53 protein-coding genes and 1 rRNA gene are annotated in these 47,383 nt (G+C 67.6%); 17 read left to right on the forward strand and 37 right to left on the reverse strand.

All coding sequences use genetic code 11. The features are described 5' to 3' along the window. Positions 1-83 precede the first annotated feature (83 nt). The 5 genes from CUR96_RS01325 to CUR96_RS01345 all read right to left on the reverse strand — a co-directional run bounded on the left by CUR96_RS01325 (position 84) and on the right by CUR96_RS01345 (position 5,808). Positions 84-1,304, reverse strand: a complete 1,221-nt coding sequence (locus CUR96_RS01325; RefSeq protein ID WP_102191504.1) for a phage major capsid protein — start codon at positions 1,302-1,304, stop codon at positions 84-86. Between the two features lie 63 nt (positions 1,305-1,367). Beyond that, positions 1,368-1,958, reverse strand: coding sequence for an HK97 family phage prohead protease (locus CUR96_RS01330; protein ID WP_102191505.1), 591 nt, complete (start codon positions 1,956-1,958; stop codon positions 1,368-1,370). Continuing rightward, positions 1,955-3,850, reverse strand: coding sequence for a phage portal protein (locus CUR96_RS01335; protein WP_102191506.1), 1,896 nt, complete (start codon positions 3,848-3,850; stop codon positions 1,955-1,957). The genes CUR96_RS01330 and CUR96_RS01335 overlap by 4 nt, the downstream gene beginning before the upstream one ends. Next, a complete protein-coding gene (locus CUR96_RS01340; protein WP_102191507.1) occupies positions 3,843-5,321 on the reverse strand; it encodes a hypothetical protein in 1,479 nt (492 codons plus the stop codon). The genes CUR96_RS01335 and CUR96_RS01340 overlap by 8 nt, the downstream gene beginning before the upstream one ends. A gap of 13 nt (positions 5,322-5,334) precedes the next feature. Then, entirely contained in the window at positions 5,335-5,808 is a 474-nt protein-coding gene (locus CUR96_RS01345) for a hypothetical protein (protein ID WP_102191508.1), read from the reverse strand. Between the two features lie 219 nt (positions 5,809-6,027). Between CUR96_RS01345 and CUR96_RS01350 the strand changes: the two genes are divergently transcribed. Next, on the forward strand, positions 6,028-6,534 hold the full coding sequence (locus tag CUR96_RS01350; protein WP_102191509.1) for a hypothetical protein: 507 nt from the start codon (positions 6,028-6,030) through the stop codon (positions 6,532-6,534). Between the two features lie 9 nt (positions 6,535-6,543). On the opposite strand, the gene CUR96_RS01355 is transcribed toward CUR96_RS01350, so the two are convergent. Continuing rightward, complete coding sequence (locus tag CUR96_RS01355) at positions 6,544-6,786, reverse strand: LysM peptidoglycan-binding domain-containing protein (RefSeq protein WP_102191510.1); 243 nt, start codon at positions 6,784-6,786, stop codon at positions 6,544-6,546. 18 nt (positions 6,787-6,804) lie between these two features. Next, positions 6,805-7,107, reverse strand: coding sequence for an HNH endonuclease (locus CUR96_RS01360; protein WP_102191511.1), 303 nt, complete (start codon positions 7,105-7,107; stop codon positions 6,805-6,807). 71 nt (positions 7,108-7,178) lie between these two features. Between CUR96_RS01360 and CUR96_RS01365 the strand changes: the two genes are divergently transcribed. Then, positions 7,179-7,412, forward strand: coding sequence for a DUF2188 domain-containing protein (locus CUR96_RS01365; RefSeq protein ID WP_146008104.1), 234 nt, complete (start codon positions 7,179-7,181; stop codon positions 7,410-7,412). Between the two features lie 371 nt (positions 7,413-7,783). Here CUR96_RS01365 and CUR96_RS01370 read toward each other — a convergent pair whose 3' ends face one another. The 10 genes from CUR96_RS01370 to CUR96_RS01420 all read right to left on the reverse strand — a co-directional run bounded on the left by CUR96_RS01370 (position 7,784) and on the right by CUR96_RS01420 (position 12,892). After that, on the reverse strand, positions 7,784-8,410 hold the full coding sequence (locus CUR96_RS01370; protein WP_102191513.1) for a hypothetical protein: 627 nt from the start codon (positions 8,408-8,410) through the stop codon (positions 7,784-7,786). 59 nt (positions 8,411-8,469) lie between these two features. After that, entirely contained in the window at positions 8,470-8,670 is a 201-nt protein-coding gene (locus CUR96_RS01375) for a helix-turn-helix domain-containing protein (protein ID WP_102191514.1), read from the reverse strand. Continuing rightward, positions 8,667-9,608: a hypothetical protein gene (locus CUR96_RS01380; protein ID WP_219721944.1), complete on the reverse strand. Its 942-nt coding sequence runs from the start codon at positions 9,606-9,608 to the stop codon at positions 8,667-8,669. Before CUR96_RS01380 ends, CUR96_RS01375 begins: the two co-directional genes overlap by 4 nt. Further along, entirely contained in the window at positions 9,601-10,023 is a 423-nt protein-coding gene (locus tag CUR96_RS01385) for a hypothetical protein (RefSeq protein ID WP_102191516.1), read from the reverse strand. The genes CUR96_RS01380 and CUR96_RS01385 overlap by 8 nt, the downstream gene beginning before the upstream one ends. Beyond that, positions 10,007-10,477 (reverse strand): single-stranded DNA-binding protein, encoded by a 471-nt coding sequence (locus tag CUR96_RS01390; RefSeq protein WP_102191517.1) that lies wholly within the window; start codon positions 10,475-10,477, stop codon positions 10,007-10,009. Before CUR96_RS01390 ends, CUR96_RS01385 begins: the two co-directional genes overlap by 17 nt. Beyond that, positions 10,477-10,773 (reverse strand): hypothetical protein, encoded by a 297-nt coding sequence (locus tag CUR96_RS01395; protein WP_102191518.1) that lies wholly within the window; start codon positions 10,771-10,773, stop codon positions 10,477-10,479. Before CUR96_RS01395 ends, CUR96_RS01390 begins: the two co-directional genes overlap by 1 nt. Positions 10,774-10,929: 156 nt before the next feature. After that, entirely contained in the window at positions 10,930-11,610 is a 681-nt protein-coding gene (locus tag CUR96_RS01400) for a hypothetical protein (RefSeq protein WP_219721945.1), read from the reverse strand. 327 nt (positions 11,611-11,937) lie between these two features. Further along, positions 11,938-12,192: a hypothetical protein gene (locus CUR96_RS01410; RefSeq protein ID WP_102191520.1), complete on the reverse strand. Its 255-nt coding sequence runs from the start codon at positions 12,190-12,192 to the stop codon at positions 11,938-11,940. Next, a complete protein-coding gene (locus CUR96_RS01415) occupies positions 12,189-12,491 on the reverse strand; it encodes a hypothetical protein (protein WP_102191521.1) in 303 nt (100 codons plus the stop codon). Before CUR96_RS01415 ends, CUR96_RS01410 begins: the two co-directional genes overlap by 4 nt. Beyond that, positions 12,488-12,892, reverse strand: coding sequence for a hypothetical protein (locus CUR96_RS01420; protein WP_102191522.1), 405 nt, complete (start codon positions 12,890-12,892; stop codon positions 12,488-12,490). Before CUR96_RS01420 ends, CUR96_RS01415 begins: the two co-directional genes overlap by 4 nt. A 309-nt stretch (positions 12,893-13,201) precedes the next feature. Here CUR96_RS01420 and CUR96_RS18530 point away from each other — a divergent pair, with 309 nt between their 5' ends. Further along, a complete protein-coding gene (locus tag CUR96_RS18530; RefSeq protein ID WP_180968902.1) occupies positions 13,202-13,375 on the forward strand; it encodes a hypothetical protein in 174 nt (57 codons plus the stop codon). A 13-nt stretch (positions 13,376-13,388) separates the two neighbouring features. On the opposite strand, the gene CUR96_RS01430 is transcribed toward CUR96_RS18530, so the two are convergent. The 6 genes from CUR96_RS01430 to CUR96_RS01455 all read right to left on the reverse strand — a co-directional run bounded on the left by CUR96_RS01430 (position 13,389) and on the right by CUR96_RS01455 (position 17,175). Further along, positions 13,389-13,823: a hypothetical protein gene (locus CUR96_RS01430; RefSeq protein ID WP_102191524.1), complete on the reverse strand. Its 435-nt coding sequence runs from the start codon at positions 13,821-13,823 to the stop codon at positions 13,389-13,391. Continuing rightward, positions 13,820-14,581, reverse strand: coding sequence for a hypothetical protein (locus tag CUR96_RS01435; RefSeq protein ID WP_102191525.1), 762 nt, complete (start codon positions 14,579-14,581; stop codon positions 13,820-13,822). The genes CUR96_RS01430 and CUR96_RS01435 overlap by 4 nt, the downstream gene beginning before the upstream one ends. Continuing rightward, the gene (locus CUR96_RS01440; RefSeq protein ID WP_102191526.1) at positions 14,574-15,548 is read right to left on the reverse strand and encodes a hypothetical protein; all 975 of its coding nucleotides are present in this window, start codon (positions 15,546-15,548) and stop codon (positions 14,574-14,576) included. Before CUR96_RS01440 ends, CUR96_RS01435 begins: the two co-directional genes overlap by 8 nt. Continuing rightward, positions 15,545-15,838 (reverse strand): hypothetical protein, encoded by a 294-nt coding sequence (locus CUR96_RS01445; protein WP_146008106.1) that lies wholly within the window; start codon positions 15,836-15,838, stop codon positions 15,545-15,547. The genes CUR96_RS01440 and CUR96_RS01445 overlap by 4 nt, the downstream gene beginning before the upstream one ends. 64 nt (positions 15,839-15,902) lie before the next feature. Beyond that, entirely contained in the window at positions 15,903-16,649 is a 747-nt protein-coding gene (locus CUR96_RS01450) for a BRO family protein (protein ID WP_219721946.1), read from the reverse strand. 247 nt (positions 16,650-16,896) lie between these two features. Beyond that, positions 16,897-17,175 carry a hypothetical protein gene (locus CUR96_RS01455; RefSeq protein ID WP_102191528.1) on the reverse strand — a complete coding sequence of 93 codons (279 nt, stop codon included), beginning with the start codon at positions 17,173-17,175 and terminating at the stop codon, positions 16,897-16,899. An 86-nt stretch (positions 17,176-17,261) separates the two neighbouring features. Between CUR96_RS01455 and CUR96_RS01460 the strand changes: the two genes are divergently transcribed. The 3 genes from CUR96_RS01460 (at position 17,262) to CUR96_RS18730 (ending at position 19,174) form a co-directional block, all read left to right on the forward strand. Then, positions 17,262-17,609: a hypothetical protein gene (locus tag CUR96_RS01460; protein ID WP_102191529.1), complete on the forward strand. Its 348-nt coding sequence runs from the start codon at positions 17,262-17,264 to the stop codon at positions 17,607-17,609. Between the two features lie 25 nt (positions 17,610-17,634). Continuing rightward, a complete protein-coding gene (locus CUR96_RS01465) occupies positions 17,635-18,072 on the forward strand; it encodes an ImmA/IrrE family metallo-endopeptidase (protein ID WP_102191530.1) in 438 nt (145 codons plus the stop codon). A 397-nt stretch (positions 18,073-18,469) separates the two neighbouring features. Beyond that, positions 18,470-19,174, forward strand: a complete 705-nt coding sequence (locus tag CUR96_RS18730; RefSeq protein WP_245861055.1) for a tyrosine-type recombinase/integrase — start codon at positions 18,470-18,472, stop codon at positions 19,172-19,174. 595 nt (positions 19,175-19,769) lie between these two features. On the opposite strand, the gene nrdF is transcribed toward CUR96_RS18730, so the two are convergent. From nrdF to nrdH, 4 genes are read right to left on the reverse strand one after another with little or no spacing between them, the layout of a single operon-like run. After that, a complete protein-coding gene (nrdF, locus tag CUR96_RS01480; protein ID WP_102191533.1) occupies positions 19,770-20,750 on the reverse strand; it encodes a class 1b ribonucleoside-diphosphate reductase subunit beta in 981 nt (326 codons plus the stop codon). Positions 20,751-20,781: 31 nt separating this feature from the next. Further along, complete coding sequence (gene nrdE, locus CUR96_RS01485) at positions 20,782-22,881, reverse strand: class 1b ribonucleoside-diphosphate reductase subunit alpha (protein WP_102191556.1); 2,100 nt, start codon at positions 22,879-22,881, stop codon at positions 20,782-20,784. Positions 22,882-22,922: 41 nt separating this feature from the next. Beyond that, complete coding sequence (gene nrdI, locus CUR96_RS01490; RefSeq protein ID WP_102191534.1) at positions 22,923-23,363, reverse strand: class Ib ribonucleoside-diphosphate reductase assembly flavoprotein NrdI; 441 nt, start codon at positions 23,361-23,363, stop codon at positions 22,923-22,925. A gap of 6 nt (positions 23,364-23,369) precedes the next feature. Then, complete coding sequence (nrdH, locus tag CUR96_RS01495) at positions 23,370-23,603, reverse strand: glutaredoxin-like protein NrdH (RefSeq protein WP_102191535.1); 234 nt, start codon at positions 23,601-23,603, stop codon at positions 23,370-23,372. Positions 23,604-24,016: 413 nt separating this feature from the next. On the opposite strand from nrdH, the gene CUR96_RS01500 reads away from it, so the two are divergent. From CUR96_RS01500 to CUR96_RS01525, 6 genes are all read left to right on the forward strand, one after another. After that, on the forward strand, positions 24,017-25,183 hold the full coding sequence (locus CUR96_RS01500; RefSeq protein ID WP_102191536.1) for an MFS transporter: 1,167 nt from the start codon (positions 24,017-24,019) through the stop codon (positions 25,181-25,183). Further along, positions 25,180-26,088: a sugar kinase gene (locus tag CUR96_RS01505; RefSeq protein ID WP_102191537.1), complete on the forward strand. Its 909-nt coding sequence runs from the start codon at positions 25,180-25,182 to the stop codon at positions 26,086-26,088. Before CUR96_RS01500 ends, CUR96_RS01505 begins: the two co-directional genes overlap by 4 nt. 40 nt (positions 26,089-26,128) lie before the next feature. Then, positions 26,129-26,887, forward strand: coding sequence for an alpha/beta fold hydrolase (locus CUR96_RS01510; protein WP_102191538.1), 759 nt, complete (start codon positions 26,129-26,131; stop codon positions 26,885-26,887). After that, positions 26,884-28,044 (forward strand): acyl-CoA dehydrogenase family protein, encoded by a 1,161-nt coding sequence (locus tag CUR96_RS01515; RefSeq protein ID WP_102191539.1) that lies wholly within the window; start codon positions 26,884-26,886, stop codon positions 28,042-28,044. The genes CUR96_RS01510 and CUR96_RS01515 overlap by 4 nt, the downstream gene beginning before the upstream one ends. A gap of 86 nt (positions 28,045-28,130) precedes the next feature. Continuing rightward, on the forward strand, positions 28,131-28,595 hold the full coding sequence (locus CUR96_RS01520; RefSeq protein WP_102191540.1) for an Lrp/AsnC family transcriptional regulator: 465 nt from the start codon (positions 28,131-28,133) through the stop codon (positions 28,593-28,595). Continuing rightward, positions 28,592-29,986: an aspartate aminotransferase family protein gene (locus CUR96_RS01525; protein WP_102191541.1), complete on the forward strand. Its 1,395-nt coding sequence runs from the start codon at positions 28,592-28,594 to the stop codon at positions 29,984-29,986. Before CUR96_RS01520 ends, CUR96_RS01525 begins: the two co-directional genes overlap by 4 nt. A 40-nt stretch (positions 29,987-30,026) precedes the next feature. On the opposite strand, the gene CUR96_RS01530 is transcribed toward CUR96_RS01525, so the two are convergent. Genes CUR96_RS01530 through CUR96_RS01550 form a run of 5 tightly spaced genes read right to left on the reverse strand, consistent with a single transcriptional unit; the run spans position 30,027 to position 35,050 of the window. Continuing rightward, entirely contained in the window at positions 30,027-30,764 is a 738-nt protein-coding gene (locus CUR96_RS01530) for a FadR/GntR family transcriptional regulator (RefSeq protein WP_102191542.1), read from the reverse strand. Further along, positions 30,761-31,540 carry a 3-oxoacyl-ACP reductase gene (locus tag CUR96_RS01535; protein ID WP_102191543.1) on the reverse strand — a complete coding sequence of 260 codons (780 nt, stop codon included), beginning with the start codon at positions 31,538-31,540 and terminating at the stop codon, positions 30,761-30,763. Before CUR96_RS01535 ends, CUR96_RS01530 begins: the two co-directional genes overlap by 4 nt. A gap of 42 nt (positions 31,541-31,582) precedes the next feature. Beyond that, positions 31,583-32,944 carry an aldehyde dehydrogenase family protein gene (locus CUR96_RS01540; RefSeq protein ID WP_102191544.1) on the reverse strand — a complete coding sequence of 454 codons (1,362 nt, stop codon included), beginning with the start codon at positions 32,942-32,944 and terminating at the stop codon, positions 31,583-31,585. Beyond that, positions 32,941-33,693 (reverse strand): gamma-glutamyl-gamma-aminobutyrate hydrolase family protein, encoded by a 753-nt coding sequence (locus CUR96_RS01545; protein WP_102191545.1) that lies wholly within the window; start codon positions 33,691-33,693, stop codon positions 32,941-32,943. The genes CUR96_RS01540 and CUR96_RS01545 overlap by 4 nt, the downstream gene beginning before the upstream one ends. A gap of 1 nt (position 33,694) precedes the next feature. Beyond that, positions 33,695-35,050, reverse strand: a complete 1,356-nt coding sequence (locus CUR96_RS01550; RefSeq protein WP_102191546.1) for a glutamine synthetase family protein — start codon at positions 35,048-35,050, stop codon at positions 33,695-33,697. Between the two features lie 158 nt (positions 35,051-35,208). Between CUR96_RS01550 and CUR96_RS01555 the strand changes: the two genes are divergently transcribed. Next, positions 35,209-36,753 (forward strand): amino acid permease, encoded by a 1,545-nt coding sequence (locus CUR96_RS01555; protein WP_102191547.1) that lies wholly within the window; start codon positions 35,209-35,211, stop codon positions 36,751-36,753. Positions 36,754-36,800: 47 nt separating this feature from the next. Here the strand turns inward: CUR96_RS01555 and CUR96_RS01560 are convergent, their stop codons facing one another. Next, positions 36,801-37,073, reverse strand: a complete 273-nt coding sequence (locus CUR96_RS01560) for a metal-sensitive transcriptional regulator (protein WP_102191548.1) — start codon at positions 37,071-37,073, stop codon at positions 36,801-36,803. Between the two features lie 97 nt (positions 37,074-37,170). Here CUR96_RS01560 and CUR96_RS01565 point away from each other — a divergent pair, with 97 nt between their 5' ends. The 3 genes from CUR96_RS01565 (at position 37,171) to CUR96_RS01575 (ending at position 41,865) form a co-directional block, all read left to right on the forward strand. Beyond that, on the forward strand, positions 37,171-38,448 hold the full coding sequence (locus CUR96_RS01565; protein ID WP_102191549.1) for a DUF445 domain-containing protein: 1,278 nt from the start codon (positions 37,171-37,173) through the stop codon (positions 38,446-38,448). Between the two features lies 1 nt (position 38,449). Then, a complete protein-coding gene (locus CUR96_RS01570) occupies positions 38,450-39,370 on the forward strand; it encodes an arginase family protein (RefSeq protein WP_102191550.1) in 921 nt (306 codons plus the stop codon). A 122-nt stretch (positions 39,371-39,492) separates the two neighbouring features. Beyond that, positions 39,493-41,865: a LamG-like jellyroll fold domain-containing protein gene (locus tag CUR96_RS01575; RefSeq protein ID WP_102191551.1), complete on the forward strand. Its 2,373-nt coding sequence runs from the start codon at positions 39,493-39,495 to the stop codon at positions 41,863-41,865. Between the two features lie 82 nt (positions 41,866-41,947). On the opposite strand, the gene hutI is transcribed toward CUR96_RS01575, so the two are convergent. The 3 genes from hutI to hutH are packed head-to-tail and all read right to left on the reverse strand — an operon-like array spanning position 41,948 to position 46,315. Continuing rightward, entirely contained in the window at positions 41,948-43,111 is a 1,164-nt protein-coding gene (gene hutI, locus CUR96_RS01580; protein ID WP_102191552.1) for an imidazolonepropionase, read from the reverse strand. Then, on the reverse strand, positions 43,111-44,781 hold the full coding sequence (gene hutU / locus CUR96_RS01585) for a urocanate hydratase (RefSeq protein WP_102191553.1): 1,671 nt from the start codon (positions 44,779-44,781) through the stop codon (positions 43,111-43,113). Before hutU ends, hutI begins: the two co-directional genes overlap by 1 nt. After that, positions 44,774-46,315 (reverse strand): histidine ammonia-lyase, encoded by a 1,542-nt coding sequence (gene hutH / locus CUR96_RS01590; protein WP_102191554.1) that lies wholly within the window; start codon positions 46,313-46,315, stop codon positions 44,774-44,776. The genes hutU and hutH overlap by 8 nt, the downstream gene beginning before the upstream one ends. A gap of 58 nt (positions 46,316-46,373) precedes the next feature. Between hutH and CUR96_RS01595 the strand changes: the two genes are divergently transcribed. Next, positions 46,374-47,141 (forward strand): IclR family transcriptional regulator, encoded by a 768-nt coding sequence (locus CUR96_RS01595; protein WP_102191557.1) that lies wholly within the window; start codon positions 46,374-46,376, stop codon positions 47,139-47,141. A 129-nt stretch (positions 47,142-47,270) separates the two neighbouring features. Here CUR96_RS01595 and rrf read toward each other — a convergent pair. Continuing rightward, a 5S ribosomal RNA gene (rrf, locus tag CUR96_RS01600) occupies positions 47,271-47,383 on the reverse strand; the annotation flags it as partial.

Genomic DNA, 47,383 nt, shown 5'->3' on the forward strand with positions numbered 1-47,383 from the left:
GGCATCGGTCGCTCCCGTCGTTGAAAGTGTGAGGGGGTGGCGGCGGCCGGTGGTACCGGCCGCCGCCGTGGGGATACCTGAGGTCAGGCAGCCTTCGTCTTCAGCAGCTTCAGCGCCTCGGGACGCACGACGTCGCCGCCGACACGCATCCGGAACTTGAAGCCGATGAAACCGTCCTCGGAGTAGAGCTCCTCGAGACGCTTCACCGTGATGCCGAGCCGGTCGTACACGCGGTAGCCGGCCTGGATGTCACCGAATGCCGCGATGGCCTTGTCGGCCGCGATCGACGCAATGTCCTCCTGGTTGTGGAGGGCGTAGCCGAGGAAGGTGTTCGGTCGGCCGGCCTGCACCGACGGCTGCCAGAGGTACTGGCCGTTGCCGTCCTTGATGGTCGACAGGAACAGTTCGTTCACCGACGACATGAGGAAGGAGCCGTTCTTGCGGAACTGCGCCGGGACGGCGTAGATCAGCGACTTCATGTCGTCGACGAACTTCACCGGCGCGTTGGCGGCGGTGCTCGAGTAGTCGGTCGCGCCCGAGACGATGCTCGTCACGCCGCCGGCCGTCGAGAAGATGCCGACCGGCTGGTGGACGGTGTGGCCGACGCCGACGGTGAACGCGGTGTCCTCCGCTTCGCCGGCGGACCGGGCGAAGCTGTCGCGGACGAACGCCTCGAGGTTCACGTCCGAGTCGTCGAACTCGTCTTCACCGATCTTCGCGAGACCGTAGAGATCCTCGATGTAGGTCCACTCCTCCTCGGGGGTGGAGGGCATCGAGTCGGTGAGGTTCTGCTCGTTCGTCTCGAGCTTGCCCCAGCCGGTGGCGACCTCGTCGAGCGAGCGGCGACGAACGCGGTTGCTCGAGGTCGGGCGGGCGCTGGCGAGACCGCGGATCACGCTCAGCTTGGGGACCGAGCGCATGATCTCGGCCTCGAGATCCTCGGGAACGAGGATCTCGCCGGCCGGGTTCTCGACGAGGGCGCGCTGCTCCTGCGTCATCGCGGCGCCGCGGACGTAGCGCAGGAACGCGGAGCGGCGCTCCGTGGTGCGCGCCTCCGCACCGCCGGCACCGGGCTCGCGGGTGTTGCCGTTGACGGGATCACCCATCTCGGCGTTGCGACGCTCCTGCGCCTCCTGACGCTCGATGCGCTCGGAGAGATCGCGGAACTCGGACTCGCCGCGGTCGTACGACTGGCGCTCCTCCGCGTTCAGGTTGCGGTTCTCGGTCTCGGCGGTCTCGGTGATCGCTCGCATCGCGTCGACGGTGCGAGCACGCTCCTGGCGGAGCTCGACAGAGGTGGACATAGCCACACTCCCTTCCTTTGTTGGGGTGGTGTCCCGCACCGTTCGGACGGGCACGCTTGGGGTTCAGATCTGGGACAGCAGTTCCATCTCGTGCAGGCGATGCTTCGCCCGCTCGAGTGGGTATCCGGCGGCCGCGGCGATGCGCTCGCTCGCGATCGATCGGAGTTCGGCGGATGTCTGGGTGTACGCCGGGTAGGTGACGACGGAGACATCGCCACCGTCGAAGTCGAATTCGCGCACCTCGTGCAGCGAGCCCGACCACCCGTCCGAGACGATCCAGAACCCGAACGACATCTGAGTGATGTCGCGGCGCTCGAGCGAGATCGCGAGGTCTCGGGCGTACGTGACATCCGCCATGTCCGCATCGACGAGGACACCCTCGGAGTCCTCGGTCAGCCGCAGCGTTCCCGAGCTCGTGCGACCGAGCAGCAGGTTCGCGTCGTGGTTGATGAGGAACCGGACGTCCGGGTTCGCGGCGAGGGTGCGCGTCGCCGCTCCCGGCTTGACGACCTCCTGCCAGCCGCCGAAGTCTTCGGAAAGCTGGTCATAGACGACGGCGCGTCCGGTGAAGTGCAGACGCTGTTCGTCGTCACTCGCGGCGCGGATCTGGATGTCGGAGAGCGGGAACAGGCGACGCTCAAAGGTGCGGGTCATGGCGACTCCTTGTATTCGAATTCGAGGACGCAGGTGCATCCGTGGGTTTCGTTTCCGCCGGCGACATCCCGCGGCCACATGACGCCGTTGGAGAACGGCTCACCGATCGCGACGACTTCGCCGCGCATCGACTCGTGCTGGTCGCCGTGGTCAACCCACCGCTTCTCGGCGGCGCCGGCCTGCGACGCACCTTCGAAGCGAGCGAACGATCCGACGATGTCTACGATCCGTCGCGCCGCGCCGGCAGCGCGGGCGGCGGCGTCACGGAAGATGTCGAAGACCTCCACGTCGTCGGGTTCGATGGCCAGCAGTCCGGCGAAGGTGACACCGTTGAACTCCCGTGCGTGGTGCAGCGCTGCCGCCGCAATCCAGGTCTCGACGGTTGCCGGCATGAACACCTCGCCGCGGGTTGCGGCTTCGCGAGCTCCGATGTCCGTGACAGTTGCGCCGATGATGGGCGCGATCTTCTCGGCGAGCAACTCATCCCAGACGGCACGGTCGCTCTCGGTGTACGGCTCGCCGATGATGGCCGTCCTCTGTTCGAAGACGAACGTCGCGAGTGCTTCGCCCAGCTTGGTCACCCATGCTGGTGCGTCATCGCTCGCGGTGCGACGTGCCGGCGCGATGGCGCGGAACGCGGTCGGTTGTAGTTGCGCGATGTGCACAGGCGGCAGCCCGTCGCGCTGCAGCGGGAGCGCCCCGGCGGGGACCATGTTGGTCGGCTCGAGGTACGTGTCGCCGTTGTCGATCGGCGGTTGATCCTCGAATGCGCGGATGTCGTTCGCGGAGTAGTAGCCCCACTGTCGACCGGTGGCATACGCGGCAGCCTGCGCCGCGGTGTCGCCACGCATCCGCCCCTTCGGGTCGAACTTCAGCCGCATCTCCGGGTCGTCGAACAGACGCTGCGTGACGCTCTGCAGGCGGGTGATCGGCGGGAGCAACGCGTCCTGCACGAACTCGATACCGAGATGCTCGATGTTCGAGAACGTGGCGTGCTCGAGGTCGCCAATCTTGTGCGGCGGGACGCCGTACATCGATGCGATCTTGCCTTCGGCGAGCTTGTAGATCTGCAGGAACTGCGCGTCCGCCGGGGACAGCGAGACGCGTTCGAGCTTCGCGCCACCTTCGAACACGGCGATCTGATGCGAGTTCTCGAATCCCTGGTGCCGGTCCTCCATCTGGTCGACGAGGCGGTTCCACTGGGTATCCGAGAGGTTGCCGGACGTGGTGAGCACGGTCTCCGGGGTCGCGTCGCGCTCGAAGAATCCGCCGACATAGGCGGTCGCGGCGACCGAGATCCCGACCTGCTGGCGGGCGACACCGATCGGAGAGAGCGCCTCGGGTCCGGTGCCGAACCAGCGGTAGTGCAGGATCTCGAGGTGCGTGGCCACGTAGCCGGCCTCGACCGGCAGCCACGTCTCCTTACCGTCGTGGCTGAGCCGGTAGGAGAGTTCCCCGGTCTCGGTGCGCAGCACCTTCACGTCGGTCGGCGGGACCGGCCACAGGGCGATGACCTCGCCGGCGCCGTTGCGGTGAATGTAGACGTACGAGTTACCGCGGATCAGCAGCCACGTCACGATGATGCGCCAGAACTCGGCGGCATCCATCACCGGATTCGGCTGCACGGTGAGCAGGTAGACGAGCGTCTTGTACTTCGGCGACGGCGGCACCCGGTCACGACCACGGCGGACGACGACCGAGATCGGCAATCCGCTGATGGCCTCGGCGACCAGGCGCACCGACGTCAGCACGGCCATGACCTGCAGCGACTGCTCCGGCGTCACCAGGACGCCGGCAGAGGTGCGGCTGCCACGCAGCGACGGGAGGCGTGACTGCGAACGGGTGACCAGAGTGCGCCACGCGCTCTTGACTCGGTCGGTGAACTTACCCACGCTTCCTCCTTCTGAGTGTGCGGACCTGAGGTTCCGGCGTCTTGGGCGGGTTCTTCAGGAGCCACAGCGCACCGGCGACCGCGGACAGCGGCGATGCGTCGTGCGCTGAAGCGGACCGGTCGATGACGAATGCATCGGCGAGCTTCTTGAGCACTGCGTTCTGTGCGGCGACTTCGAGCAGCGGCTGATGCCGATGCCGAAGCTTCTGCAGGTTCACGCCGTCCAGCAGCAGGCCCGTCGCGCGGCCGAGGTCGGGGCCGCCCCACGGGGTGACCTCGAGGCCGGCCTCTTCGAACTCGCCGATCAGCGAGGACACCGGGGCGCCGTTCGTCTGGAAGGTGATCCCCGCCGGTGTGAACGTGCGGTCCGTCGAGGTGAGCCACGGGACGATCCAGTCGGTCCCGGGCAGGCTCTGCATGATGCCGACGTGGATGAAACCATCGGCGCGCTTGGCCGCGAATCCGATGTGCGCAAGCTGGCGATCGTGCGAGACCTCGATGCAGACGTACACGTCGCCGCCGTCGGCGCGCTTCGACAGCCGGTCAAGCCCCTTCTGCCACATGCCCTGCTGGAACGGGCCGCCCGTCGTCGAGTCGACGAAGATGTTCGCGACCTCGGACTCGAACACCGGCCGCGGGTCCGACACCCAGTAGGCGGCGAGGTTCTCCTGCGGCAGGTTGTAGTTCATCGAGGGGTTGGAGTACGCCCACGCCTCGGGAGTGTCCAGCGGCATCCCCGGCGGAGGCGACCACCAGAACAGGCCGATCGTCGTGCCGTCGTCGTTCGCCTCGATCGCGTCCATCGCCTGTTTATGCAGGAACCGTTGAACGACCGCCTCGAGATCGCCGGCGTTCGCGGCGGCGATCAACTGCGAGCGGCGCCGCGCGGCCGTGGTCTTCGACAGTGCAGACCACGCTTTGAACGTCTTGTGCTTGAGGATCTCATCGACGAAGACGAGATCGAACGTCAGGCCGCGGCCGCCGTTGTCGGCCGAGTCGACCCAGTACTGCTGGCCGCCGGTGAGCTCGAACCAGAGTTCACCGTTCGTGTTCGAGAACCCGGCGCGCTCCTGCTTCAATTCGGGGATCGCGTCGATGATCTTCTGCGCGTGCTTCCACGTCTTCTTAGCCGTGGCGAGCTTCTGCGCGACGCCGAGGATCTGGGCGTCGCCGTCGACGAACATGCGGAACAGGATCAGTAGCGCCGCGATGAACGTCTTGCCGTTCTGGCGGGCGACCCACAGCAGGATCGTCTTGAACCGGTATGAGCCATCAGGATTGAGCTCGAGCGCGTGGATCAGGAGCCAGCGCTGCCACGGGTTCAGCTTCGGCGCGAGCTCGGCGTGCTGAGTGCCGGCGAGCTTGGTGTGCAGCCACTCGGCGAAGTGGATCGCCGCATAGCCGGCGGACGTCTGCGGTGTGAGCGGACGACGCGGCGGAGTGAAGACCCGCGGGCACTCGTGACCGAGCACCCGCGGAGGCGCGCTACGCCTTCTTGCGGCGCGAGGGGCGGCTGCGCGCTTCCGGGTCGTCGTCGATGCCACCGGTCTCCCCCTGGTAGAACTTGAGGCGCATCTCGTCGAGCTCGTTGCGCTCCTTCGGCTTCGTGGCGGCGACCAGCTTGTCGACCTGCTCGTCGTACTTCGCCGAGATCGAGGCGCGCTGCGGCAGCGCCGACACCGTGTCGAGGTCGCGGGCGAGGGTCTTCAGCAGCGCGACGCGCGGCTTCTGAGTGGTCGGAATCGTGAGCTCGGCGAGGAGCTCGTTCAGCGCGTCGACGTTGACGGTCGACGTGACAGGCGGCGCGTCTCCTGTCACACCCGGCGTCACACCGTCGACGCCGGCGGACGGGCCGATCTGCGGGAGCGCCGTGAGGGTCGGCTTCTCCTGCTTTGCCGCGCGATACCGGGCCTGACGCTCACGGTCGCGCTTGCGCTTCTCCTCGGGAGTGAGAGCCACGGGAACCACCTCCCGCGGGGGTGTGACATGTGACAGCCGGGGCCGGAGGGGGACAGATCACCCCCGGTGCGATGCGGAGCCCCCACGGCTAGGGATTTGACCCCCCCTACCCCTGCCGGACGAACCGATCGCCATCGATGAGATGCTGACCGTATGGAACGCGAGTGGTACGCAGCAGGTCTTGCTCGACAGGCGCGGCTAGACAGAGCCCGAGGCGTGGTGACCAAGGCTGCCACTGAGCTCAATCACGCGCTCGGAGGAATAGTCGATCTAACCGGGTTCCCCGTTCGCGCCGACCAGACGCTCGGGAAGCGACTGCGTGGGTTCACGCTCGCTGACCTTGAGGACATCCTGCCGCCCGACGCTCAAGCGGACATTGCGGACTCGGTCGGGCTCGTTGCCGAATACCGGAACCGAATCGAGCACGATCAGTGGACGACGCTGCAGCCCCTGCGAGACGAACCGAATTCCGAGCCAGTGCGAGGCATCGGCGAGATCAGCTACATCGATACGACCCTGCCTGCGATCGAGTTGCTCGCAGAGGTCTACGCGACGCTGGCCGATCTCGCGGAATCTCTCTACTCGGATCTAGTCGCGCAGCAAATGCTCGAGCGGGTCGCCTACGAGACTGGCCGGGAGGCCGCGCGTGAGATCGGGCGAGCGGTGTCGCGCATCACCTCTCAGCCCGATCCGCGATGGCGCTGGATAGATCATGGCCGCCCGTAGACGCGAGGGTTAGCGCACCCGAAGAGGCATCCCAGGCCAGACGAGCTCGGGCCGCTTGATTGCGTTGAGTCGCTGCAGGTACGAGACCGGGACATCGAACGCGCCGGCGATCTCGTTGAGTGTCTCGCCGTCCTGCACGACGTGGAAGCCGTCGGACGCCTCGAGGTGAGCCTCGGCCGGCGCAGTCGACTCCTCGGGCGACTCCGGGCGCTCGGCGGTCGCTTCCTGCTTCAGGCTGTTGCGTGTGGACATGATGCCTCCTCTGATCGGTCACCAGACCTCGGACGGATCGCCGAGGGCGGGGCGGGCGTCGTTGGCGCCCTTGTTCTCGTTGCAGCGCTTGTGCGAAGGCTGGCCGTTCGATGGGTCGTCGGCGAGCTCCGGATACGTCTTGATCGACTTGATGTGGTCGTACGCGAACGACCACGGATCCGTGTACACGAGATCGCAATCGATCACGTTCCCGCACAGGGCGCACGGCAGGTTGTGCTCACGGGTCAACTGCTTCAGCTCGGTGCGGTTCTTCCGATGCGCGGCGGTCGTCCGCCCCGGAATACCTGCAGCCACGATCATGCTCCGCTCCGTCCGCCCAAACGTCCCCGCGGGCGGTTATCCTGACCTCCACACGAGGAGAGGGGGTGAACATGGGAAGCGACGAATACAACGTCTACAAGGACGGCGATAGCTGGGTCGGCAAACGTCAGGACGGACAGCGAGCAACCGTCCGCAACGACACACAGCAGGGCGCGTACGACGCTCTGCGCGACCGGCTGGCGTCCGGCAGCGGCGGCGAGATCAGCGTGCACGGCACGAACGGACAAGTACGGTACAAGAACACGATTGACCCGAAGCAGGATCCGCCATCGAGCAAGGGATGAGCGTCGGGCGGTCGGCCAAAGTCGACCGACCGCCCTTCGACGCCCGTCACAACGCCGTGAAGACTGCGCCCCGCCGCCCATCACCGCTCAAGTGTGCGCATCATGCGACATACCCGGTGCTGCTCGCTCGCCGGTCCCGATCGAGCGGGCAGCGGGAGGTCATGGCAGCGGCGGTCGCTCTGCTGAGGGTGTGAGCGTGTGGCGGCGGGGCGAGACCCGGCGGCTGAGCCGACGGAGCCTAGAACGACGAAAGCCCCGCCGGATCGGCGAGGCTTCAGTCACAGTTCAAGTGCAAGCACAGCTTAACACATCAGTGGGAAGGGTTTGAAGAGTTTCTGGCTAATACGCGTCTCGCACGTCACCGTCTCAAGTCAAGAGGAGGCTCGGCGTCCTGTTCTCGTAATCTTCTCGTCTTGAAGCAAGATCTCAGCGGCGGCGTTCTCGCGCTCATCTGAAACGCGTGCGAACCGGTCCCAGAAGCGCTCGCCATCGATCAGTCGCTGTGATTTGGGAAGCAAAGACTCGGCTGCGTCGAGGGACAAGAGTGCTGCTTGATATCCGCGACGTGCGTCGCGGACGCGCTTGTCGCGCTTGCGGATGCTCTCCGCGTCCGCCGCGTCAGCGAGATCGGCAGCTTCAACCAAGGCCTCGACGGTGAAAGTCAGTAGATGTCGAACCAGGAATGTCTCGTTCGTGAACTTCAGGCTGGCGTCTCGCACCTCGACAATCGGCGCGAGCATCTGGAGCTCCGCATTGCACGACCTCGCCTGCCTCGTCAGGCGGTCCTTCGTCAGCGATTCGCTCTCCCCCAAGCGCTCCACTCCGCCCTCAAGCCGACTCCGGAGAATGTTCATGTCGGGCACGGCCCGAGAGGCCACCACTGCCCGCTCACTGCGGCGCTTGAGCAGTTCTCCTACGAACGGAACGATCGTCGCAACAACCAGCAACGCCGTAACAACCACGAGGCCCCACGTGGCCGCAACAATTGGATCTTCCACGCGCTCCTCCTAGACGTCGGTGATAACTCGACACCCTAGCGGCAAGTAGGACGGTCGTCTTACGGACTTGCGACGTCCTTGTTCTTGCGAGGGCGCCCGACCCTGCCTCGCATGGTGCGCTCGGCGGCGAGAACCGCATCGCGTTGGAATCGGCCCGGGACGGGCGACTTCAGCACGCCGGCGTCGACCCAGTTCCGGATCGTGCGCTCCGTGCGGCCCGCGACATCCGCGGCCTCCGACAACGTCAGCCAGATCTTCATGCGGCCTCTCCCCTCTTCTGTGCCGCCACGGCGAGCACGTCGTCCTGCCAGTACCGGCCGAGCTGCGGCGCGAGAAGGTTCTGCGTCACCCAGCCACGGACCGTGCCCGTGGTGCGCTCCACAAGGCGTGCGGCGTCCGCGAGGGTCAGCCAGCGCGGGTCATGCGGTCGCACCTCAGCCGGCGTCGGATCAGCGAACACGGACGCCCACAGGCCGCCGTCATCTTTCGAGTTTGCCTCCCAGTCGCAGCCCTCCGTCGTGCAGCGGTAGCGGGACGGGCGACCGTTGCTGCCAGGCTGCACGCGCACCGACATCAGGTCGCACTTCGGGCATGCGGCCTGCGCCCAGCGCGGGGCGTCCTCGAGCGGCCAACGGACCGCGGCATCCGCGACCGTCCACACGTCCGGGGCATCCTTGTGCACGACCATCACGCCCTCGCAGAGCGCTCCGACCTGATCGAAATCGTTCGCCAGGCGGCCGAGCTCATCCAGGATCACATCGACGGCGAGCTGCACCACCGCGTGCGCGGCATCCGCCATCGCCCCGGCCGGGAGGCCAGCACCAGGCCGGTCTTCCCCCGCGACGTGGTTCGCCCACATGTTCAGAGTCGTGGTGATGTCATTCGACGCGTCGATGAGGTCAGCGGCCACCGGTGCCGGGATCTCGATAGCCGAAGACTGCACGCGGATGCGATCGAACACAGCAGCCTTCGTCGGGTCAGCGATCGAGCGGAGGTGACCGACGATGTCGGCGGCATCCTCGAGGTGCCGGCGAAGGCGGCGGAAGCAACGCTCGCACAACAGCACGCCGTCGCGCGCCTCGACGGCCACGCATCCCGTGCACGGGAATTGCCCCGTGTAGTCCGGTCGGCGCCGGGCGCAGGCCGCATAGTGCTCGTCGCGGACCACACAGCCACGGATGCAGTAGCGATCAGACATCGTGCGTCCCCATCCTCTCGAGATAGTCCTTCTGCCACGGCACGAGCGGGGCGCCGAGCGCCGCCTCTTCGACCCGTCGCGGCTCGGAAGCCTCGAAACGACAGAGGCCGGCGGCAATGTGCCTGACGGCGGCACGGCCGTCTGTCACCTGCCCCCCGATACCGCGACCACCCTTCGAGAGTGCGACGGCAGTGCGGACCCGGTATTCAAGCTCGTCGGAGAGGCGCACGATCATCGCTTCCCGCTCGTCGCCGGCCGGAGCGTGCGCCTTCTCGAACACTTCGGCAGCGACCTCGGCGATCTTCCGAACCATCTGGGAGTACTGCTGCTCGCTCTGCGGCCCGAAACCGCCGTCGTAAGCCTCGTCGGTGATCGCGACCTCGAGCGCGTCGATCAGGTCAGAACGGAGTGTCATCGCCGAACCTTCCCGTCCAGTCGCCGGCCTGCGGCTCGGGCGCCCACTCCTCGTGAGCCGGGGCAGATGCTGCCGACGACTTGCCTGTGGCGGCCGCCCGCGACACCTGAGCAGTCGCGTAGCGCAGCGACGGACCGATCTCGTCGACCTCGAGCTCGATCGCGGTGCGCTGATTGCCCTCGCGGTCCTGATACGAGCGCTGACGAAGCCGGCCCTGCGCGATCACGCGCATGCCCTTCGTCAGCGACCCGGCGACGTGTTCGGCGAACTCGCGCCAGACCGACGCCCGGAGGAACAGCGCGTCGCCGTCCTTCCACTCATTCGCGGCACGGTCGAAGTTGCGCGGCGTCGAGGCGATGGTGAAGTTCGCCACCGGGAGGCCGTTCTGGGTGTACCGGAGTTCGGGGTCGGCGGTCAGATTGCCGACGACGGTGATTACTGTCTCGCCGGCCATCAGTTCGCCTCCTCGTTCGCGTCGGCGGCTTCGACCGTGATCGGGTGCGGGGTCGTCATGGTCTCGGGAATGACGACGATCGCCTCGGGAGCGAGCGGGGTGAATGCGGCCTTCGGGAGCTCGATGGTGAGTTTCACCTCGACCGTCCCCGCCTCGGGAAGTTGCGACCGCTTCTGCGTTGACCGGACGACCTTCGCCCTGAGGACCGATTCCGGCTTGGAGTGGTCGCCGATCCAGTGGGCGTATTCCGGCTGCACCTGCAGATAGACGGTGGCCCGGACTGTTTCGGTGCTCATGATGCTGTCCTCCTCTGAGCCGCGATCATTGCTTCGCGGCGGATCTTGTATGCGGTCTCTCGTGGTGTCTCGTCGGCCTCGGCCAATAGCCGGAGCCGGAATGCGCGGTCCTTCAAGAACCGCATCGCAGTCAGTGCGATAAAGCCGGCGAAGGCGTCAGAATGGATCACCGCCCCACCCCTCTCCGTCGTCTTGTGTCTGCTCGAATTCGGTCATCTGCTCGCCGTATCTGGCCTCCTGGACCCAGCGATCGTGCCGGCGGCGCGCTGTGCCGCAGGGTCCGCAGTCCTTGAATCGACCGTGCGGGTGATCGGGGCAACCGATGGGCGGCGCATCCAGCAACAGAGGTCGTGCTGGCTGACGGGGTGCCCGCTCCTGCTCGTCCGTCCACGCCGCCCACTGCCCGCCCCGCTCGGCCTGCTCGGCTCGCACCCTCTCGCCCGCCCGCTCCCTCGCTCCCCCCACAGCCGCGAACCTTCGCGAAGGCTCGCGATCCGGAGGCGGCGGGCAGTTCGACCAGGCGGTTCGGGCGTCCGTCTTCAGCGGTCGAGCGAGCGCAATCCACTCCGCCCCGGACTCGTCCCGATAGAGGTCGAGGAACCCGGACTCGACGAGCATCAGCAGATGATCGATCACGAGATCCGTCGCCGCCTCGCCCGGATAGATCGCCGCGGCCAGCAACTCCGGCACCATCTCGCGACGGCCGAGGCCGTCCGTGTGCAGCCACAGCCCGAGAGCCGTCGGCTTCGCGGCCATCGGCGCCCGCAGGTATCCCGGGAACTGCAGATCCTCCGCGCTGATCTTCCGTTGCACGCTCTTCGTTGACACCTTGGTCATTCCCTCTCGCGAATCCTTCGAAGCACAGATCGACGGCTAGCTGCAGGTGGTGCTCGTCGACCTCGAAACACTCGGTCCACCCGCGCCCCATGAACAGCAGGTCGCGCGCCTCGGCCTCGTTGCTGAACGCCTGCGGGAACCAGCGGCGCAGAGTGCGCAGCGCCTCGGCCTCCCACGTTCGATCCGTGCCGCGCGCGAGCACGACGACGTGCCCGCCCGAGCGCACCATCATCTGCACCCGGTTGAAGCGCCACGCGCGCCCCACCTTCAGCACCCCGGCCTCCGGCCAGTACACGATGTAGGTCATCGCGAATGTCAGCATCGCGCTCATCGCCGTCCCGCCTTCCGCGCGGGCACGACGACGCCGCGCGCCACCTTGTGCGCGTCGGTGGTCTTCGAGCAGAGACCGAACTGGTCGGTCTGGTTCACGATCTGGCCGCAGAGGCGGCAGGTCGGCTTGCCTTCGTGGATCATGTCGACGATGCGGAGCTCGCCGAGGGTGACCTCACGATCCGGCGCCCACGTCTTCTCCTCGACCGTGGAGAGGGACCGAGCGATCAACGTTTCGAGCGCGGCGCTCATGCCGCTTCTCCGATGAGCTCGGCTTCACGGTTGCGCTGCCACTGCTTCTCGAACATCGAGAACGTCACACGCGGATGCGTCGACCAGTGCTCGACGAGCTCCTCGGAGGCGTACGCGCGGGCGCGGGTCTCGTTACCCATGAACAGGGTGAACGGGTCGATCCCCTTCGCGCGGCCGCGGGCGTTCAGCATTGCGCCGTTGGTCGCCTCCTCGGCCGCCATGTACTGGACGTAGAGCGTCTCGTCGTACTCGGCGCGGCACTCGCGCCACGCATCGAAGGCGTCACTGATGAGGCTCACGGCGCCACCTGCTTCTGCCAGCGCATCCACTCGTCGCCGTAGACCGCGCATCCCATCTCCATCGCGACTGCGTAGGAGATCCGGATCCTGTTCAATCCCTCGAGGCGGAACCAGGCGTGATCCTTCCGGAAGAACACCGGCACTCGCTCGGGTGAGGTCACCCACGCGCGGACCTTCCAGCCGCGAGCGAGGGCGAGATCCTGCATCGCGTGCTCGCACCCGTTGTTGCAGGTTGCGCAGAGGGTGAGCCCGTCGACCGGAGCGGGGACGTTCTTCGACCCGCCCATGCCGACGCGGCGGCGGTGCTGGAACGTGAGCGCATCGACCGTGCAGCAGGAGGCGCACTGGTAGCCGTCACGGAAGTAGACGCCCGTGCGGGTCGCCGTCGTCGGATCAGCCATCACTTCACCCCCGATAGAGTGCGAGGCATGGACAGTGGATGGGCTGTAGTTCTGGGTGCGGTGATCGCCCTCGTCAGTAGCGCGGTCCTGCCGTGGATTCGGGAGGCGAGGGCCGCTCGACGCGCTGAGCGCTTGAGCACGAAGGTCGCTATGGAAGGCAGCATCCGAGCCGTCGTCCACGCGCTAACGTCGGCGTCGTTTGCGCAGCCGATGACTCGACCGGAGCGCGGGAAGATTGAGGTCGCGACGCAAGACACGCTCACCGAGTTCGAGCTACTCCTGAACGGACGCTCGCAGCCGATCGCCGTGATGCTTGACCTTGCCTTCCGCGACGCGACCAGCAAGGACGGGCGGCTCCGCTCCGTCGCTCGCGCAACGATTCCGCTCCTGCTCACTGGGTGGCATAGCGGCGTGTACTCGTCGTCGCAGGCGTACTCGTCGTACGTCGACGGACGCGAAGCCGCACTGCGAGTTCCCGAGTAATGAGTCTTGCGGTTCACCGGTGCTCTCCTCGGAAGTTGGCATTGAGGGACCGCAGGATCTCGATGTCCTCACTCAGCGACTTGCGACGCTCGCGGGCATACTCGAGAGCGAGCTCCGCTGTGTCGATCGCCTCCCACGCCTGGATCACTTCGGCGTCGCTCTCGGCGACGAGGCGGCGGGTCTCGGCATCGCGGCCTGCCGCGCGCTGACGGGCGTAGCCGCGGGCGATGATCAGATCGCGCTTCGCGTCCTTCACTGCCTTCGACCGTTCGGCGAGGACGGCGGGCGCGCGTGCGATCATCTTCCGCGCCATGATCAGCGCGCCGGCGCACTGCACCGGCGTCGGGAACAGGCCGAGCAGTTCGTCCTCGTTGAGGTCCGCGAGGTTCAGCGGCACGAGCTCGATCGCGGACGTCACGACCGTCCCGGTTTCCTCGTCGACGATCATCGCCGGCCGCCCTTCTTGCGAGCGGCGGCGCGGCGGCCCGCGCGGTTTTGCGGCGCGAGGTGATCGCGAGGCACGGCGCGAGGCGCTGCTCCCGGCTCGACATCCTCGACGTGATCGACCGGCCAGTCGGCGACTACTGCCTCAGGTTCCGGTGCCCAGGCGACGTCGAGGATCTCCCGCCGGCGGTCCTTCCAGAGGCGGTGCAGATCGGTGCCGGTCTTGTTGGGCGCGAAGCCCCGCACCGCGCGAATGGCGGTGTCGATCGCGTCTATCTGCTCGACGGTCTCGGCCGCCCTGATCTCGGCGGCGAAGTCACGACCGGGCTCGGCAGCCTGCGACGCCGGCGTCGCTGCCCGACGGACGCTGCCGCCGAGCAGCGGTGCGAGGATGTCAGCGAAGACGACCCGGTATCCGTGACGTTCGGCCTCCGATCCAAAGATGGTCATTGGCTTGCGGCCGCGGGTCGCGACCCACTCCCGCTCGGAAGCCGTGCGGGCCTCGTCGGCGCCCGCGATGATCTCGGCGTAGTCGGCCCAGCCGATGGTGACCTCTCGCGGTGCCTGGCCGCGGCGGGTGACGATCACGCGGGCGAAGTCGGGATGCGGGTGTTCCTCGTCACGGAGGAACACAGAGTCCCAAGCGCCGTCGCGGCCGGCACGGAAGTGCGGACCCTCGAACGCCTCGAGCTCGTTGGATGCCAGCACGGCGGCGCGAGCGGCCTCGACGGTGAACGACCTCTCCTCGATGAGCTCAGACACTCTCGACCTCCTGGAACTTCAGCGACGACGAGCGTCGGGACTGGGGATAGAACTTCTTGGCGGTGGCCTCGAGCACGGCGAGCTCGGTGCGGAGCTCCTGCGCGCGGGCGTGCACCTCGGGAGCGTTGTCCTTCCACGCGATCTCGTCGAGCGAGACCGTCTCGGACACGACGGACTGGAATCCTCCGTGCTCGCTCATGCCGACGGCGCCGAAGCGGGCAGCATGCGGGTACGCCTTGGCGATGGCGGCGGAGAGCTTCTCCTTCGCCGGCTTCTCGGCCTTCACGGCGGCGTCGAGTGCGACCTTCAGCGGCGCCCAGGCGGCGAGCGCCTCGGCGACGCCGTCGGGGATTAGGTCGACGTCGGGGCATCCGGCATCGCGCCATGCGAGGAAGTCGTCAGCGCGTTCGATGAGCCACGCGATCATGTCGTCGTCGCGCTCGACGGGAATCCAGGTCGCACCGCCGGCGGGCGGCATGTCGTCCTCGTCGCGGGTCTCGGTGCCGTAGAGGCCGTAGTCGGCGCCGAGCACGTAGATCTGCCACTGGATCTGCGCGAGGTGCTCGATCGGGATGCCGTCGCCCTTGTAGCCGTACTCGTGCGACTTCACCTCGACGACGACGAGGAGGCCATCGAGGGCGATCCCGATTCCGTCGGGGGTGGCGCGGTGCAGGTCGTTCTCGAGCGCGGCCCAGAGCGCGGCGTTCGGGGTGAGGTGCGCCATCCGCTCGGCGGCCTCGTCGAGCAGCGCTGCCTCGCGGGCGTGGCCGGCGGCCGTGGCCTTGTTGCCGCGGAACGTGGAGCCGTTCATCTTCGCCTCTACGATGCGGCGGCGGGCCTTCAGCGTGGCGCGGGCAACCGCCCACGCCTCGGAAGCGGTGACGCCCTCGCCACGCTCGAGCATCCAAACGGTGCGCGGCGCATCCTCCGGGACAACGAGGCGGGCGGCGGTGATCTGCGGAGTCATGAGTCCCTCCCGGGAGTGAAGGCGGCGACGAATATCGCGAGGATGATCAGGATCGAGAGTTCGGCGCCGTTCCATACGGGCGCGGCGGCGGCGATGCCGCACGGGATCGAGAGGCCGATCGCGGTGACGATGAGCACCCACCGCCACGGCGCGAGAGGCCAGATGCTGCGGCGCTGCGGGACGATGGGCGTCGTGTCGGTCGTCACGCGAATGTGCGTGGTCGCGGTGACTGGCGGGAAGAAGTCGTTCACCGCCGTAGCGATGTCGTCGGTATCCTGAACTTCAGGCATGTACGTGCCTTTCTCTTCTGGTGGGGCGCCCGGTGCAACGGGCGCCCTGCTTTCGTATGTGGGGTCAGTGAGACAGGGAGCCGGAGCCGAGGCGCACTCGGAGCCGCTCGAGGCCGCGCGCGGTGATCCGGACCTGCGGCGGTGACGGCACGAGCTCGCCGTCGGCGTCGCGGTGCGGCGGCTGCGCACGCTCCGCCATGTATCCGGAGTCGAGCGTCGACGCGTACGGCCGCCACCGGCGCTTTTCACCTCGATAGATCCACCGGATCTCGGCGAGGGACGCGAAGAGCCGGTCACGGCCCGTCGAGATTCCGGCGCGGGTCAGCAGCGCTGCGGCATCGGCGACCGCGTAGTCACCCTCGGCCGATGCCAACTCGTCCCACGCCTCAGCCTTCGGCGTCAGCACCTCGATCTGCTGGTGCGCTTCCGAGATCAGTTCGTTCGCCGCGGTGACCGCCCGCGCGAGCAACTGCTCACGCGACTCCGGCACGACGTAAGCACCGGATCGGCGAATGCTCGGCAACACCTCGTGCGTGATCCAGCGCTTGAACGCCCGGACGCCTGGCACGCGAGAACGAAGGATCGCGGAGAACAGGCCAGCCTCGCTGATGATCGTCGACTCCTGGACGCCGCCAGGGGTGTGCAGATTGCGCACCCCCTTCTCGTCCTCATCGAGCGTGCGAGTCATCGCCGACGTCGCCGAGTACCCGAGCACCATCGCTACGTCGACTGCGACGAACCACGGTTCGCCGTCGATCACGACCGTGCGGACCACGACGCCCTCGAAGTCGAACACCTCGAGCGCGCTCACGACTGCTCCTTCGTAGTGACGAGTGTCGAGCGCACGTAAGCGTCGATGTCAGCCCGCGCGTAGACCACTGTCTTTGCCGACGGTTTCGCATAGCGCGGCCCCTTACCTGCGTCGCGCATCCGCTGCAGCAAAGTCACGGTCATGCCGGGGACTCGCTCACACACTTCCGACGGAGACAGCCAGACTGCGGGTTCTGCGGAGGCGCTACCGCGCGGCTTCAGCGGGGTGACATTCCCCTGCCGCGCGCTCATGCCGCCGCCCGACGCATCTCGGCGGCGGCTTTCTGCTCCGGGGCCTCTGCGCGGTGCGCGATCTCTTCGAGGCTGAGGCCGAGCCAGGAGACGGCCCGAAAGAGTTCCACGAGGTTGAAGGTGGTCGATCCGTTGAGCCGCTTCCCCGCGGTGTGCTGGGTAATCCCGAGCACAAGGGCGAGTTCACTCGCGGTCTTCCGCTGGCGCGCCATCTCGGCGCGGATCTCGGCGGCGACGCTGAGTGCGGCTGCAGTCTCGGGTGTCTGCTTAGTCATACGGCCTATCGTGAATGACTAATCATTCGCTGTCAAGCTGATCATTCATCTTGACGAAAAATCATTCACCCGGCAGACTGATCCCCATGGACGATGAAGAACTCGCCAAGCGCTTCTCCGACGCCGTGGTGTCCGAGATCAAAGCCGAGATGGGCCGTCAGGATCTCTCCTCGCGCGGCCTCGCAAAGCTGATCGGTTCGAACCCGCAGTTCGTCTCGTCCCGTCTCGACGGAGGAAACCCGCGTACGGGCGAACGGGTCATCCTGAACATCCGAGACATCATCGTGATCGCCAGCGCCCTCGGCATGCCATGGGCAGAGTTGATGACCCGTGCCGAGAATGTCGCACGTCGCCAGGATGATTACGACCTGGTCGCCAACGAGTCGATCAACGAGTTCCCCGAAGGCAACGACGCGGATTTCGAATCCGCATGACCGCACTTCACCAAGGGAGACCCAGATGGACATCTGGAATCTTGCGTCCGATCTCGGCCTGACCGTCCGCGAGTATCGCGGCATCCACCGCAGCGGATACGCACCCGGGAACAACCAGATCGAACTCACGCCGGGGATGCGTGGCCGCATCCTCCGCGGGGTCATGTGCCATGAGATCGCCCATCACGTACTCGGGCACCGACCGACTGACTTCGGACTCATCCGAAAGCGCCAGGAGGCCGCCGCGAATGTCTGGGCGGCGCAGACGCTCATCACGCCGGAGGCGTACGCCGAAGCAGAGCACCACCGCGACGGCCACGTCACCGCGATGGCGATCGACCTGAACGTTCCGGACGAGCTCGTCGTCGTGTACCGCAGCACACTGCTCCGCACCGAAGGAACCGTCTACATCGACCCGCGCATGGGCACCGGGCAGTTCGCTCACCGCATCGAGGTGGGCTGAAATGGCTGGCTCAATCACGCCCTACGACACGGCTCGAGGGCGCCGATACAGGGTGCGATATCGGAAGCCTGACAAGTCTCAGACCGATAAACGCGGGTTCAAGACAAAGAAGGATGCCGAACTCTTCCTGGCCACCGTGACGCTCTCGAAAGCCAGGGGCGAGTACTTGGATCCCACCGAGGGCAGGAAGACGCTCGCCGCCTTTAAGGAGGCCTGGGAGGCGGAACGGCTTGCCCCGCTGAAGCCCTCGTCCCGGCACGCGATGGAGACCGCATGGCGTGTGCACGTCGAACCGCGCTGGGGGGGCCGTGAGATTGCCGGAATCAAGCGGACCGAGATTGCGAGTTGGGTCTCGGAACTCAGCAATGAGAAGTCCGCACAGACCGTGCGCCGCATCATGTTCGTGCTATCTGGCGTTCTGGCAATCGCTGCGCGTGAACACTCGATTCCCCGTAACCCGGCCGTCGGTGTGCAACTCCCCGCGAAGCGTAGGAAGTCACCCCGCTATCTGACACACGCCCAAGTCGCGACGCTTTCCGGGTGCGCCCGAAACGAAAGTGAGAGCGCACTCATCGAGCTATTCGCATATTCAGGGCCGCGGTGGGGTGAGGCTGTCGCGATCCGCGTCCGGCACCTCAACATGCTGCGCCGCCGGATCCGCATCGAGGACAACGCCGTCATCGTGAAGGGCGTCTACGAGATCGGCACACCGAAGTCAGGCGCCGCTCGGGAGATTCCGATCCCGCCGCACCTGGTGAACCGGATCGCGAGGCTCTGCGAGGCCAAGGGGCCGGACGCCTTCGTTTTCGGCGACGGCGCAGCACCGACCCCCTACCCTCACGCGACGAGCGGATGGTTCGTCGGAACAGTGCGACGCGCACGAGAGAAGGACCCGACGATCCCCGTGATCACGCCGCACGACCTCCGCCACACTGCAGCATCCCTCGCGGTCTCGTCTGGCGCCCACGTGAAAGCCGTGCAGCGGATGCTCGGACACGCCTCCGCGGCGATGACGCTCGACGTGTACGCCGACCTGTTCGACGACGATCTCGAGGCCGTGGCGCAGGCAATGAGCGCTGCGCGAGCGGCCGCCGTCTCGTGACACGCCACCGATCATGCAATGTTGCACAGGTGGGCATACCTGGAGGATGATCAGTGTTGTTCTCGTTGTGATCGACCGCAAGGGATCTGACCGCTAACGACAAAGACCCCCGACCGAAGTCGGGGGCCTGTGCCTTTCCTAGAGGTTCACTGGATCAAGCTGCTGCAACAGCTTCAACCAGATAGCGGTACGCGCATTCTCCCTTGCGGTCGATGCACGGCGGGAACGTAGCTCCGCGCTCGTGGCGCGTGACGACTCCGTACTGATCGGCCCAGTCTCCGTCGAACGGAACCCGCTGGCCCGTCTTCCAGGCCCCATCGGGCCCCTGCGGCATATGCATGGTCATACTCCTTCACCTCCTCTCCTCGTGAGCTCGTGCCGACGTCGGCACGACAACGAGGAAGGGTCCCCACAGATGCGTGAGGACCCTTCAGCCGGGTTGCCAAGGAGCGCGACGTCGCCGTCGCGCCGACTCCATGTCGATGACGCGTGGGCAAAACGTGGGCACGAGTGTCTCGTGCTTCACTCCGCTCGAGCGATAGTCCAGTGCTGCCCATCTTCACCTCCTGGCAAAATTCATGGATGATCTGGGCTTTCAGAAGTCCCAGTCGTCGTCTTCCGTGGCCTCGGCCTTGCCGATGACATACGACGAACCCGAACCGCTGAAGAAGTCGTGGTTCTCGTCGGCGTTCGGGGAGAGCGCCGAAAGGATCGCCGGGTTCACGTTCGTCACGGACGACGGGAACATCGCCTCGTAGCCGAGGTTCATCAGCGCCTTGTTGGCGTTGTAGTGCAGGAACTTCTTGACGTCCTCGGTCAGCCCGACGCCGTCGTAGAGGTCCTGCGTGTACTGCACCTCGTTGTCGTACAGCTCGTACAGCAGCGAGAAGGTGTAGTCCTTCAGCTCGTCGCGACGGGCCTGGTCGACCCGCTCGAGCCCCTTCTGGAACTTGTAGCCGATGTAGTACCCGTGCACGGCCTCGTCTCGGATGATGAGGCGGATGAGGTCGGCGGTGTTGGTGAGCTTGGCGCGGCTCGACCAGTGCATCGGCAGGTAGAAGCCCGAGTAGAACAGGAAGCTCTCCAGCAGGGTCGAGGCGACCTTGCGCTTGAGCGGGTCGTCGCCCTGGTAGTAGTCCATGACGATCTGAGCCTTCTTCTGAAGGTTCGGGTTCTCCACCGACCAGCGGAACGCCTCATCGATCTCCTTGGTCGACGCGAGCGTCGAGAAGATCGAGGAGTAGCTCTTGGCGTGCACCGACTCCATGAACGCGATGTTCGTGTAGACGGCCTCCTCGTGCGGGGTGATCGCGTCGGGGATCAGCGAGACGGCACCGACCGTGGCCTGCACCGTGTCGAGCAGCGTGAGTCCGGTGAAGACGCGCATGGTGAGCAGCTGCTCGTCGGACGTGAGGGTGTTCCACGACTGGATGTCGTTGGACAGCGGGATCTTCTCGGGCAACCAGAAGTTGTTCACGAGGCGGTTCCACACCTCCACATCCTTGTCGTCGTGGATGCGGTTCCAGTTGATCGCCTGCACGTGCTCGACCAGCTTGAGTCTTTCGGGAGGGGTCATCATCATTTCCTGTTCGAGAATCCCTGGAGCATCAGAGCATGCAGCTGACGCACTCGGACATGTCCGTGCCCTCGAGCGCCATCTGACGGAGGCGGATGTAGTAGATCGTCTTGATGCCCTTGCGCCATGCGTAGATCTGCGCCTTGTTGATGTCGCGCGTCGAGGCGGTGTCCTTGAAGAACAGCGTCAGGGACAGCCCCTGGTCGACGTGCTGCGTGGCGGCGGCGTACGTGTCGATGACCTTCTCGTAGCCGATCTCGTACGCGTCCTGGTAGTACTCCAGGTTGTCGTTCGTCATGAACGCCGCCGGGTAGTAGACGCGGCCGAGCTTGCCTTCCTTGCGGATCTCGATCTTCGACGCGATCGGGTGGATCGACGACGTCGAGTTGTTGATGTACGAGATCGACCCGGTCGGCGGCACCGCCTGCAGGTTCTGGTTGTAGATGCCGTGCTTCTGGATGGACGCCTTCAGCTGCGTCCAGTCCTCCTGCGTGGGGATGTGCTTGCCGGCGAAGAGTTCCTTGACCTTCTCGGTCTCGGGAACCCAGGCGCGCTCGATGTACTTGTCGAAGAACTCCCCCGACGCGTAGGTGGAGTCCTCGAAGCCGTCGAAGGCCTGCTTGCGCTCGATCGCGAGGTTGTTCGACGCGCGCAGCGCGTGGAACAGCACGGTGTAGAAGTAGATGTTCGTGAAGTCGATGCCCTCTTCGGACCCGTAGAACACGTGCTCACGAGCGAGGTAGCCGTGCAGGTTCATCTGCCCGAGGCCGATCGCGTGCGAGCGGTCGTTGCCGTCCTCGATCGAGCGCACCGACCCGATGTGGCTCTGGTCGCTCACCGCGGAGAGCGCCCGGATCGCCGTCTCGACGGTCTGGCCGAGGTCGTCGGCATCCATCGACAGCGCGATGTTCATCGAGCCGAGGTTGCAGGAGATGTCCTTGCCGATCTCCTTGTACGAGAGGTCCTCGTTGTAGGTGGTCGGCGTGTTCACCTGCAGGATCTCGCTGCAGAGGTTGGACATGTTGATCCGACCCTTGATCGGGTTGGCCTTGTTCACCGTGTCCTCGAACATGATGTACGGGTAGCCCGACTCGAACTGGATCTCGGCGACGGTCTGGAAGAACTCGCGTGCGTTGATCTTGGTCTTCTTGATGCGGGCGTCGTCGACCATCTCGCGGTACTTCTCGGTGACCGAGATGTCGCCGAAGGGCACGCCGTAGACCTTCTCGACGTCGTACGGCGAGAACAGGTACATGTCCTCGTCGTTCTTCGCGAGCTCGAACGTGATGTCGGGCACGACGACACCGAGCGAGAGGGTCTTGATGCGGATCTTCTCGTCGGCGTTCTCGCGCTTGGTGTCGAGGAAGCGCATGATGTCGGGGTGGTGCGCGTTGAGGTACACGGCTCCCGCGCCCTGGCGGGCGCCGAGCTGGTTGGCGTAGCTGAAGCTGTCTTCGAGGAGCTTCATCACCGGGATGATGCCGGAGGACTGGTTCTCGATCTGCTTGATCGGGGCGCCGGACTCGCGGATGTTCGAGAGCAGCAGCGCCACGCCGCCGCCGCGCTTGCTCAGCTGCAGAGCGGAGTTGATGCCGCGCGCGATCGACTCCATGTTGTCCTCGATGCGCAGCAGGAAGCAGCTGACGAGCTCGCCGCGCTGCGCCTTGCCGGAGTTGAGGAAGGTCGGAGTGGCCGGCTGGAAGCGACCCGAGATGATCTCCTCGACCAGGTTGACAGCGAGCTCCTCATCGCCGTCGGCCAGACCGAGAGCGGTCATCACGACGCGATCCTCGAACCGCTCCAGGTAGCGCTTGCCGTCGAAGGTCTTCAGCGTGTAGCTGGTGTAGTACTTGAAAGCGCCCAGGAACGTCGCGAAACGGAACTTCTTCGAGTAGGCGAGATCGTTGAGCTTCTGGATGAAGTCGAACGAGTACTTCTCGATGACCGAGCCCTCGTAGTACTCCTTCTCCACGAGGTAGTCCAGTCGCTCCTTGAGCGAGTGGAAGAACACCGTGTTCTGGTTCACATGCTGCAGGAAGTACTCGCGCGCGGCACGCTTGTCGGCGTCGAACTGGATCTTGCCGTCCGCGTCGTACAGATTGAGCATCGCGTTGAGCGCGTGGTAGTCCATGCCCTCGAATGCCGGGTTGCCCTTGAATGCCGCCTGTTCGGTCACTGCAGTTCCAGCTTCCACCGTCGTTCCAATCCGTCGCTCACGCGATCCACGTCGTCCTGCGTGCCGAAGATTTCGAGCCGGTACAAGTGCGGCACCTGACACTTGCGGCTGATGATGTCACCGGCGAGACAGAAGGACTCGCCGAAGTTGGTGTTGCCTGCGGAGATGACCCCGCGGATGTGGCGCCGGTTGCGCTCGTCGTTGAGGAACCGGATCACCTGCTTGGGGACGGCGCCGCTTTCGACGCCGCGCCCCTCACCCCCGCCGTAGGTGGGAGTGACCAGCACGAAGGGCTCGTCGATGACGAGGTCGCCCTCCTGCCGGTGGAGCGGGATGCGCGTCGCCGGAAGCCCGAGCTTCTCGACGAAGCGCGCCGTGTTGCCGGACACGCTCGAGAAATACACCAGGAGCGGCGCGGCTGTCGCGACGGCGCTCATGGTGCGTCACGCCAGGCGGGAGGCGAGTGCGTCGATCTTGTCGGGACGGAAGCCCGACCAGTGGTCCTCGTCGGTGACGACGACCGGCGCCTGCATGTAGCCCAGCGCCTTGACCTGCTCCAGGGCCGTCGGGTCCTCCGACAGGTCGTGGATCTCGTACTCGATGCCCTTGGCATCCAGCGCGCGGTAGGTTGCGTTGCACTGGACGCAGGACGGCTTGGTGTAGACCGTGATCGACATCTCATCCCCTCAGATTCTTTGATTTCCCGGCAGGCCCCCCGCCGGGAGTTCAATACTACATATGGGTACGGACATTGGGGGCGACCACAAGGGCTAGTAGTTACATCCCTGTAGTTTTCCACCGCTCTCCCCTGTTACAACACAGGTTCTCCACCGTTTCTTCCACAGGCGCAGGTGCTCACGGAACGGTCTCGAAGCGCGGAATTCTGCGGCTCCGAACCTCCTTCGCCGGATCCATCCACAGGGGGCACCATACGCGGGGCATCCGACATCCGATTTCCTGTGGAAAGGACCCTCCGGCGTGTCGTCGGCGTGTCGCATCCGCTCGGACTTCGACGGTCGCCGCCGGTCACCGGTACCGTGGTCTGGTGGCGGGATATCGGGATCTTCTTCGCACGCCCGGAGTGGCGCGCATGATCGCGGCTCAGCTGACCGCGCGGTTCCCCAACGGCATGGCGTCGCTGGCGATCCTGCTGCATGTGGAGCAGCAGACCGGCTCCTACGGCGCCGCCGGCCTCGTGCTCGCCGCGACCTCGGTCGGGCAGGCCGTCGCCGGTCCGGTGACCAGTCGGTGGATGGGCGTCTGGGGCATGCGGCGCGTCATCACGCTCACGCTCAGCGTCTGCGTCGTCGCCGTGATCGCGCTCGCCCTGCTTCCGCTGAACGTTCCGGGGTACATGGCGCTCGGCATGCTCGCGGGCCTGTCGACTCCGCCGATCCAGTCCGCCGCGCGCACCATCTACCCGAAGCTGGTCAACTCGTCGCAGCTGACTCCCCTGTTCTCGCTCGACGCCTCACTGCAGGAGATCATCTGGATCATCGCGCCGGTGGTCATCACGCTCGTCTCCACCCAGGTCGGCACCGTGCAGGGGCTGCTGCTCGTCGCGATCATCCTCGTCGGCGGAGGCGCCTGGTTCATCCTGTCGCCCGAGGTCGGCCGCGTCCGCATCCCGCGCAGCCGGAACGCGTTCGGCAAGGTCGTGCTGAAGCCCCCGGTCATGCTCGCGACGGTCATCGGCTTCCTCCTCATCGGGGCGTGCGCGGCCGTCGAGGTCGGCGTGGTGGCGACCTTCGATCACGGCAGTCTCGCCGCCGGCCTCGTGCTCGCGGTGTTCTCGGTCGGCAGCCTCGCCGGCGGCCTCGCGTTCGGGCACATCCCGATCGGCCCATGGGCGATGGCTCGGCGCTTCGTCATCATCACCATCGGCCTCTCGCTGACCATGGTCTCGCTCGACGCCTTCTGGCTGGGCGGCACGCTGATCCTCGCCGGCATCGGCATCGCCCCGGCCCTCGCGGTGCTGTTCGCGATCACAACGGCGAGCGTGAAGTTCAGCGAGACGGCTGAGGCCTTCGGCTGGGCCGGAACCGGGCAGCTCATCGGCGCCGCAGCCGGATCCGCCATCGGGGGCTTCCTCGTCGACGCCACCGGCGGGGCCCGCGGCGCCTACCTGGCCGCGGCGCTGTTCGCCGCGGTGGGCCTGATCGTCTCCGTCGTCTTCGTCCGTTCCTTCCCCGACCTGCGTCACCGCGATCCCAGCCCCTATCCAGACACCGAACCTGTGGCGGTCACCCCCTCATGAGCATCCCCTCCCCTGCCGTCTCGCCGGCGATCGTCTGCGTCGGCGAGACGATGGCCCTGATCGTGCCCACCGGTGCCGCGCTGGCCGACGCCGACACCGCGACCATCGGGCTCGCCGGCGCCGAATCGAACGTCACCGCGGGAATCGTCGCCGCCGGCCATCGTGCGGCCTGGGCCTCCCGGCTGGGCGATGACCCGCTCGGGTCGCGGATCGTGTCGGAGCTCGCACGTCGCGGCATCGAGCTGTGGGTCGAACGAGACCCGGATGCTCCCACGGGCGTGATGTTCAAGGACCCCGGCGCCGAGAACTCGTCCGTCTACTACTACCGCCGCGGCTCGGCCGCGGCGGCGATGGCACCCGGCTTCCTCGCCCCCGAGCGGCTCGCCGGTGTGCGGATCGTGCACACCACCGGGATCACCCCGGCGCTGTCCCCGTCCTCCCGGGCGATGGTCGACCGGCTCTTCGCCGACGCACGTTCGGCCGGCGCTCTGGTCTCCTTCGACGTCAACGACCGCCGTCCGCTGTGGAGCATGGAGGATGCCGCGGCCACCCTCGCCCGACTCGCCGACGCCGCTGACATCTGCTTCGTGGGACGCGACGAGGCGGAGCGGATCTGGGGGACGCGCACGGCAGAGGAGATCCGCGCGCACCTGCCAGGAACGGGACTGCTCGTCGTCAAGGACGGCGACGTCGGCGCCACCGCTTTCGACGGCGACGCCGATCCCGTCTTCGTCCCGGCTCCCCGCGTCGACGTCGTGGAGCCGGTGGGCGCTGGTGATGCCTTCGCCTCGGGCTTCCTCGCGGCGACCCTGGAGGATCGCCCGCTGATCGAGCGTCTCGCCGCAGGTCACGCCGCCGCGGCGCGGGTGCTCACGATCACCGCGGACATGCCGCCGATCGACTGAAGCCACGCCCTCGACCGGCACGCCGTCCTAGGCTGAGACCATGCCTGCGCCCCTCACTCTGCCCCGCATCTCCTGGGGCGAGCCCGCATCGCCGCGCCGAGCGCTGCTCGTCCATGGCCTCGGTTCATCCGGCGCGCTGATGTGGCGCCTCGGCGACGCGCTGGCAGTAGCCGGCTGGCACGCCACTGCTGTGGATCTGCGCGGTCACGGCGATGCCCCTCGCTCGATGGACTACACGGTCTCCGCCTACGCCGCCGACCTCGTCGCCGCCCTCCCTGCCGGTGGCGGCCCCTGGGACGCCGTGGTCGGGCACTCGCTCGGCGGAGCCGCGAGCGCCGTCGCCGCGGCATCCGCACCGGAGTGGACACGACGACTCGTGCTCATCGACCCGGCGATCCTGGTCGAGGGGCGCGACGCGAACGTGATCCGCAAGAGCCAGGAGCGCGCCTTCACCGACCCCCGTGTCGACACGGTGCGGTCGGAGCATCCGCACTGGCACCCGCAGGACCAGGAGCTGAAGGTGGATGCCGTGCTGCGCGCCAGTCGCTGGGCGGTCGAGCAGACCAGCGCGCAGAACAGGCCGTGGGACGTGCGGGCCGATGTCGCACGATTGACGGTTCCGACGCACGTGATCGGCGCCGATCCCGCCGTCTACAGTCTCTTCACCGGCCCCGTCGCCGACGAGGTCCTCGCGGGCAACCCGGGCATCACGATGTCCGTCGTCGCCGGTGCCGGTCACTCGCTGCACCGCGACAAGCCCGACGAATCCATCCGCCAGCTGCTGGAGGCCGTGACATGAGCACCTTCGACCCCGCCACGATCCTCCCCGACGCTCTGCTCGATCGCATCCGCGAGCGCGCCCCGATCCATGACAGGGAGAACACGTTCCCGCAGCAGGATCTCGACGAACTGCGCGACGCCGGATACCTGTCGATCCTCGTTCCCGCCTCGCGCGGCGGTGCCGGTCTCGGTCTCGCGGAGGCCGCGATCCTGCAGCAGCGGTTGGCGACGGCGGCCCCCGCCACCGCGCTCGCCATCAACATGCACCTGGTGTGGACCGGTGTCGCCAAGGTCTTCGCTGACCGCGGCGTTCCCGGGCTCGAGTTCGTGCAGGACGGCGCGGTCGCCGGTGAGGTCTTCGCCTTCGGGATCAGCGAGGGCGGCAACGACCTCGTGCTGTTCGGCAGCGACACGGATGCCGCACCGCTCCCCGACGGCGGCTATGCCTTCACGGGCACGAAGATCTTCACCTCCCTCGCCCCGGTGTGGACGAAGCTCGGCCTGCATGGCCTGGACACCACCAGCGAGGATGCACCGAAGCTCGTCTTCGCCTTCGTCGAGCGCACCGATGCCGTCGTCACCGGTGATGACTGGGACACGCTCGGGATGCGCGGAACGCAGAGCAGGACGACGCGCCTGAACGGAGCCGTCGCCCGAGCCGAGCATGTGGTGCGCCGCATCGATCCGGGCCCGAACCCCGACCCCATCGTCTTCGGCATCTTCGCCGTCTTCGAGATCCTCCTGGCCTCGGTGTACACCGGGATCGCGCGACGCGCGCTGGAACTCGCCGCCGAGACCGCCCAGAAGCGCCGCTCGAAGAAGACCGGAGCCGCGTACAGTCAGGACCCCGACATCCGCTGGCGGATCGCCTCGATGGGACTCGCCTACGACGCGCTGCCCCCGCAGATCGACGCCCTCGCCCGCGATGTCGACGAGATGGCCGACAACGGAACCCGCTGGTTCTCGCTGCTCTCCGGCGTGAAGCACCGCGCGATCGTGATGGCGAAGGGAGTCGTCGACGAGGCGATGCTGGTCGCCGGCGGCGGCTCGTACTTCTCCTCGAACGAACTCTCCCGCCTCTACCGTGATGTACTCGCCGGCGCATTCCATCCCTCCGACCCGGAATCGGCGCACGCGACCATGGCGACGGCGTGGCTGGGACCTCTGGATTCGTGACTCGATTCGGCTGAATGCATAAGCCGATTCGATTGAAATCGACGATTTCCATTGAGGAGCCGTCGCCGAAGTGCGAAGATCGCACCATGAGCTCGAAGAAGAGATCCCCGCTCGATGACCTTTCGAAGACCATCATCGAGCTTCTGCAGGAGGACGGCCGGCGTTCGTATTCCGACATCGGACGGGTGGTCGGGCTCAGCGAGGCGGCGGTGCGCCAGCGGGTGCAGAAGCTGACGGACTCGGGCGTCATGCAGATCGTCGCCGTCACCGACCCGATGCAGCTGGGCTTCCGCCGTCAGGCCATGATCGGGATCCGTGTCTCCGGCGATGCCCGTCTCGTCGCCGAGGCCGTGGCGGCCATACCCGCGGTCGACTACGTCGTGGTGACCGTCGGATCCTTCGACGTGCTCGCCGAGGTGGTCTGCGAAGACGACGAGGATCTGCTCGCCCTGCTCGGCGACAGCATCCGTCCCATCGACGGCGTGCTGTCCACCGAGACCTTCATCTACGCGAAGCTGCAGAAGCAGCTCTACAACTGGGGGACCAGATGACCACGTCACGTCAGCGCGCATCCGAGGCAGAGTTGCAGCGGATGGCGAAGGATCATCTCTGGATGCACTTCACCCGCCAGTCCTCGATGGCCGAGAACGGCGTCCCGATCATCGTCAAGGGAGACGGGCACCACATCTGGGATGCCCAGGGCAAGCGCTACTTCGACGGACTCTCCGGTCTCTTCGTGGTGAACGCGGGTCACGGCCGGCGACGCCTCGCCCACGCCGCCGCCCAGCAGGCGTCCGAGCTCTCTTTCTTCCCGCTGTGGTCGTACGCGCATCCCGCTGCGATAGAACTGGCCGACCGGCTCGCTGACGAGGCACCGGGCGATCTGAACCGAGTCTTCTTCTCCACCGGCGGCGGTGAAGCGGTGGAGACGGCGCTGAAGCTCGCGAAGCACTACTGGAAGCTCATGGGCAAACCCACCAAGCACAAGGTCATCTCGCGCTCGGTGGCGTACCACGGCACCCCGCACGGCGCGCTCGCGATCACCGGCATCCCGGCGATGAAGTCGATGTTCGAGCCGGTCGCCCCCGGAGGCTTCCGGGTGCCGAACACGAACTTCTACCGTGCGGCGGAGATGGGCGCGCCGGCCGACGACGTGGAGGCGTTCGGACGCTGGGCCGCCGACCGCATCGAGGAGATGATCCTGTTCGAGGGCGCGGACACCGTCGCCGCCGTCTTCCTGGAACCGGTGCAGAACTCCGGCGGATGCTTCCCTCCCCCTCCCGGTTACTTCGCCCGGGTGCGCGAGATCTGCGACCGGCACGATGTGCTGCTCGTCTCCGACGAGGTCATCTGCGCGTTCGGGCGCCTCGGTCACACCTTCGCCTGCACCGGATACGGGTACGTCCCCGACATGATCACCTGCGCGAAAGGCATGACCAGCGGCTACTCGCCGATCGGCGCCACGATCGTGAGCGATCGGATCTACGAACCGTTCTCACACGGACAGGTGTCGTTCCCGCACGGCTACACCTTTGGCGGTCATCCCGTCTCCGCCGCCGTCGCCCTGGAGAACCTCGCCATCTTCGACGAGGAGCGACTCAACGAGCGCGTCCGCGAGAACTCGCCGCTGTTCCGCGCAGAGCTGGAGAAGCTGCTCGATCTCCCCATCGTCGGCGATGTGCGCGGCGACGGCTACTTCTTCGGCATCGAGCTCGTGAAGGACAAGGACACCAAGGAGACCTTCGACGATGCCGAGTCGGAGCGGCTGCTGCGCGGCTTCCTCTCGCCCGCCCTGTTCGAGGCAGGCCTCTATTGCCGCGCCGACGACCGCGGCGATCCGGTGATCCAGCTCGCCCCGCCGCTGACCGTCGGTCCCGCCGAGTTCCGCGAGATCGAGCAGCTGCTGCGGAGCGTTCTCACCCGGGCATCCGAGGTGCTCTGAGACCGGATCAGGGTGTTTCGTGGTCGGCGGGCCGCCGAAGTCAGATCAGGAAGCCCCTGAGAAGCGCCTCGGAGCCCGCAAGGTGATCCCGCATCGCCGACTCGGCGGCGTCGGGGCGGCCCGCCAGGATCGCCGTGACGATGTGTTCGTGCTGCTCCCCGGAATGCTGGATGTTGCGTGGCATCAGCGGGAAGGTGTCGAGCCACGCATTGACGTCCGCACGGTTCTCGGCGACGAGCGCGACCAGTGACGGGACACCGGCCGCCTCGGCGATCGCCAGGTGGAACAGGGTGTCCAGCCGGCGGTACTCCCCCGGGCCCGCGGGCAGCGCGGCCTCGTGCCGGCCCCACAGGTCGGCCCTGGTCGCCGCATCCAGAGTCCTGCTGGCGGCGGCGTGCGCGGCTCCCGTCTCCAGCACGCGTCGAAGCCCGAGCACGTCGTCGAGCTCCGCGGCCGTCACGGCCGTGGAGACGGACGGCTGCGGGAGCGGATCCGCGACGAACGTACCGCCGTAGCGGCCCCGCCTCGGACGCAGGTAGCCGGTGTCGGCCAGTTCCCGGATCGCGTCGCGCACGGTGTCACGGCTGACGCCGAAGGATGCCGCCAGCTCGCGCTCCGGCGGCAGCGAGTCGCCGGGTGCCACCACGCCGAGACGGATGGTCTGGACGAGGCGGGCGACGGTGTCCTCCAGAGCGTTGCCGCGCCGAAGTGGCCGGTACACCGCCCTGCGCACCTCGGCGAGGTCGCCCTCGACTCCCTGCGGAGGATCGGCGCTCATAGCGGGGTGACGTAGGCGTTGCTGATGCCGCCGTCCACGACGAAGGCGCTGGCGGTGATGAAGGACGAGTCGTCGGAGGCGAGGAAGGCCACCGCGGCCGCGAGCTCCTCCGGCTCCGCGAAACGACCCATCGGCACGTGCACGAGACGGCGCTGCGCCCGCTCCGGGTCCTTCGCGAAGAGCTCCTGCAGGAGCGGCGTGTTGACCGGTCCGGGGCAGAGCGCGTTCACGCGGATGCCCTGGCGGGCGAACTGCACGCCGAGTTCGCGCGACATCGCCAGCACGCCGCCCTTCGAGGCGGTGTAGCTGATCTGCGAGGTCGCCGACCCCAGCAACGCGACGAACGAGGCCGTGTTGATGATGGAACCGCGGCCGGCAGGCACCATGTGGCGAAGGGCAGCCCGGCTGCACAGGTACACGCTCTTCAGGTTCACGTCCTGCACCCGGTCCCACGCCGGCAGCTCGGTGGTCTCGATGGAGTCGTCGTCGGCCGGTGAGATGCCCGCGTTGTTGAAGGCGATGTCGATCCGCCCGAACTCGGCGGCGACACCGTCGAACAGCGCGTTCACCTTGGCCTCGTCGGCGACGTCGACGGAGCGGAACGCTCCGCCCACCTCGGCGGCGGCCGCCTCGCCGGTGGCAGGATCGACGTCGGCGATGACGACGAACGCGCCTTCGGCGGCGAATCGCTTCGCGGTGGCGAAGCCGATGCCGCTCGCGCCGCCGGTGATGATCGCGACGCGGTCCTTGAGTCGCTGGGTCAGATCAATGCTCATGTGTGTGCTCCGGTTGAAGGGTCGGATGGAGGAGGGAAGCGATCAGGATGCGTCAGTGGCGAAGAAGACGTTCTTGGTCTCGGTGAAGTGCTCCGCGGCATCCGGTCCGAGCTCGCGCCCGAGGCCCGACGCCTTCATGCCGCCGAACGGGGTGGCGTAGCGGACCGAGGAATGCGAGTTCACCGACAGCACGCCGCTCTGCACGCCCCGAGCCACCCGCACGGCGCGGCCGAGGTTCTCGGTCCACAACGAACCCGCCAGACCGTACGCGGTGTCGTTGGCGAGGCGGATCGCGTCGGCCTCGTCCTCGAACGGCATCACCGCGACGACAGGACCGAACACCTCCTGCTGTGCGATCCGGTCGGCGGGGTCGGCCAGCACCACCGTCGGCGCGAACCAGAATCCGTCACCGGCGGGCGCCGTGCCGCGGAACGCGACGTTCGCGTCGTCGAGGAACGACGCCACGGTGTCGCGGTGGTTCGCCGAGATGAGCGGTCCCATGTCGGTGTCCGCGCTGCCGGGATCGCCGACCCGCCAGGCCGCCACAGCCGGTTCGAGCAGCTCCAGAAAACGGTCGAATACCGATCGCTGCACGAGCAGGCGGCTGCGGGCACAGCAGTCCTGACCGGCGTTGTCGAACACCGAGCCTGGAACGGCGGCCACCGCCCGCTCGAGGTCGGCGTCGGCGAAGACGATGTTGGCGCTCTTGCCGCCGAGCTCCAGCGTGACCGGCTTCAGCGCCCTGGCGCATCCCGCGGCCACATCGATCCCGACCTCGGTCGACCCGGTGAAGACGACCTTGCGGACGTCGGGGTGCTCGACCAGACGCTGACCGACGATCGAACCGGATCCGGTGACGACCTCGAGCAGTCCGGCCGGCACACCGGCCTCGACGGCCAGCTCGCCGAGCCGCATCGCCGTGAGCGGTGTGAGCTCGGCGGGCTTCAGCACGACCGCGTTGCCCGCGGCGAGCGCCGGCGCGAACGCCCACGACGCGATCGTCATCGGGAAGTTCCAGGGCACGATGACCCCCACGACGCCGTACGGGTCGTGGAACGTCACGTCGAGTCCGCCTGCGACCGGGATCTGCCGCCCGGAGAGGCGCTCCGGATCGGCCGAGTAGTAGTTGAGCACCTGGGCGACGTGCGCCGCCTCCCACCGCGCCGATGAGATCGGGTGTCCGGAATTGAGCACCTCCAGCTGAGCGAGCTCCTCCACGGCGCCTTCGACCGCGCGGGCGAAGGAGCGCAGAGCATCGGCGCGCGCGACCGGAGCGAGAGCCGCCCAACGGCGTTGCGCGGCCATGGCGCGTGCGATCGCCGCATCCGTCTCCGCGACATCCGCTCGCGCGATGTCGCGGATGGGTGCACCGGTCGACGGGTTGATGACAGTGAACGCGCTCATCGCGCTTCCTCCTTCTGCCGCGCGGCGAACGCGCGAGCCTGTGAGACGAGATCTTCGAAGAGGCGCCGATCGTCGCTGTTCTCCTCGGGGTGCCATTGCACACCGACGAGATAGCCGTCGCCCGCGCCCTCGACGGCCTGTACCAGACCGTCGTCGGATCGCGCGCTGACGACGAGACCGTCGCCGAGCCGTCCGATGCCCTGATGGTGATAGCTGTGCACGGGGTAGTCGTCGTCGCCGAGAATCTGCGAGAGCGTCGTCTCTGCTTCGATGATCACCTCGTTCTCGGCGAAGACGCCACCGCCGATCCGGTAGCGATCGGTGCCCAGGGAATCCGGCAGATGCTGCTCGAGGGTGCCACCCCTCGCCACGTTCACCAGCTGCAGGCCCCGGCAGATGGCGAGCACCGGCAGCCGACGACGCTCGGCGGCACGGAACAGCGCCAGCTCCCATGCGTCGCGGTCGATGCGCGCAGCATCCGTCTGCGGATGGCGTTCGGCACCGTACAGCTCGGGCTGCACGTCGGCACCGCCGGTGAGGATCAGTCCGTCCAGCCCCGCGACGGCGATGTCGGCGTGCTGCTCCGCCTGCGGAGGCAGCAGCAGGGCGACGCCGCCGGAACCGGCGACGGCATTCAAATACACCTCAGGCAGGAACGCCGCGCGCACATCCCACACGCCCTGTCGGGCCCGTTCGAGATAGGTGCTGACGCCGATGCGCGGCGCCGCGACAACGCGGTCCGCCGACATCTCAGAGTCGTTCGAAGCCACGGACACGCTCCCAGTCGGTGACGGCGGCGTCATAGGCCTCGAGCTCGATGCGCGCCTGGTTCAGGTAGTGATCCACCATGTCGTCGCCGAACGCCTCGCGCGCGATCGTCGATTCGCTGAAGAGCTGCGCGGCCTCGCGCAGCGTCGTCGGCAGGTGATCGACGCCGGCCTCGTAGGCGTTGCCGGTGAAGCGCTCCGGCAGCGGCAGCTTGTTCTCGATGCCGTGGAGACCGCCGGCGATGATCGCCGAGATGCCCAGATACGGGTTCACGTCGCCACCGGGCACCCGGTTCTCGACGCGGAGCGCCGATCCGCTCCCGATCACCCGCAGCGCGCAGGTGCGGTTGTCGATGCCCCAGGCCACCCCGGTCGGCGCGAAGCTGCCCTTCGCGAAGCGCTTGTAAGAGTTGATGTTCGGCGCGTACAGCAGGGTGAACTCGCGCAGTGTGGCGAGGATGCCTGCGATCCAGTGCTCCATGATCGGGCTGAAGCCGTGCTCGCCGTCGCCCGCCATCACCGGGGTGCCGTCGTCCTCGCGGAGGGAGAGATGGATGTGGCAGCTGTTTCCTTCGCGCTCGTTGAACTTCGCCATGAAGGTCAGCGCCTGGCCGTGCTGCTCGGCGATCTCCTTCGCGCCGTTCTTGTAGATCGCGTGCTGGTCGGCGGTCTCGCGCACCTCCGCATAGCGGAACGCGATCTCCTGCTGGCCGAAGTTGCACTCGCCCTTGACGCCCTCGCAGTACATGCCGGCGCCGTCCATGCCGTTGCGGATGTCACGCAGCAGCGGCTCCATGCGGGTGGAGGCGAGGAGGTTGTAGTCGACGTTGTAGTCGGTGGCCGGGGTCAGGCCCTCGTACTTGCGCGCCCAGGCGTCCCGGTAGGTGTTCTCGAACACGATGAACTCGAGCTCGGTGCCCGAGAAGGCGGTCCAGCCCCGTTCGGCCAGGCGGTCGCGCTGGCGATCGAGGATCGCTCGCGGCGACGGCGCGACAGGTTCGCCGTTCTGCCAGACGAGGTCGGCCATCACGAGCGCTGTGCCCGGGAGCCAGGGCATGCGCCGGAGCGTCTCGGCATCCGGACGCAGCACCATGTCGCCGTACCCGCGGTCCCAGCTCGACATCGCGTAGCCGTCGACGGTGTTCATGTCGACGTCGACCGAGAGCAGGTAGTCGCAGGCCTCGGCGCCGTGATGCAGGATGTCCTCCTGGAACAGCCGCGCGGAGACGCGCTTGCCGACCAGGCGCCCCTGGGCGTCGGCGAAAGCCACGATCACCGTGTCGATCTCACCGGCGGCGATGCCGGCATCCAGCTGCTCGATGCTGAGGTTTCCCGACATCTGACGCTCCTGTCATTCGTTCGACGGAGCGATCAGCCGACCGGCTCCGCCCTCAGAGTAGAACACCATTCAGTTTAAAGGTAGACGAATCCACCATTGGCTGCCACAATCGGGCGCTAGGTGCACCCGGCGCCTGACTGCGTGCGAATGGAGATCGGATGTCCGAGCAGAACAGTGGGTCCCGGAAGGTCGGTGGAGCGACCTATACGCGCGCCGGCAGCGACTACTTCGAGAGGCGGACGCTGAAGCGCTCCGCCGGAGTGTGGGGGCTGTGGGGCCTCGCCGTCGCCGCGGTGATCTCCGGCGACTTCTCCGGCTGGAACTTCGGCATCGACTTCGCCGGCTTCGGCGGGATGCTCATCGCCTTCGCCATCCTCGTGCTCATGTACTACGGCATGATCTTCTCGATCGGAGAGATGGCTGCCGCGATGCCGCACACCGGCGGCGCCTATTCGTTCGCCCGCTCGGCCATGGGACCCTGGGGCGGCCTGGTCACCGGCGCCGCCGAGACGATCGAGTACGTCGCCACGACGGCGGTGATCGTGTACTTCTCAGCCTCGTATGCCAACGGCATCACCGCCGAGCTGCTCGGGTTCACGCTCCCGGGATGGGCGTGGTACATCATCCTCTACGTCGTGTTCATCGCCCTGAACTCGGCCGGAGCCGCGATCTCGTTCCGCTTCGCGATCATCGTCTCGGTGATCTCGATCGGCATCATCCTCGTCTTCTCGGCGATGGCCGCCTTCTCCGGCGCCTTCTCCTGGGCATCGCTGTGGGACATCGTCCCCGACCCCGGCCAGACCGCCTTCCTCCCGCACGGCGTGCTTCCGATCCTGTTCGCCCTCCCCTTCGCGATGTGGTTCTTCCTCGGGATCGAAGAGCTTCCGCTGGCAGCGGAGGAGTCGCACAACCCCACGCGCGACATCCCCAAGGCCGGGTTCTGGGCCCGCGGTACGCTCATCGTCACCGGCCTCCTCGTGCTGTTCCTGAACACCGGTATCCTCGGTGCCGAGGCCACGGGCGTGGCCGGCGAGCCCCTCCTCGACGGCTTCCGCGCCATCGTCGGCGACCAGATGGCCGCCGTGCTCGCGCTATTCGCCCTGATCGGCCTGCTCGCCTCGCTGCAGGGAATCATGTTCGCCTACGGCCGCAACATGTACTCGCTGTCCCGCGCCGGCTACTACCCCCGCTTCCTCTCGCTCACCGGCAAGCGCCAGACCCCGTGGGTCGCGCTGGTCGTCGGCGCCGCGATCGGCTTCGTCGCCCTGATCGTGCTCGATGTGCTCGCCGCGGTGGATGCGGAGGGCGCCGGGTCGGTGGCCGGCGCGATCGTGCTGAACATCGCCGTGTGGGGAGCCGTGCTCGCCTACGGGCTGCAGCTCGTGTCGTTCATGATCCTGCGCAAGAAGTACCCGAACGCGGATCGCCCGTACCGCAGCCCCTGGGGAATCCCCGGAGCCGTCATCGCGCTGGTGATCGCCGCGCTGATCTTCGTCGGCTTCCTGCTGAACCCCACCTTCGGTCCGGCGATCATCGCCATCGCGATCGTCTACGCGATCATCCTGATCGGGTTCGGACTGTTCTTCCGGCACCGGCTGGTGCTCTCCCCCGAGGAGGAGTACGCGCTCTCGGGCGGGACGCACGGCGACCCGCAGGCCGAGGGATACGACGCCATGGAGACGGAGGTCTTCGACGCGAAGTAGGCGTCGCCGGCTTCGACTCGAAGCGGGTCCGACCCGGGGGTCCGGGCCTACTTCGAGTCGAAGTCGAAGGCCTTCAGCAGTTCGAGCACCGCCTTGTCGCGCTCCTCGCCGCCGTGCTCGAACATGTGGGTGACGTGCGTGCGGAGGTGGTTCTCCAGCAGCAGGCGGTTGAGGGACTCCAGAGACCGCTGGATCGCGCGCGACTGCGTGATGATGTCCATACAGTACTCCTCGTTCTCGATCATCCGCGCGACTCCGCGCATCTGACCCTCGAGGATGCTGGTGCGGTGCAGAGCACGCTTCTTGATGTCTTCGATCACGGTTCGAGGTTACTCCGGCCACGGACATGTCCGGGTGCCGAGACAGGGGTCGCCCGGCACCGCAGGCATCCGCCTGTCCGCGTGAAAGGATGGCCACATGCCGCGAACTCCGATGACGCAGCTCTCCCCCGCCGATCAGGTGCGGCTCAGCGCCCTGCGCCGCATGAAGGCGGTCGCGCTCGGCGCACTGATCTTCATGGCGATCGTCTTCGTGATCGCGTTCGCGTTCCAGGAGCGCCTCGATTGGCTGGCGTACGTGCGGGCCGCCGCCGAAGGCGGTATGGTCGGCGCCCTCGCGGACTGGTTCGCCGTCACCGCGCTGTTCCGCCGGCCGCTGGGCCTGCCGATCCCGCATACCGCGATCATCCCGAGTCGCAAGGACGAGATCGGGCGCAGCCTCGGCGAGTTCGTCGAGACGAACTTCCTCGAAGCATCCGTCGTGCGCACGAAGCTGTCGAACACCGCCATCGCGCAGCGCGCCGGCGAGTGGCTCCGCGAAGCTCCGCACGCCGAGCGCGTGGCATCGGAGGGCGCCGCTGTCGCCTCCGCCGTGCTGAACGCGCTCAGCGACGACGACGTCCGCGACCTGATCACCGACCTCGCCCGCGAGCACCTGGTGTCGCCGGAATGGGGACCGCCCGCCGGCGCGTGGCTCGGGAGGATCGTCGAGGCCGACGCCCACCACGGCGCCGTGGATCTCGCCGTGGACAGCATCGCGACCTGGCTCGACGCCAACGCCGTCGCCTTCAGCGGCCTCATCTCGCGGCGCCTTCCGTCCTGGGTGCCGAAGCTTGCACACCGTTTCGTCGACGACACCGCCTACAACGAGGCCGTGCGCTTCGTCCATGCGGTGCAAGCCGATTCGCAGCATCCGGCCCGCCTCGCCGTCGACGGCTACCTGAACCGTCTCGCCGACAATCTGCAGCACGACCCCGCGACCCGGGCGAAGCTGGAGAACGCCAAGGCCACTTTGTTCGACAGCCCCCGCGTCGGCGCGCTGGCCGCCGAGGCGTGGAACACCGCGAAGGCCGGTCTGCTCACGGCTCTCGCCGACCCCGAGAGCGGGTTGCGACGCCGCGCCGCGCAGGCGCTGCAGGAGATCGGCGCGCGCCTGACGACCGATGCCGCCCTGCAGCACCGCGTCGACACCTGGGTCTCCGATGCGGCCGTGTTCCTCGTGGACCGGTACCGGCACGACATCGCCTCGATCATCACCGACACCGTGGAGCGCTGGGACCCGGCCGAGACGACGGAGAAGATCGAGCTCATGGTCGGCCGCGACCTTCAGTACATCCGCCTCAACGGAACATTCGTCGGAGCCCTCGCCGGCCTGGCGATCTTCACGATCGCTCACGCCCTGATCCCTGGAGTCTGACATGGCCCTGTCCTACGATCCGCTCTGGCCGCGCGCCGGGGGCTGGCCCGCGTTCGAGGGGACAGCGGATGCCGCGCTCCTCGGCGTCCCCGTATGGCGCACCTCGCTGTCGCCGACCGGGGCGCATGCGACGCCGACTGCCGTGCGCGAGGCTCTGCAGCGCTACGGGACGGCGCTGATGGGTCCGCCCCTGGTGGATCTGAACGACGTGCTGCGGATCACGGATGCCGGCGACGTGGTGGAACCCGACGGAGATGCCGGCGAAGCCGACACCATCGCGCGGGTCCGCGAGCTGAGCGCCGGCGCAGAGCTGGTCATCGCGATCGGCGGGGACAACTCGCTCACCTACCCGGTGGCTCTGGGCGCCTCGGCCACGGGTCTCATCACGTTCGACGCCCACTTCGACCTTCGCGACGGCGTCTCCAACGGCGCCCCCGTGCGCCGTCTGATTCAGGACGTACCCACTGCCTCGCCTCTGGACACGACCCGCGTCGACCCGACGCGGGTCGTGCAGATCGGCATCACCGATTTCGCCAACTCCGCCGCCTACGCGCGGCGTGCTGCAGACTGGGGCATCCGTGTCATCACACTCGACGAGTTGCGCCGGCGCGGCATCGACGACGTGGTGGCCGAAGCGCTCGAGGTCGCCGGCGCCGGCGCCGATCCGCGCGTGCACCTGGACATCGACGTCGACGTCTGCGATCGTGCGGTCGCCCCCGGTTGCCCCGCCAGCGTCCCCGGCGGACTTCAGGCGTGGGAGCTGCGCACGCTCACCCGAGCGGTGGGAAGCGATGCCCGTGTCGTCAGCGCCGATCTCGCGGAGGTCGACGCCACGGCAGATGCCGACGACGCGCGCACCGTCCGTCTCGCGTCGCTCTGCGTGCTCGAGCTGCTCACCGGACTCGCGGCCCGCCGACGCTGATCACTCGGCGTTCCCCGAAGCCAGCCGAACTGATGCTTGCGCTCGCGTTCTACATCGTTGTAGATTCGCGGACGTGCTCGTAGTCGAGCGCTGAACTCCGTCCGACGCCGAACAGGAGCACCATGCCCCGCACCGCTCGCACCCCGCTCGTCCTGGCAGCCGCTGCGGCCATCGCCCTCGGTTGCCTGACCGCAGCCCCGGCCTGGGCGAAACCTCCGGCAGCGGATCCTGCGCCGCCGCAGTTCTCCGACGTGACCGTGCACGACCCGTCGATCATCACTTCCGGTGACGACATCTGGGCCTTCGGGTCGCATGGCGCCTCGGCCCGCACCACCGACCTGATCGACTGGAAGCAGTACACCGTCGATCTGTCTCAGAACGCCGACAACGCGCTCTTCGACGACATCTACGCCGAGCTCGCCGAGACGTTCGAGTGGGCGAACACCAGCACGCTCTGGGCGTCAGACGTCATCCAGCTGCCGGACGGCCGCTTCGCCATGTACTACAACGCCTGCGAAGGATCCTCCCCCCGTTCCGCTCTCGGGCTCGCGACCTCGGACACGGTCGACGGCCCGTACGAGAACCAGGGCATCCTGCTCAAGTCCGGCATGTCCGGCGAGTCCGAGAATCCCGGCGAGGTCTACGATGCCCGCATCCACCCGAACGCCGTCGATCCGGACGTCTTCTACGACGCCGAGGGGGACCTGTGGTTGACCTACGGTTCCTACTCAGGCGGCATCCACATCCTGCGCCTGGATCCCGTGACCGGCGAGCCGCTGCCCGACCAGGGGTACGGGAAGCACCTCGTCGGCGGCAACCACAGCCGCATCGAGGCGCCGACCATCCAGTACGACGCCGAGAGCGGCTACTACTTCCTCTACCTGTCCTTCGGCGGGCTCGACGCCTCCGGAGGCTACGACGTCCGGGTCGCGCGTTCCACCTCTCCCGATGGCCCCTACCTCGACGCCGAGGGCAACGACATGGCCGACGTGAAGTCCGATCCGTCGCTGCCGCTCTTCGACGACGCCTCGATCCAGCCCTATGGCGTCAAGCTCATGGGCGGTCACCTGTTCACGCGCGAGCTGGGCGACGCCGGCACCGGGGCCGGAATCGGCTACGTGTCCCCCGGGCACAACTCCTGGTATCAGGACCCGGAGACCGGCCGCATGTTCCTCGTCTTCCATGCGCGATTCCCCGAGAGCGGCGAGTACCACGAGGTGCGCGTGCACCAGATCTGGATCAACGCGGAGGGGTGGCCGGTGATCTCGCCGCAGCGCTACGCCGGCGAGACAGCGCGAAAGGTGTTCCGCGACGACGTCGCCGGCGCCTGGCAGCTGGTGAACATGGGCAAGGACATCACCGCGACCGCGGCGGAATCGATCGACATCACGCTCGCCGGCAACGGCAGGATCACCGGGTCCGCAGCGGGCCGCTGGAAGATCACGGGCCAGAACGCCGCGACGCTGACGATCGACGGCGAGACCTACGTCGGAACGTTCATACCGGTGTGGGACCCGGCTCTGGAGACCTGGTCCACCGGTTTCACGGCGGTCTCGGACCGAGGCGTGAGCGTGTGGGGACGCAAGGTCCCGACGCTGTCGGATGCGGATGCCGTCGCCGCGGTCGTGGCGGCTCTCGACCTGGGCGACACCTCTGCCGTCACCGGTGCCCTCACTCTGCCCACCGCGGGCACGAGCGGCACGACGATCGCCTGGGAGAGCTCTGACCCGGCGGTCGTCGCCGCCGACGGAACGGTCGTGCGGCCTTCGATCGGCGAAGCGGACGCACGCGTCACCCTCACCGCAACGGTCACCGCCGGTGACGCGACCCAGACCGTGTCTTTCGACCTGACGGTGCTCGCCCGGACGCCGGGAGTGCTGACCGGGGCGTGGTCGTTCGAGAAAGACCTCGCCGACACCACCGGACAGCACACGAGCGCGACGACCACCGGAGCGCGCCTCGACACCGCCGGCGGCGCGGCCGCGTTCGCGGCGGACGGCGTCACCGGCAGCGCCCTGCATCTCGACGGAGCATCCGGGCTGCGGCTGCCGAGCGGACTGATCCACGGCTCTGAATACACCGTCAGCCTGTGGTTGCGGCCCGACTCTCTGACGCCCTTCACGACCGCGTTCTTCGGTGCCGCGAGCCCGGACTCGTGGGTGAGCCTCGTGCCGCAGGGGCACAGCGGCGTCGGCGGTTCGACGATGGTCTGGTCGGGCACCCGGTGGTACGACGCGGGAACCGGCGCGACGCTGCCGCTCGACGAGTGGTCGCACGTCGCGTTCACCGTGGACGGCGGATCGATCGCGGTGTACGTCGACGGCGTCGAGAGATTCCAGGGCACCGGATTCCCGGATGTGTTCGCGGCATCCGGCGCCGAGTTCGGCCTCGGCGTGAACTGGTGGGATGCACCCTTCGCGGGTGACGTCGACGAGCTGAAGGTGTGGAGCTCGGCGCTTGCCGCCGAGGACATCGCCGAGCTCGCCACGCGCTGAGGGCCGACCCGTTCCGCGTGAGGCACCTCGAGCAACGTGGTGTCTCACGCGGAAGGTGGTGTCGTGTGCAGGATCTGGTGTCTCAGCGGACCGCGACGCCGTCCTTCCACACGCGCGAGACGAGCGGGACGCCGGGCCGGTAGGCCAGATGGATGCGCGTCGGCGCCTCCATCAGCACCAGATCGGCGCGCATTCCCGGCGCGATGACGCCGATGTCGTCGCGGTGCAGCGCCCGCGCTCCCCCGGCTGTGGCTGCCCACACGGCCTCGGCGGGCGTCATGCCCATGTCCCGCACCGCGACGGCGATGCAGAAGGGCATCGAACTCGTGAAGCTGGATCCGGGGTTGGTGTCGCAGGCGAGAGCCACCGTCACGCCCGCGTCGATGAGCCGACGGGCGTCCGGGTAGGGCTGGCGGGTGGAGAACTCCACTCCTGGCAGCAGGGTGAGCACCGTGTCGGACCCGGCGAGCGCGTTCACATCTGCATCCGTCAGGTAGGTGCCGTGGTCGATGGATGCCGCAGCCAGGTCGACCGCGAGTCGAACGCCGTCGCCGGCGCCCAGCTGGCTGGCATGCACGCGGGGCATCAGACCGCGGGAAATCCCCGCCTCCAGCACCCGTCGCGACTGCGCGACCGTGAAGGCGCCGGTCTCGCAGAAGACGTCGATCCACTTCGCGTGCGGCGCACAGGCATCCAGCATCGGCCCGGTCACCAGATCGACGTAGTCGTCCGCGCGATCGGCGTACTCGGCCGGGACCACATGCGCACCAAGGAACGTCACCTCGGACGTCACTTCGGCGGCGAGCCGAACGAGGCGCTCCTCCGTCTCGACGTCGAGCCCGTAGCCGCTCTTGATCTCGACGGTCGTCGTACCCTGAGCGAGCATCTCGTCGAGGAAACCGCGCAGCCGTGCCCGCAGTGCGTCTTCCGAGGCGGCGCGGGTCGCGGCGACGGTCGAGCGGATGCCGCCGGCGGCATACTTCTGCCCGGCCATCCGCGCCTCGAACTCCACCGCGCGGTCGCCCGCGAAGACGAGGTGACTGTGGCTGTCCACGAAACCGGGGATCACCGCACGCCCGCCGGCGTCCAGCACTTCCGCGACCGGCGGAGCCTCCGCCGACGAGCCCACCCAGGCGATGCGGCCCTCCTCGATGAGAACGGCCGCGTCGTGCAGCGTCCCGCAGGGGTCGCCGTCCGCGCGGACGTTGGTAGTCAGCTCCCCGATGTTCGTGATCAGAGTACGCATCACAGCATCGGCACCTTGAGTCCGCGTTCGCGGGCGATGTCGCGGGCGTGCTCATAGCCGGCGTCGACATGGCGCATGACACCGGTGCCGGGGTCGTTGGTGAGCACCCTCTCGAGCTTCTCCGCGGCGAGCGCGGTGCCGTCCGCGACCGACACCTGGCCGGCGTGGATGCTGCGGCCGATGCCGACTCCGCCGCCGTGATGCAGCGACACCCAGGAGGCCCCGGACGATGTGTTCAGCAGCGCGTTCAGCAGCGGCCAGTCCGCGATCGCGTCGGAGCCGTCCTTCATCGCCTCGGTCTCACGGTACGGCGAGGCGACAGAGCCGGAGTCGAGGTGATCGCGGCCGATCACGATCGGCGCCGACAGCTCGCCCGAAGCCACCATCTCGTTGAACTTGAGACCGGCGAGGTGCCGCTCCTTGTAGCCCAGCCAGCAGATACGGGCCGGCAGGCCCTCGAAGTGCACCTTCTCGCCGGCCTTCTCCAGCCACCGGTGCAGCGCCGCATCCTCGGGGAAGAGCTCGGCGATCGCGCGGTCGGTCTTGTAGATGTCCTCCGGGTCGCCGGAGAGCGCCGCCCAGCGGAACGGGCCGCGGCCCTCCTCGAACTGCGGACGGATATAGGCCGGCACGAAGCCGGGGAACTCGAAGGCGCGCGCGAAGCCGCCCAGCACCGCCTCGGCACGGATCGAGTTGCCGTAGTCGAAGACTGCGGCCCCGGCATCCTGGAATGCCACCATCGCGGCCACGTGAGCCGCCATCGACTCCCGCGAACGGCGGGTGAACTCCTCGGCGTCGCGCTCCGCCTCGCGCTTCCAGTCCGCGATCTCGATGCCGATCGGCAGGTAGGCGAGCGGGTCGTGGGCGCTGGTCTGGTCGGTGACGATGTCGATCGGCACACCACGACGCAGCAACTCGGGGAACACCTCGGCCGCGTTGCCGACGACGCCGACCGACAGCGCCTCACCGGAGTCCTTCGCCGCGACCGCACGGGCGATCGCGGCGTCGAGGTCGGTGTGATACTCGTCGAGATAGCCGTGGTCGACACGGCGGGCGAGCCTGGTCTCGTCGACGTCGACGATGAGCACCGCGCCGTCGTTCATGGTCACGGCCAGCGGCTGCGCGCCACCCATGCCCCCTGCGCCGCCGGTGAGGGTGAGCGTGCCCTTCAGCGACTCCCTTCCGAGCGATCGGGCGACAGCCGCGAAGGTCTCGTAGGTGCCCTGCAGGATACCCTGGGTGCCGATGTAGATCCACGACCCTGCCGTCATCTGGCCGTACATGATGAGTCCCAGCTCCTCGAGCTTGCGGAACTCGGGCCAGGTCGCCCAGTCCCCGACGAGGTTGGAGTTGGCGATGAGCACCCGGGGCGCCCACTCGTGCGTGCGGAAGACGCCGACGGGCTTGCCGGACTGCACGAGCAGCGTCTCGTCGGGCTCCAGCTCGTCGAGTGTGCGTACGATCGCGTCGTACGCCTCCCAGGAGCGCGCGGCCTTTCCGGTGCCGCCGTAGACGACGAGGTCCTCCGGGTGCTCGGCGACCTCTGGGTCGAGGTTGTTCATGAGCATCCGCTTGGCGGCCTCGGCGCCCCAGCTCTTCGCGGTGCGCACGTTGCCGCGCGCGGCGCGGATGTTCCGGTGGGCCACTGAGCTTGTCGAAGTGTCAGACATTCACGTACTCCTTTGCGGTACGGGCGACAGCGCCGGACTGGACGAGTGCGGTGACGGCTTCCATCTCGGGCGACAGGAACCGATCGGGGCCGGGGCCGGCGGCGACGGTGCGCACGAGGTCGCGGACCGCGCCGGTGGCCGGCCCCGCCTCGAGGGGGGCGCGCAGGTCGAGTGCGCGCGCGGCGGTGAGGATCTCGATGGCGAGCACGCGGCCGAGACCGTCGATCGCGCGGCGGAGCTTGCGCGCGGCGGCCCAGCCCATGGACACGTGATCCTCCTGCATCGCGGACGACGGGATGGAGTCGACGGATGCCGGAACGGCCAGGCGCTTCAGCTCGGACACGATGCCGGCCGCGGCGTACTGGGCGATCATGAGACCGGAGTCGACGCCCACCTCGTCGGCGAGGAACGGCGGGAGCCCGTGACTGCGCGCGGGGTCCAGCGCCCGGTCGGTGCGGCGCTCGGACACCGACGCGACGTCGGCGATCGAGATCGCGAGGAAGTCGAGGACGGCCGCCACCGGCGCGCCGTGGAAGTTCCCGTTCGATTCGATCCTCCCGTCCAGCGTGATGACGGGGTTGTCGATGACGCTCGCCAGCTCACGGCCGGCGACGGTCGCGGCGTGGGACATCGTGTCGCGTGCCGTGCCGTGTACCTGCGGAGAACAGCGCAGCGAGTATGCGTCCTGGACGCGGCCGTCATCCGGTCCCTTGTGGCTCGCGACCATCGGCGAATCCGCGAGGAACGCGCGCAGGTGGGCTGCCGACTCCTGCTGTCCCGACTGCGGGCGCAGCGCCATCAGGTCGGCGGCGAAGACGGCGTCGGTGCCGAGCTGCGACTCCACGGACATCGCCGCCGCGACATCGGCGGTGATGAGAAGGGTCTCCAGATCGTGCAATGCGAGCACGAGCATCCCGAGCATCCCGTCGGTGCCGTTGATGAGGGCGAGGCCCTCCTTCTCCACCAGCGTGAGCGGCGCGATGCCGGCGGCTTTCAGTGCCTCGGATGCCGGAAGCAGCGTCCCCTCGGCGTTGCGCGCATCGCCCTCCCCCATCGCCGCGAGCGCGATGTGCGCGAGCGGTGCGAGATCGCCGGAGCACCCGAGCGATCCGTATTCGCGCACCACGGGCGTCACGCCCGCATTGAGCATCGCGGCGTACGTCTGCACGACGAGCGGACGCACGCCGGTGCGGCCAGATGCGAGGGTCTGCAGGCGGAGCAGCTGCAGACCGCGGACGACCTCGCGCTCGACCTCGGCGCCGGTGCCGGCCGCGTGGGAGCGGATCAGGCTGGCCTGCAGTTGGAGGCGTCGTTCGGGGGCGATGAAGGTCGTCGCCAGCGCTCCGAAGCCGGTGGAGACGCCGTAGTGCGGATGCGGATCGGCGGCGAGGCCGTCGATGACCGTGCGCGTCCGTGCCACGCGGTCCTCGGCGTCGGGGGCGATCACGACCGGGGCGCCGTGACGGGCGACGGCGACGACGTCGGCTGGTGTCAGCGGCTGGTGGCCGATGAGAACGGAAGGCAGATCACTCATGGTTAGATTCCACACCCGACGACTCGACCGCGACAGCGGTTCATGACATCCTGTGTCTGTGATCCCAGACATCGCAGACGCCTCGCGGGTCCCCGCGGCCGACGGCACGCTTCGCATCCTCCGCTACCTCGCCGGGCGTCCGGCCCCGGTGGCCGCGTCCGCGATCGCCCGGGAGCTCGACCTGCCTCGCTCGACCGTCTACCACCTGCTGGCGACCCTGTCGGCGCACGGCTTCGTCGTGCACCTGCGCGAAGAGCGCCGGTGGGGTCTCGGCACCTCGGCGTTCGAACTCGCCAGCGGGTACGCCAGACAGCAACCGCTGGCCCGGCTCGGCCGTCCGCTGATCGCGGCGCTGTCCGATCGGATCGGAGAGAGCGCGCACCTTGCCGTGATGAGCGGTGGTGACGTCCTCTACATCGTGGAGGAGCGCGCTCCGCGGCGACCCGCACTGGTCACCGAGGTGGGGGTCCGGCTGCCTGCCCACCTCACCGCCAGCGGCAGGGCGATGCTCGCGGCGCTGCCGCGAGAGCAGGTCAGGGCGCTCTACCCCAGCGCCTCCGCCTTCCCGGACCGCACCGGCCGCGGACCCCGGACACCCGGCGAGCTGCGAGAGCTGCTCCGCGAGGTGCGGGCGCGCGGGTTCGCCGTCGAGGACAGCGAGGTCGCCGACGGGCTCCGCTCCGTCGGCGCCCCGGTACGCGATCATTCCGGCTGGCCGGTGGCCGCCGTCGCGCTGACCTGGGCCGGTGACGAGGTCCAGGAACGCTCACTGGCCGACGCCGTCAAGGAGACCGCCGCGCTGCTGGAATCCCGCCTGATGCGGTGAGCATTCGACAGTGCCGGAGTTCGGCTGGTGAACGCAAAGAGCCACCCGGCGACGGGTGGCTCTCTACGGTTGATTCTGTTGTTAACGCGAAATGGCCACCCAACGATGGGTGGCCATTTCACAGAAGAAGTCCGGCGGTGTCCTACTCTCCCACAGGGTCCCCCCTGCAGTACCATCGGCGCTGTGAGGCTTAGCTTCCGGGTTCGGAATGTAACCGGGCGTTTCCCTCACGCTATGGCCGC

It is taken from the genome of Microbacterium aurantiacum, assembly GCF_002872075.1.
Lineage (GTDB): Bacteria > Actinomycetota > Actinomycetes > Actinomycetales > Microbacteriaceae > Microbacterium > Microbacterium aurantiacum_A.

Excerpts from the sequence above, each read along its gene's own strand:
- CUR96_RS01555 (WP_102191547.1), top strand. The coding sequence starts at position 35,209 with ATGTCCGAGCAGAACAGTGGGTCCCGGAAGGTCGGTGGAGCGACCTAT.
- CUR96_RS01395 (WP_102191518.1), bottom strand. The coding sequence starts at position 10,773 with ATGAGCACCGAAACAGTCCGGGCCACCGTCTATCTGCAGGTGCAGCCG.
- CUR96_RS01330 (WP_102191505.1), bottom strand. The coding sequence starts at position 1,958 with ATGACCCGCACCTTTGAGCGTCGCCTGTTCCCGCTCTCCGACATCCAG.
- CUR96_RS18730 (WP_245861055.1), top strand. The coding sequence starts at position 18,470 with ATGTTCGTGCTATCTGGCGTTCTGGCAATCGCTGCGCGTGAACACTCG.
- CUR96_RS01440 (WP_102191526.1), bottom strand. The coding sequence starts at position 15,548 with ATGACTCCGCAGATCACCGCCGCCCGCCTCGTTGTCCCGGAGGATGCG.
- hutI (WP_102191552.1), bottom strand. The coding sequence starts at position 43,111 with ATGCGTACTCTGATCACGAACATCGGGGAGCTGACTACCAACGTCCGC.
- CUR96_RS01385 (WP_102191516.1), bottom strand. The coding sequence starts at position 10,023 with ATGACACTCCGTTCTGACCTGATCGACGCGCTCGAGGTCGCGATCACC.
- CUR96_RS01325 (WP_102191504.1), bottom strand. The coding sequence starts at position 1,304 with ATGTCCACCTCTGTCGAGCTCCGCCAGGAGCGTGCTCGCACCGTCGAC.
- CUR96_RS01460 (WP_102191529.1), top strand. The coding sequence starts at position 17,262 with ATGGACGATGAAGAACTCGCCAAGCGCTTCTCCGACGCCGTGGTGTCC.
- CUR96_RS01360 (WP_102191511.1), bottom strand. The coding sequence starts at position 7,107 with ATGATCGTGGCTGCAGGTATTCCGGGGCGGACGACCGCCGCGCATCGG.
- CUR96_RS01525 (WP_102191541.1), top strand. The coding sequence starts at position 28,592 with ATGACCACGTCACGTCAGCGCGCATCCGAGGCAGAGTTGCAGCGGATG.
- CUR96_RS01375 (WP_102191514.1), bottom strand. The coding sequence starts at position 8,670 with ATGAAGATCTGGCTGACGTTGTCGGAGGCCGCGGATGTCGCGGGCCGC.
- CUR96_RS01530 (WP_102191542.1), bottom strand. The coding sequence starts at position 30,764 with ATGAGCGCCGATCCTCCGCAGGGAGTCGAGGGCGACCTCGCCGAGGTG.
- CUR96_RS01355 (WP_102191510.1), bottom strand. The coding sequence starts at position 6,786 with ATGTCCACACGCAACAGCCTGAAGCAGGAAGCGACCGCCGAGCGCCCG.
- CUR96_RS01430 (WP_102191524.1), bottom strand. The coding sequence starts at position 13,823 with ATGATCGTCGACGAGGAAACCGGGACGGTCGTGACGTCCGCGATCGAG.
- CUR96_RS01535 (WP_102191543.1), bottom strand. The coding sequence starts at position 31,540 with ATGAGCATTGATCTGACCCAGCGACTCAAGGACCGCGTCGCGATCATC.
- CUR96_RS01520 (WP_102191540.1), top strand. The coding sequence starts at position 28,131 with ATGAGCTCGAAGAAGAGATCCCCGCTCGATGACCTTTCGAAGACCATC.
- CUR96_RS01400 (WP_219721945.1), bottom strand. The coding sequence starts at position 11,610 with ATGACCAAGGTGTCAACGAAGAGCGTGCAACGGAAGATCAGCGCGGAG.
- CUR96_RS18530 (WP_180968902.1), top strand. The coding sequence starts at position 13,202 with ATGCTTGACCTTGCCTTCCGCGACGCGACCAGCAAGGACGGGCGGCTC.
- CUR96_RS01380 (WP_219721944.1), bottom strand. The coding sequence starts at position 9,608 with ATGTCTGATCGCTACTGCATCCGTGGCTGTGTGGTCCGCGACGAGCAC.
- CUR96_RS01570 (WP_102191550.1), top strand. The coding sequence starts at position 38,450 with ATGGCCCTGTCCTACGATCCGCTCTGGCCGCGCGCCGGGGGCTGGCCC.
- CUR96_RS01500 (WP_102191536.1), top strand. The coding sequence starts at position 24,017 with ATGATCGCGGCTCAGCTGACCGCGCGGTTCCCCAACGGCATGGCGTCG.
- CUR96_RS01540 (WP_102191544.1), bottom strand. The coding sequence starts at position 32,944 with ATGAGCGCGTTCACTGTCATCAACCCGTCGACCGGTGCACCCATCCGC.
- nrdF (WP_102191533.1), bottom strand. The coding sequence starts at position 20,750 with ATGACCCCTCCCGAAAGACTCAAGCTGGTCGAGCACGTGCAGGCGATC.
- CUR96_RS01455 (WP_102191528.1), bottom strand. The coding sequence starts at position 17,175 with ATGACTAAGCAGACACCCGAGACTGCAGCCGCACTCAGCGTCGCCGCC.
- CUR96_RS01390 (WP_102191517.1), bottom strand. The coding sequence starts at position 10,477 with ATGGCCGGCGAGACAGTAATCACCGTCGTCGGCAATCTGACCGCCGAC.
- nrdH (WP_102191535.1), bottom strand. The coding sequence starts at position 23,603 with ATGTCGATCACGGTCTACACCAAGCCGTCCTGCGTCCAGTGCAACGCA.
- CUR96_RS01510 (WP_102191538.1), top strand. The coding sequence starts at position 26,129 with ATGCCTGCGCCCCTCACTCTGCCCCGCATCTCCTGGGGCGAGCCCGCA.
- CUR96_RS01575 (WP_102191551.1), top strand. The coding sequence starts at position 39,493 with ATGCCCCGCACCGCTCGCACCCCGCTCGTCCTGGCAGCCGCTGCGGCC.
- CUR96_RS01515 (WP_102191539.1), top strand. The coding sequence starts at position 26,884 with ATGAGCACCTTCGACCCCGCCACGATCCTCCCCGACGCTCTGCTCGAT.
- nrdI (WP_102191534.1), bottom strand. The coding sequence starts at position 23,363 with ATGAGCGCCGTCGCGACAGCCGCGCCGCTCCTGGTGTATTTCTCGAGC.
- CUR96_RS01410 (WP_102191520.1), bottom strand. The coding sequence starts at position 12,192 with ATGAGCGCCGCGCTCGAAACGTTGATCGCTCGGTCCCTCTCCACGGTC.
- CUR96_RS01550 (WP_102191546.1), bottom strand. The coding sequence starts at position 35,050 with ATGTCGGGAAACCTCAGCATCGAGCAGCTGGATGCCGGCATCGCCGCC.
- nrdE (WP_102191556.1), bottom strand. The coding sequence starts at position 22,881 with ATGGACTACCACGCGCTCAACGCGATGCTCAATCTGTACGACGCGGAC.
- CUR96_RS01465 (WP_102191530.1), top strand. The coding sequence starts at position 17,635 with ATGGACATCTGGAATCTTGCGTCCGATCTCGGCCTGACCGTCCGCGAG.
- CUR96_RS01445 (WP_146008106.1), bottom strand. The coding sequence starts at position 15,838 with ATGCCTGAAGTTCAGGATACCGACGACATCGCTACGGCGGTGAACGAC.
- CUR96_RS01420 (WP_102191522.1), bottom strand. The coding sequence starts at position 12,892 with ATGGCTGATCCGACGACGGCGACCCGCACGGGCGTCTACTTCCGTGAC.
- CUR96_RS01565 (WP_102191549.1), top strand. The coding sequence starts at position 37,171 with ATGCCGCGAACTCCGATGACGCAGCTCTCCCCCGCCGATCAGGTGCGG.
- CUR96_RS01545 (WP_102191545.1), bottom strand. The coding sequence starts at position 33,693 with ATGTCGGCGGACCGCGTTGTCGCGGCGCCGCGCATCGGCGTCAGCACC.
- CUR96_RS01365 (WP_146008104.1), top strand. The coding sequence starts at position 7,179 with ATGGGAAGCGACGAATACAACGTCTACAAGGACGGCGATAGCTGGGTC.
- CUR96_RS01505 (WP_102191537.1), top strand. The coding sequence starts at position 25,180 with ATGAGCATCCCCTCCCCTGCCGTCTCGCCGGCGATCGTCTGCGTCGGC.
- hutH (WP_102191554.1), bottom strand. The coding sequence starts at position 46,315 with ATGAGTGATCTGCCTTCCGTTCTCATCGGCCACCAGCCGCTGACACCA.
- hutU (WP_102191553.1), bottom strand. The coding sequence starts at position 44,781 with ATGTCTGACACTTCGACAAGCTCAGTGGCCCACCGGAACATCCGCGCC.